The sequence below is a fragment of the Ruegeria sp. CH8 genome (genome assembly GCF_056536985.1).
On sequence record NZ_JBQFQR010000006.1, the window covers coordinates 1 to 54,229 of the forward strand.

The window sequence follows — 54,229 nt, forward strand, 5'->3', positions numbered from 1 at the left end:
GGTCTCGGTGACGTCAGTTTCGGGCGTTTCGGCTACCGGTTCCTCGGTCTCGGTGACGTCGGTTTCGGGTGTTTCGGCTACCGGTTCTTCGATTTCGGTGACGTCGGTTTCGGGCGTTTCTACTGCCGGTTCTTCGGTATCAGTAACGTCGGCTTCGGGCGCTTCCGCCACAGGCTGTTCAGGTTCAACGACCTCTTCCGCTGGCGGTACCGGTGTTACCCCATCGTCCAGCACTACTGTTCCATCCGTGGTGGCAAAGTTCTGGGTTACCATGACAGCGTCCCAACCGTTGTAGTCACCTTCCTCGATGCCGATACCAATATATTCGTAATCAGGGTTCAGGATATTGGCGCGGTGGCCCGGGCTGTCCATCAGGCTCTGGTGCAGTTGCTCGACATCATCGCTGATGCCTGATGCGCCACGTTCAGATTGCCATGCGATGTTTTCGCCGGACCGCCAGCTGCCGGAAAAGTCGAAACCAGCGTCCCGCATGCGCTCGGTCGCGCTGGAACCATTCGATCCGGTGTGGCTGAATGTATCCGTGTTCAGCATCCAGGTGCTGTGATCTTCGGCCGAATCGTTCAGGCGGGTTTCCAGTTGCAGCGGGTTCAGACCGCGGGATGTGCGCTCTTCGTTGATCAACGCCAACATTTCTTGCTCGAATGTACTTGCAGTCGACATGGTTGCCTCCAGTTAAAGTGGTCGTCTGTGCAGACGAGGCCACTTACAGGGGGCATCGGATGGTCTAACAGGGGGGGCGTCCATTTTCGGCAAAATCCGGCAGGTCTGCGCTGCCGATACGAGATTCGCTGCGCTGCAATATGCCGGTCAAAACGTACAACGCCGAGCCTGGCAATTTACCGCCTAATTCGGTGGCTCATTTGGCGACTTGCAACCGGTGGTTGAAACGACAAACCCCCGGGCAGGGCCTCGGGGGTCGTCAAATAGTGTCATCCAAAGCTGGACGAGTGAGATCTTAGAGCAGACCTTCGCGCTGGGCTTTCTTGCGTGCCAGTTTACGGGCACGGCGGATCGCTTCAGCTTTCTCGCGCGCTTTTTTCTCGGACGGTTTCTCGAAATGTTGCTTAAGCTTCATTTCTCGGAACACGCCTTCGCGCTGCAGCTTTTTCTTCAGGGCACGAAGCGCCTGATCGACGTTATTGTCGCGAACACTAACCTGCATGTGGTTGTCACCACCTTTCTAGATAGAGTTGCAAGGAAATTGCAGGAGTTGGCCGTATAGCAAAGCCGGTCTATCTTGTCTAGTACTGGCCCCGAGAACCGGAGAACCGCCATGACTGTCACCTATGAAGATGCAAAACAACAGCTTTTGGACGCGATTCTGATCCATGTGCCGTTTGACGGCTGGTCCGAAGCCAGCTTTCGCGCCGCGATCACCGATTGCGATCTGGATGACGGTCTGGCGCGAGCAATCTGCCCCCGCGGTGCGGTCGATCTGGCATTGGCGTTTCACGCGCGTGGGGATGCGGCCATGGTGGAACGCCTGAATACCACCGATCTGAGTGAGCTGAAGTTCCGCGAACGCGTGGCGACCGCCGTTCGGTTCCGGCTTGAAGCGGTATCGGATAAGGAACTGGTGCGCCGCGGCATGACACTGTTTTCTCTGCCGACACATGCGGCGGACGGGGCCAAGGCGTTGTGGCAGACCTGTGATCTGATCTGGGATACGCTGGGCGACACCTCGGATGACATGAACTGGTACACCAAACGCGCGACGCTATCGGGGGTGTATTCCTCGACCCTGTTGTTCTGGCTGGGGGATGATTCGCCCGACCACGAAAAGACGTGGGCGTTTCTGGACCGCCGCATTGATAACGTCATGCAGTTTGAAAAGCTCAAGGCGCAGGTGAACGACAATCCGCTGTTCAAACCGTTTCTGGCGGTACCAAACTGGTTCGCCAGTCAGGTGAAGCCGCCAATGAAAATGCGTGCCGATCTGCCCGGGATGCTGAACCCACGTAAGTAAGCGTCTGGGCCTTCCGGAAATTGCCTGTTAGGCATTGGGCAAAGGAGGATTTGCCCATGACCCAGATGATGCGCGCCGTAGAAATCTCGCAGCCCGGCGGCCCGGATGTTCTGCAACTAACCGAACGCCCGGCGCCCGAGCCGCAAAATGGCCAAGTAATCCTTAAAGTTGCCTACGCGGGCGTGAATCGCCCTGATGCGTTGCAGCGGGCCGGGGCCTATGACCCGCCTCCGGGTGCCAGCGATCTGCCGGGACTTGAGGCGTCGGGCGAAGTGGTTGCTGCAGGCACCGGTGTCGAGGGGTTCTCGGTCGGTGATCAGGTCTGCGCCTTGTTGCCCGGTGGCGGATATGCCGAATATGTGGCCACGCCTGCCGCACATTGTCTGCCGGTTCCGACCGGAATGGGCATGAAAGAGGCCGCCTGCCTGCCTGAGACCTTCTTTACCGTCTGGTCCAATGTCTTCATGCGCGGCGGGTTGAAAGCGGGTGAGCGGTTTCTGGTGCATGGCGGCTCCAGCGGCATCGGTACAACGGCGATCCAGTTGGCTCATGCCTTTGGCGCCCGGGTCTTTGCCACCGCCGGGTCGGAAGAGAAATGCGAGGCCTGCGTCAAGTTGGGTGCCGAGCGGGCGATCAATTACCGGGATGAGGATTTCGTCGGCGTCATGCGCGCCGAAGGCGGCGCGAACCTGATCCTTGATATGGTGGGCGGCGACTATATCCCGCGCAACGTCAAAACGCTGGCCGAGGATGGCCGTCTGGTGCAGATCGCCTTTCTGCAGGGCCCGAAGGTCGAACTGAACTTCGCCCTGATGATGGTCAAACGCCTGACTCTGACCGGCAGCACCCTGCGCCCGCAAAGCGATCTGGCCAAGGCTAGGATCGCTCAGGAGCTGCGCGAAGCGGTCTGGCCGTTGCTGGAGGCCGGGAAGGTTGCCCCCGTCATGGACAGCGAGTTCGATCTGGCAGAGGCCTCAGCGGCACACGCGCGGATGGAAAGCTCGGGCCATATCGGCAAGATCGTCCTGAAAGTCGCGGGTTAACCGGGCAGCGCGGGCGTGTCCCGCGCACCGTTCGTCAGGCGACCGCGCGGCGATACAGGTGCCACGTGGCATGACCCAGAACCGGCATCACCACGATAAGCCCCAACATCATCGGGATTGCGCCGATGACCAACAGGGTAGCGACGATGAAACCCCATGCCAGAATCACGCCGGGATTGTGTCGCAGCACCCGGACCGAGGTCACGACCGCCACCGGCAGCCCCACCTTGCGGTCCAGCAGCAGCGGGAAACTGACGACGCTGACGGCCAGCGCGACAAGCGCAAACAGGAACCCGACCGCGTTGCCGAAGATGATCATCGTCCAGCCCGCGCCGGTAGTGAACACCTGCGTGACAAAGGCGCCGATAGATGTGGGCAGGTCGGGGCCGAGCGTGTGGACATAGATGCTCTGCGCGACCATCAGCCAGATAAGCAGCCACATGACCAGATAAAAGCCCAGCATCAGGATTGCGCCGAATGACGGCGACTGGAACACCCCGAACGCGTCCAGCCAGTGTACCTCGCCACCCTGTTCGCGTTTGCGGCTGATTTCGTACAGACCAACAGCGGCAATCGGGCCAATCAGGGCAAATCCCAGGATCAGCGGTGCCAGTAGCGGCACCATGCTGCGGTTTAACCCGAACCCGAACATCAGCAACCCCGCGATGGGGTAGATCAGTACAATGAATATGGCATCGGCTCGTGTTTCCAGAAAATCGTTGTAGCCCGCCCGCAGACAGGCCCTCAGGTCCTGCATTGTCAGGGTTTGCACCTTAGGCAGGTGCCTTGTATCGGCGCTGCCGATACGGTTTACGCTTTCTGCAATATGATCGCTGGTCGCCCCGATGTTCCGGGCGGTCCAACTGATCGGATTTCCAATTGTCTTGGCCATCGTCGTCCCCTCCCTATGCGAGTCTGCGCAGCAGGGTGATTCCGGCTTTGGTTGCCCTTGGCCGGACCAGCCGGCAACGCCTGAGTACCAGTATAGCACATTATTTCGCGTTGCGGTTGCGTGACGCGGAATCGTGCCGATTGCCCATATTATCAGGCGTGTTAGCTTGGGTTCAGGCAACAGGAGATCAGCATGCAGAAATCGGCAAAAACCGTCGTCATCCATCAACACGGCGGCCCCGGAGTTCTGATGATTGAAAACCGCCCCTTGGGTGCCCCCGGGCCCGGAGAGGTGCGCATCCGGCACCATGCGTGTGGACTGAACTTCATAGATGTTTATCAGCGCGCGGGGTTGTATCCGATGGACTTGCCGCACGCTTTGGGGATGGAAGCCGCTGGCGTGATCGAAGCCGTCGGCGAAGGTGTGACCCATCTGGAAACCGGTCAACGCGCCGCTTATGCCGCTACGCCCGCCGGTGCCTACACCGAAGCACGGGTGATGCCCGCCGCACAGGTCTGCCCCTTGCCCGACCGGATACCATTTGATGCGGCGGCGGCGATGATGCTGAAGGGTATGACGGTCGAATACCTCTTTCACCGTACCACGCCACTGAAACGTGGTGATACTGTGCTGTTCCACGCGGCGGCGGGGGGTGTCGGCCTGATTGCTTGCCAATGGGCGAAATCCGAGGGGATTACCCTGATCGGTACTGCCGGGACGGATGACAAGTGTAGTCTGGCGCAGTTCAACGGCGCGGCTCATTGCATCAACTATCAAAAAGAGAACTTTGTCGAACGAGTGGCTGAACTCACCGGTGGCAAGGGTGTGGATGTGGTAATGGATTCGATCGGAGCAGATACGTTCGACGGATCGCTGGATTGTCTGAGGCCGTTGGGAATGATGATCTCATTTGGCAATGCGTCGGGCGCTGTACCTCTGCTGGAAATCGGCACTCTGGCCCAGAAAGGCTCACTCCAGATCACGCGCCCGACTTTATTCACCCACCTTTCCGATCAGGCGGTTTGTCAGGCGATGGCGCGGCGTTTGTTCGGCAAGGTCATGGGTGGAGAGGTTAAGATTCATATCGATCAGCGTTTTCCGCTGGATCAGGTTGCCGATGCTCACCGTGCATTAGAGGCACGCCAAACCACAGGCAGCACGGTTCTGGAGTTGTAACAGACACCGAACCCGGCGCGAAAGCCGCCGAGTCTAGTGTCGAGGAGCTTCAGAATCTATAGGCTGCGCGAATCTGAACAGTTGTTGCGTCCACGTCGATGCCTGTCGAATCAAAGTCGTTGAATTCGTGATACAGGATTTCGCCACCGACGCTGATATTCGGAGCAACAATCTGTTCGTAGCCTGCGCCAATGAACCATCCGTCGTCACTGCCAAGACTGTCGGTCCCGGCCTTGGCATAACCGCCTACCCCGTAAAGCAGGCCTTCAGGAATGACATTGTAACCAGCCCGTACTTTGATGCGCCAAACGTCCTCGACCTCGACACCCGGAGTCAGGTCGATGCCGGTCCAATCATAGTCAAAACCGCCACCAACGACCCAATCGCCCAGATCATAGTCATATCCAAGAATGATACCGCCGATGGTGCCGTTGCCATCCACGCCCGAAATGTTGGTGTCTACATCAGCGTAGCCGATCTGTGCACCGCCATAAAATCCAGTCCAGTCGCCCGAGGATTGCGCCATTGCCGATCCGGCCGCAACGGTTGCTATTGCTGAAGCTAATAGAAATCTACCTGTCATTGTTTAACCTTTCGTTCGAATTGCCACACAGCAGTTTTGCGGTGTTTTTTCGTCTGCAATCATCACTACGATCCGGTCTCACAACCGGATCACAGCGCGTTCAAACATTCCGACCCGAAAAGAGGCGCCACTGTTTTCTCTGTGGCTGCATCGGTCCGCTTATGCGGACGCATTGTTTGCTAAAGATGTAGGTCTTCAATAAGTGCGTTTCAAACAGCAATCGGCGGCAGAGTGTTCTGCCGCCGATCTGTAAATCCTGTCAGCGAGTTATTGCTGCAGCTCTGCCGGAGATTTATCGGCAATGTTTTCCCAGTTGGTGCTGGCCTGCTCGATAAAGCCCGGGATGTCGCCTTCCCAGCGTTCCTGAATGTCCTGCGACAGGTTCAGGTACAGCTTGTTGTCGACGATTTTCCAGTGGTTCGGGTCACCGTCGAACTTGAAGCCCATCGCGGCACCAAAGGCGCAGTAACCGCCGTATGCGGGCAGGTAGGCTTCGGGGTTTTCTTCGAACGCTGCTTTGTTTTCTTCATTGGCAAAGCGGTACAGCGCATCGTTGTGCAACGTGGTGATACGGTAATCGCCTTTGGTCGGTTCACCATCGGTGAAATAGGCAACCGGGTCGTAACCCTGCAGCGCCAGACCGGTCGAGCTTGCGTTCAGTTCAACGCCAGCCGCCAGGGCCGAGCTTGCGATTGCAACGGACAGCGCGACGCCGCCAATGATGGATTTGAACTTGTTCATTGTTTTCACCTTTCGTGAAACGGATGGTCCGGCGGCGCGGCAATTGCACCAGGACACCCCTTTGGATTTTTGTCCGTGCGACCGGTAATTGGCCGTCACGCAACCGAAGTGGGCAATCGGCTCATCACGTTCAAAACAATCAATTGTGAATGTGCGCGGATGAAGGGGTAATGTTCGAAAGCGCGCAGGGCGAGGTTACGGATCGGGTTCGAACGCAATGACGAAGGCGATGACCTTTTCTGCCGACATCTCGCAGGGGCGCAGCGATGCGCCGCTGTTTTGGGTCAGATAAAGGTTCAGACTGATGTAATCGCTACCGCCCAGTTCATGTGCAACGAGCTTGTGCGATTTGCCCGCGACAAGTTCCGTGCGACTGACGATATACCGTTTGCCTTTGTTCCGCCCGGTAGACGAGCCGAGAGGAATGCCAAAAAATGAGGTCAGGAATGCGTGTGGCGCGGTCAAGACTGGCCAATTTTGGGTTCAGTCCCGGCCCTGATCCGCGCCAGATTTGCATTGTGGCGCCAATAGACCAAAAGGGTCAGGACGATGCCTAGGAAAAAGGTCGCGCTATCCGTCAGCAGCATTATCCAGATAGTTGACGTTGCCGCCGCCACCAGGGCGCCCAGCGAGGAAATCCGCCAGATCGCGGCCGCGACTAGCCAGCTCAGGCAGCAGGCAACACCCACGCGCCAGTCCAGCGCCAACCACAGGCCCAGAAAGGTGGCCACACCCTTGCCGCCTTTGAACCCCAACCAGACAGGGAAGCAATGGCCCAGAAATGCGGTCAGGGCGGCAATCTGAGCGGCATCTTCTCCGACCATCGCACGGGCCAGCAATACGGCGACAGCCCCCTTGGCAGCATCAAAAACCAACGTCAGTGCCGCGGCGGCCTTATTTCCGGTGCGCAAGACATTGGTCGCGCCGATGTTGCCCGACCCGATATCGCGCAGATTGCCCAGCCCCATGACCTTGGCAACGATCATTCCGAACGGGATCGATCCGATCAAATACCCAATGGCGGCCCAGAGGATCAACTGGGTCGTCGAAGCGTCAAGTGGGGGCATCAGGTTCTCCGGTAAACTTCTTGGCCTGCTACATAAGTTGCGGTGACCTTACCCTGCATCCGCTGGCCGTCAAACGGTGTGTTCTGCGATTTCGATTTTAATGAAAACCGGTCAAGCACAAAAGGCACATTCGGGTCGAACAGCACCAGATCGGCGGGTGCACCCTCGGCCAGACGACCCGAGTCCAGCCCCAGTCGTTTTGCCGGATTCAGCGCCATGGCCCGGAAAAGGGTCGGCAGGTCCAACTGATCTGCGTGATACAGGCGCAGCGCCGCAGGCAGCAGCGTTTCCAACGCCACCGCGCCCGAGGCCGCCTCTTCAAAAGGCAGGCGCTTGCTTTCCTCATCCTGCGGGGTGTGCATCGAGCTGATGATGTCGATCAGTCCGGTCCGCACTGCGTCGATCACCGCTTGCCGGTCATCCTCGGACCGCAGCGGCGGTTTGACCTTAAAGAAGGTGCGATAGTCGGCGACGTCCAGTTCGTTCAGGGTCAGATGGTGGATCGAAGTCCCGGCGGTGATGTCCAGCCCGTTACGTTTGGCGCGCTCCAGCGCGGGCAGGGCGCGGGCGGTGGTGATCTGGTCGGCGTGATACGCAGCCCCGGTCATTTCCAGCAACGCGATGTCGCGATCCAGTCCCATCCGTTCGGCCATAGGTGACACCGCGGGCAGGCCGCGCAGGGCGGCGAACTTGCCGCTGGTGGCCGCCGCACCGTTGCTCAGGCCGGGCTCTTGCGGGTGCGCGATGACCAACGCGCCGCAGGACCGCGCATAGGTCAGGGCGCGGGAAAACACCTTGGTGTTGGCGATGACGTGATCGCAATCGGTAAAGGCGACGGCCCCGGCATCCTGCAGAAAGCCGATCTCGGTCATCTCACGCCCTTCGCGGTTTTTGGTCAGCGCGGCCATGGGCAGCACATTTACAGGCGCATCCGCCTGCGCGCGCCGGGTGGCGAATTCCAGCGTTTCAGGCGTGTCCACGGCGGGCAGCGTATCGGGGCGGGTGACGATGGTAGTCACCCCTCCGGCAGCGGCGGCCAGACCGGCGGATTTATAGCTTTCCTTGTGGCGCTCACCCGGCTCACAGACCTTGACGCCGATATCGACGATACCGGGGGCGAGGCATTTGCCATTACAGTCAATGACCTGCGCGTCCGAGGCCGGAGCATCCCCTTCGCCGCGCGCGGCAATCTTGCCATTGTTCACTTGGAGCCAGCCGAGGCTGTCCGTGCCGGTTTCCGGGTCGATCAGGCGGGCGTTTGAAAAGAGTACAGCAGTCATTTCGAGGCCTCTCGGGCTTGGGTGAGTGCCTTCAATGCGGCATCGGGGTCGGGCAGATGTTCAAATGCGAAAAAGGGGTGGCGGGAAAACAACACTGCTCGACGACCGGAGCGGAAATTCAGAAACTGGTCGATCTTCAGGCACTTTGACTTCAGGTCTTTGTTGAGTTTCCATGCATTTTCCGATTTCACGACATAAATTTGTTGCGACCTGACGCACCGATCGGCCCACAACACAAAACCAAACGCGATAGTACAGGAAAACAACTTCCAAAAATCGCGGACAGTTTCAAAGAGCCAGGGGCTTGCCAGCCAAATGGTAGCGATCAGAGCAAGCACACCCTTGTAGGCCCATGCAAACCGAGGTGGAAAATACCCCTGATCCGGACGGCCTGCCCACAGTACCTCTTCCCTATCGGGAATCCGTTTGTGCCACCAATCCTTGTCGGCGACGGTCATCCAATCGCCCTTTCAATGGCGGCTTTGGTGGCGGCGGGATCGGCCTGATACTTGATCAGGTGTTTGTCACCGCCCTTGGTGACGATCTGGACGAAGCTGCCCAAAACGTTGACGGCTTTGATCTGGTTCAGCGCCACTTTGCGCGGGCCGGGGCCGGTGAGGGTGGTGTCGGTCATCTCCCACGTGGCGACCAGTTCCTCTGAGGCCAGATACCACGCGCGAATGCCGATGGCGGCAAGGCCTGCCGGTGCGCCGGTCCAGGGATAGGGATTGCCGATCAGCCAAAGGATAATCATCGCGCCTGCCATCGCAAAGGCGGCCAGCCATGCGTTGGTGCGGATATAGGCGCCTTTGTCGGGGGCGAAGATCACAGGATTAGCCACAAGGCACCTCCGATTGCCAGCAGGATCACCACCGCCAGAAGGGCCGAACCGATGCGGCGGGGTCTGTCATCCTGCTGCGCGGTTTGTGGCGCCGAGAACGGCTTGGCGCTTTCGGTTTCAATCGGGCCGCCGGTCCAGTTCGTGGCCTCTTCGGTGTAAAGACCGGCCAGATGCAGCCTCGGGTCCGGCGTCAGCGTCGCCGCGCGGTCGCCAAAGGCGGCACTGCGGACGACCATAACCCAGCCTTCGATAGCCTCCAGCGCGGTGCGGTCCAGTTGATCGGCGGACACACCACAGCCCTCGTTCAGATAGCCATAAAGCCCAAGATCTTCGAGATCCGAGACCGGAAAGACGTCGATCTGATCCGTATCCAGCCCCGTCACGCCCAAGACCTGATCGGCGGCGCCCGGTTCGCGCAGGAACTTCGCCTCTTCCGGGCGCATGTCCAGCGTGAACAGGCGGATTACGCCACGTTCATGGGGGGCGACGGTCAGATTGCTCATGCGGCGTCTCGCTGATTGCGGGCCAGCAGTTCCATCGCGGCCATGCGGACGGCCACGCCCATCTCGACCTGTTCCTGAATGACCGATCGGTTGATGTCGTCGGCCAGAGTTCCGTCGATCTCGACCCCACGGTTCATCGGGCCGGGGTGCATGACGATGGCGTCGGGCTTGGCCAGTGCCAGCTTTGCGGCATCAAGACCGTAGCGGTGGTAATATTCACGTTCCGAGGGGATGAAGCCGCCATCCATCCGCTCTTTCTGAAGCCGCAGCATCATGACGACATCGACGTCCTTCAGGCCCTCGTTCATGTCGTCGTAAATCTCGGCTCCGAACTCGGCGAATTGGCCGGGGACCAGCGTCGGCGGCCCTATCAGACGAATGCGGTTTTCCATCTTACCCAGCAGGATCAGGTTCGACCGCGCCACGCGGGAATGGGCCACGTCACCGCAAATCGCGATGTTGAGACGGTGCAAGCGGCCCTTGGCGCGGCGAATGGTCAGCGCGTCCAGCAGCGCCTGCGTCGGGTGCTCGTGCCGCCCGTCGCCTGCGTTCAGTACGGCGCAATTCACTTTCTGGGCCAGCAGGTCAACTGCGCCCGAATGGGGATGCCGGACGACCAAAAGATCGGGATGCATCGCGTTCAGCGTCATCGCCGTGTCGATCAGGGTCTCACCCTTTTTGATCGAGCTGGCCTGCATGGCCATGTTCATCACATCCGCGCCCAGACGCTTGCCTGCCAGTTCGAAACTGGCCTGCGTGCGGGTTGAGTTTTCGAAGAACATGTTGATCTGCGTCAGCCCCGACAGCACGTCAGAATGCTTGGTCGACTGGCGGTTCATGTCGACATATTTCTCGGCCAGATCAAGGATGGCTGTGATATCGGATTGCGACAGATGCTCGATGCCAAGAAGGTGACGATGGGCGAAACGCATGGGCGGGCTCCTGTCTGACAATCGAGCCGCTTATAGGAAGCTGTGCGCGCGAGGGCAACCTAAGGATCAGACCCTTCGGGCAGTTTCTCGCACCCACCCTCAGGCAAACACTGCTCGCCGGGTTTGCACCACTTGCCGTAACCGCAATCGACGGCCTTGATCGGAACGCAGCCCTGATGTTCGGAACATTTGAATCCGGGGCGGCATTGCGAGTCTGTCTCTTCGCACAAAAACCAGCCGGGGCGTGAGCATCCGCCGCCCGGCAGACAGGACGACCCCGCCGCACAGGACTGGCCGTCATCGCATAGCGTGGGAAGACCCTCGATTGCCGTGTTCGGATCAAAACCGGGCGTTCTGCGTTCGCATTCGCCGCGTGCGTTGCAAACCGTGCCGCCGGGGCAATCCAGGCGCGAAGTGCATTTGTTAGCACCCGCCGGTGCGCAGCGGGTGCTGCCGGGAACACAGCGCTCAAACGGTCCGCAGGTTCGCCCACCGCCGCAATAGGTGCCACCCAAGGGGATGCAGTAGCCGTCAAAGCTGCATCTCTGCCCGCCCGAACAGCACCGTGAGCCACATTGGAATTGTCCGCCTCGGCATTGGCTGCTGCGGTCGAACAACTGCGCACAGGCCGGTCCGCCAAGAGGGATCAGCAGCAGGAAAATCAAAAGGAATCGCAACAGGACCAGCATGAATACCGCAATGGTCGGTGCGACGGACCGCCCGATCAAGGCCTATTCGCTTTCCCTCGTTCAAAAGCTGGTTAGATTGAGGGGTATGGAATCGGCTTTGGACTATCATACTGCACGGGCGCTGCTGGACTGGCAGATCGAGCTGGGCGCAACGGATGCGATCGGTGATGTGCCGGTGGATCGGTATGCGCTGCCCGATACTGCCCCCAAGGCCAAGAAACCCGCTGTAAAACCGGCTGCCCCGGAGAAACCGAAAAAAGTGGACCCGGTCGCGGTGGCAAAATCGGCTGCACAGTCAGCCGGGTCGCTGGACCAATTGAAGGCCACGATGGAAGCGTTCGATCATTGCGAGCTGAAACGCGGTGCGCGGCAGTTGGTGTTTTCCGACGGCACACCGGGTGCGCGGGTGATGATCATTGGCGAGGCCCCGGGCCGTGAGGAAGACCGCGAGGGCAAGCCATTTGTCGGTCGCGCCGGGCAATTGCTGGATCGGATGTTGGCGGCAATTGATCTGGATCGCAGCCAGAATGTCTACATCACCAACGTCTTGCCGTGGCGGCCTCCGCAGAACCGCGATCCAAAGCCCGAAGAGATCGGTATGATGAAGCCGTTCCTTGAACGACACGTGGCGTTTGCCAAGCCTGAGGTTCTGGTGATCATGGGCAATATCAGTTGTCAGGCGGTGCTGGGCAAACGCGGCATAACCCGTTTGCGCGGACAATGGGATCAGGCGTTGAACCTTCCTGTTATCCCTATGTTCCATCCCGCTTATCTGCTGCGCCAGCCCCAGATGAAGCGACAGGCTTGGGCGGATCTGCTGGAACTCAAGGTTCGGCTGGAGGGGAAATAATGCGTATTCTGGCGTTTTCCGACCTGCATATGGCGCGCAATCGTGCCGCCGATATCGTGGCCGCCAGCGCCGAGGCAGATTTGGTGATCGGGGCGGGCGACTTTTGCAACTCGCGACGTGGTTTGGATGACGCGATGGAGATGCTGTCCGGAATCTCTGCGCCCTTCGTCATGGTGCCCGGAAACGCGGAAAGCGCGCAGGAACTGACCGATGCCGCGCCCGAAGGCGGTCATGTGCTGCACGGCACCGGCATGACCATGGACGGGTTGCGCCTGTTCGGGCTGGGTTATGGCGTGCCGGTCACGCCGTTTGGCGACTGGTCCTGCGACCTGACCGATGCCGAAGCTACCGAGTTGCTGGATCGTTGCGACGGTGCCGACATTCTGATCGCGCACTCGCCGCCCAAGGGGTATGGCGATGTCACGTCGGCAGGCGACGCGGTTGGATCGGTTGCTGTACGGGACGCAGTGGAGCGCCTGCAGCCGCAATACGCATTCTGTGGTCATATTCATGACAGTTGGGGCTATCGCGGCACACTCGGCCGCACTCAGATCGCCAATCTGGGGCCCAAGGTAAACTGGTTCGAGGTCACTACATGATAGAAACGGTCACTCTGCTGGCGTTCATCCCGGCAGCATTGGCGCTGAATTTCACCCCCGGCGCTGACATGATGTTCTGCTTTGGTCAGGGTCTGCGGTCGGGTGCCCGACCGGCGCTGGTGGCCAGCGCGGGTATCTCGCTGGGGCTAATGGTGCACGTGTTGCTGGCCGGGCTGGGGCTGGGTGCCGCAGTGAACAGCCTGCCATGGCTGTTTGATGTCATCCGCTGGATGGGCGTGGCCTATCTGCTGTATCTGGCATGGGGTGCCATACGGAATGGGGCGGTGTCTTCCGATGCGCCCACGAAGCCCACAAGCCATGCGTTTCGGGATGGGATGGTCGTCAACTTGACCAACCCTAAGGTCATCCTGTTCGTGCTGGCCTTTATCCCGCAATTCGTGAACCCCACCACCGGCCCGATCCTGCCGCAGTTTCTGATTTTCGGCTTGATTATCGCGCTGAGCGGGTTTGTCGTGAACGGGCTGGTGGGTATTTTTGCCGGTGGCGCGGGCAAGGTTCTGATTTCGAACCCACGCGCCTCTCGTATCATGGGTTGGGTGACGGGGGGGATTTTCACCGCCCTCGCCGTTCGGCTTGTCATCATGGAAAGGGCCTAACGCCACATGTCGCGCATTGATGAAAGCAAAGAGTTCATTCCAGTTCGGATCGCCGTTCTGACCGTCTCGGACACCCGGTCGCTGGACGAGGACCGCTCGGGCCAGACGCTGGTTGACCGGATTGAACGCGCGGGTCATTCGGTGGCTGACCGCAAGATCATACAGGATGAACGCGGTGAGATCGCAGCACAACTGCGTTTTTGGATCGAAGATCCTGAAATTGACGTCGTGATCTCGACCGGAGGCACCGGCCTGACGGGCCGTGATGTGACGGTTGAGGCGCATCGCGACGTCTATGAAAAGGAAATTGAGGCGTTCGGCACCGTTTTCACCATCATCTCAATGGAAAAGATCGGCACATCAGCCGTGCAGTCCCGTGCCACGGGCGGTGTGGCAGGCGGGACCTATCTGTTCGCGCTGCCCGGCAGCCCCGGTGCCTGCAAGGACGCTTGGGACGGAATTCTGGAAAAACAGTTCGATTACCGCCACCGCCCCTGCAATTTCGTGGAAATAATGCCCAGATTGGACGAACATCTGCGACGGAAGTAGACTGTCTGCACGTTTAACTGTTCGTAAACGCTTTGTGGCTTGGCATTTTTCTGTGCCCGGCTACCTTTTGCACGTGGCAGCCTGATGCGACCGGGGTGAATAATAGATGCGATTTCTGAGGCAAAGCCTTGTTGGTGTCTTTCTGGCGTTTCTGACGCTGGCTCTGCTGTTTGTCGCGGTGCAGTTGATCACCGGCGCGGTGCAAGATGCGCTGAATCGCGACAGTGAGCCGCCCGAGGCGCGCGAACGCATCTTTGCTGTCAGCGTGCGCCCGGCTGAGCTTGAAACCGTTACCCCGTACCTCGAAGCCTTTGGCGAGGTTCAGAGCCGTCGCCGTCTGGAGCTGCGCGCGGCGCTGGGCGGGCGTGTGCTGTCTCTGGCCGAGGATTTCGAGGATGGCGGTGTCGTTACCTCGGGCGAGGTTTTGGTGGAGTTGGATCCGGCTGACGCGCAGTCGGCGCTAGACCGGGCCAAGTCCGACTTGCTGGATGCACAATTCGAAGAACGCGACGCTGAACGCTCATTGCTGCTGGCGCAGGATGAGTTGAATTCGGCCGAGGCGCAGGCGGCTCTGCGCGGGCGTGCCTTGCAGCGCCAGAAGGACCTGCAGGGTCGCGGGGTCGGAACGCCTGCCGCGGTGGAAGAGGCCGAACTGGCCGAGGCGGCGGCGCAACAGTCGGTGCTGGCACGTCGTATCGCACTGGCGCAGGCGGAATCGCGGGTCGATCAGGCGACCACCTTGCTGGCCCGCGCCCGCATCGCGCTGGAGGCTGCTGAACGCGATCTGGATGATATGACCGTCCGCGCGCGCTTTGCTGGGACATTGACGGATGTGACGCTGGTCGAAGGGCGTCTGGTCTCGGCCAATGAAAAGCTGGCGGAACTCGTTGATCCCACCGCGCTTGAGGTGGCCTTTCGTGTTTCGACCGCACAGTATGTGCGTCTGCTGGATGCCGAGGGCGATCTGATAAACGCACCGGTCACCGTATCGCTTGAGGTCACGGGCACCGATCTGATGGCCCACGGCCGCATCAGCCGCGATAGCGGCTCGGCGGGTGAAGGGCAGACCGGGCGGCTGATCTATGCAAGGCTGGAGGATGCGCCGGGGTTCAAACCCGGAGATTTTGTTACTGTGACGGTCGAAGAACAGCCGTTGGATAACGTGGTGCGCTTGCCCTCATCGGTTCTGGATGCGGCTGGAACGGTGTTGGTTCTGGGCACCGATGACCGGCTCGAGGCACTGCCGGTTCAGCTGATCCGCCGTCAGGGCGATGAGGTTTTGCTGCGCGGTCAGGGGTTGGTTGGGCGCGAGGTCGTGATTGGCCGCACGCCGCTGCTGGGCGGCGGGGTTCGCGTCCGCCCGCTAAGGGATGAGGCCAATGCCGGGGCCGATCCGGGCATGGTCGAACTGTCCGACCAACAAAGGGCCCAGCTTGTCGCGCAGGTCGAGGCCAGCGATCAGATGACCAACGAGGCCAAGGCCAGCGCCCTGAGCCAACTCAGCGCGCCCAAGGTTCCCGCCTCGCTGGTGCGCAGCATTGAGACCCGGGCAGGGGGCTAGACGCCATGATGCGCGAGATCCCCGGCGCGGCGGGCGGTATCCTCAGCTACTTCACTCGCCACAGGACGGTCGCCAACCTGCTGTTGCTGGTCATGCTGGTTCTGGGTGCGGCGGCGATCCCGGCGATGCGGGCCCAGTTTTTCCCGGACGTGATCCTTGAACGTGTCGACGTCAATATCGATTGGGAAGGCGCTGGCCCAGAGGACGTGGACAACGGCATCGTGCAACTGCTGGAACCGGCCCTGCTGGCGGTCGAAGGGGTTGCCAGCACGACATCGACCTCTCGTGAAGGACGGGCAAATATCCGGCTGGAATTCGAGCCTAACTGGGACATGTCGCGTGCCGTGGATGAGGTTCGGACCGCCGTCGATGGTGTAACGGACTTGCCCGAGGATGCCGAAGAGCCCTCGATCCGGCGTGGCGCCTGGCGGGACCGGGTGACGGATGTGGTCGTAACCGGCCCGGTTGATCCGGACCAACTGGCCAAATTCACCGACGAGCTGATCAATCGCCTGTTTGCTGCCGGAGTGACCCGCACAACGATCCGGGGCATTGCCGCGCCTCGCGTGGTGGTCGAGGTTCCAACAGCGCAGCTGATCGCCAATGACATTACCCTGTCAGAGATCGCCCAAGCCATCGCGGCTGAGGCAATAACCAACCCGGCCGGAGATGTGACCGGGGCCAATGCACGTATCCGCACCGGCACCGAAAAGCGCACCCCTGAAGAAATCGAAGGTATCACGCTGCGCAACTTTGCCGACGGCTCCAGCCTTTATGTGGGGGATGTGGCGACCATTCGGGTCGAGGGGGTCAACCGCAATCGCAGTTACTTTGTCGGTGAAAACCCGGCCATGTCGGTGCGGGTAGACCGGTCCAATCTGGGCGATGCCATCAAAATACAACACACGGTCGAGGATGTGGTGGCCGAGCTTCAGGCCAGCCTGCCCGAAGGCGTGACAATCGAACTGATCCGAACCCGCGCTCAGGCCATCACTGAGCGTCTGGATATTCTGGTCGACAACGGATTGGTGGGACTGGGCCTTGTGGTCTGTCTGTTGTTCCTGTTCCTCAACGCACGCATCGCCTTCTGGGTCGCCGCAGGTATCCCGGTGGCAATGTCCGCGGCTGTTGCCTTCATGTATATCGGTGGGCTGTCGATCAACATGATCTCGCTGTTCGGGTTGATCATCACGCTGGGGATCGTGGTGGACGACGCCATCGTTGTGGGGGAACACGCCGATTTTCGCGCCCGACGGTTGGGCGAAGCTCCGGTTGTGGCCGCCGAACGCGCCGCGCGGCGTATGGCGATGCCGGTCTTTGCCGCCACTCTAACCACCGTGATCGCGTTTTTCGGCCTGACGGCCATCGGTGGCCGGTTCGGAGAGTTGATCGGCGACATCCCTTTTACCGTGATCGCGGTGCTGATTGCCTCGTTGATCGAGTGTTTCCTGATCCTGCCGAACCACATGGCCCATGCGATTACGCATTCGGCCAAGGAACACTGGTATGATTGGCCCAACCGCGTGGTCAATCGTGGCTTTCGCTGGGTGCGGGATCACCTGTTCCGCCCGCTGATCGCCTGGGTTGTCTGGGCGCGCTATGTGGTTGTGGCGGTGATGGTGGTGATCCTGGCCAGTCAGATTGCCCTGTTCATCAAGGGTGACGTGAACTGGCGCTTCTTCAACGCGCCGGAACGGGGCTCGGTCACCGGCAATTTCATCATGGTCGAAGGTGCCACCCGCGAAGACACACTGGAAATGATGCATCAGATGCAGCGCGCCACCGAAGAGTTGGGCCAGATCTACGAAGAGCGTTATGGCCGCAATCCCATCGACTATATTCTGGCCGAGGTCGGCGGCAATGCCGGGTGGTTCAACCTGGCTGCAGCGGATGGCAAGGATCAGGACCTCTTGGGCGGGATTTCGATTGAATTGATCGATTCGGACCTGCGCCCCTATTCCAGCTTTGAGTTCGTGGGCGAGTTACAGGACTTCGTGCCGCGCCATCCCAAGGTCGAGCTTTTGACCTTCCGGGGTTGGCGCTCTGGCCCCGGCGGCGATGCAATCGACGTGCAGTTCTATGGCGCAGATGTGAACACGCTCAAGGCGGCGTCCGAGGACTTGCAGGCCGAGCTGTCGAAATACCCCGAGGTTTCGGCGCTTGAGGACAATCTGGCCTATGACAAGGAAGACTTCATTCTGGACCTGACCGCCAAGGGGCAGGCGCTGGGCTTTCGCATTGAAACGCTGGGCCGCGTGCTGCGCGACCGGCTGAACGGGATCGAAGCTGCAACCTTCCCCGATGGCCCACGCAGTGCAGAGATTCGTGTGGAACTGCCCGAGGGCGAGTTGACCGCTGATTTCCTGGAACGCACGCTGATGCGCACGCCGGACGGGATTTATGTGCCGCTGGCCGATATCGTGTCAGTCGAGCGTAAATCGGGGTTCGCATCCGTGCTGCGCGAGAATGGTCTGCGGGTGATATCGGTTATTGGCGATATTTCCGAGGATGACCCGACCCGCGCGGCGGAAATCGCCCGCGCTCTGAGCGAAGAGATTCTGCCCAACATCGCGGCCGAACGGCAGGTCGAGTGGCAAATGGCGGGTCTGAGCGAGCAGGAGGATGAGTTCCTGACCGAAGCGCGCACTGGTCTGATCCTGTGTCTGACCGGTATTTACCTGGTACTGGCCTGGGTCTTTGCCAGCTGGACCCGGCCTGTGGTGGTGATGGCGATCATTCCGTTTGGATTGGTTGGCGCGATCTGGGGGCATTACATATGGGATGTACCGCTAAGCATGTTCACCGTGATCGGCCTGTTGGGGATGACCGGGATCATCATCAATGACTCGATTGTTCTGGTGACAACCATCGACGCCTATCAGCAGGACCGCGGGCTGGTGCCATCGATTGTCGAGGGCACGGCGGACCGGTTGCGCCCGGTGATGCTGACGACTCTGACCACGGTTCTGGGCCTGACACCGCTGCTCTATGAAGGCTCGCAACAGGCGCAGTTCCTCAAGCCCTCGGTGATCACGCTGGTCTACGGGTTGGGTTTCGGCATGTTGCTGGTGTTGCTTCTGGTGCCTGCCTTGCTGGCCATTCTGAATGACCTGTCACGTCCGATGACTGCGATGCGTAGAGCATTACGTGCGCCGGACCGGGTGGTGCAGGGTGCGGTTACTGCCACCGGGCTGGCGCTGCTCATTTGGTTCGGCGTTACGATGGTCTGGCCTGCGATTTCGGGCGCGCCTGTCGGCCTGTTGTCGGGACTCTACCCGGGGTCAGAGGGCATTGCGGCCCTGCAAATGGGGCTGGGTGCTTTCATCGCCGGTGCCGTGCCGATCCTTGTGTTGAGTGTTGTGCTGTCCAGCCTGCTCTATGTGCGCTTCAGAGTGAAGGCGACCTAAAGTGCGCGCAGGGCGGTTTCAAGCAGGTCGGTGACCCGGTCGCTCATGGGCAGATCACCCCGTCGTATCTGATCGATCGGAAACCAGCGGGCGTCCAGCGCGTCGTCTCCGGCCAGTGGCGAGCCTGAGCGGTACTGACATGAGACACCGACCAGCAGGTAGTGCGACTGCACGATGCCCTGCGCGTCATGGCGCAACAGGTCCAGATTATCGAGATAGTGCAGCGGCTCGGCAATGACCGAGGTTTCCTCGCGCAACTCGCGCTGTGCCGCCTGCATGACGGTTTCTCCCCATTCCACATGACCGCCGGGAAACCCCCACAACCCTGCGTCCGGCTGCTTGCTGCGCTGCACCAGCAACACCTTTGCGTCATGCACGACGACAGCCAGCGCACCGATCTTCGGGGTTTTCTCCATAAATCAGCCCGCGCTGCAGCCCTGAATGTCGACGGCGTGGTTGGCACCCAATACCGTTATCCGGATCTCGGACCGGTCCAAAGCGAAAGGCCCGCCCGAGGCGCTGATCACCTCGGATGTTGCCACCAGAGTATCGCCCTGCCGCGTGGTTTCCGGCTGCGAGGCCCAAAGCGCCGGGTTCCCTGGCTCAATAACGGCAACCTCGCGCCCTCCGGCCGAGGGCATTTTTACGCGGGCTTCGATCTGCATCCCGTCTGAGGTCGGGGTCAGGTGGCAACTGGCGCCGGTCACGCGCGCCTCTTTCGCGGAATAGGGGCGTTGGGCCAGCGCAGCAGCGATGGCCGGGTTGCGGCCCGCGTCGGCGTTCAGCGTATGGTCGAAGTCCAACCGTTCGGGGATGCAGACGTCCTTGCAAACGCCCAGATCCATATCGCCACGAAGCCGCACGGGTTTGGCGGGATTCTTGGGCGTGATTTCAACCGGCAGCACCAATTGATCGGCATAGCCAATGGATTGCAGGCCGTTCTGCACAAATACTTCGGGCGCGGGCCAGGTGATGGTCACATCGCCCAAATTCTGCGATCCGCGCCAGTCAAACTGCGGTGGGATACCGGCATCGCCCGGCGCGCGCCAATAGGTCTTCCAGCCGTCCTTCAACGTCAACCGCAAGGCGCCCAGATAGGTGCCATTCGCAGTGCGCCCGCCATCCAGCACATCCAGTTGCACAACGCCGTCCACCACCTGCGCTTGCGCAGGAGCGGTCAGGGCGAAACAGGCGGTCAGGGCAAACGCACTCGACTTAAGATAACGCTTCATACCCCATAAATGCGCGGTCCGGCCCGGGATTCCAAGTCACGTTCCGGTCACCGGGATGAAATCTGGCGAAATGTGGCCTCATCCCTTGCCAATCCCCCTGCGCCGGGGCCATTGTTGAAGGGGGACAAAGCAAGAGATGTAAATCCATGGACCTGACCGGAAAACTGTTGATTGCGATGCCTGGCATGGGTGATCCGCGCTTCGATCATTCGGTGGTTTACATGTGCAGCCACGGCGAAGACGGGGCGATGGGGCTGATCATCAACAAACCCTCGGATTTGCGAATCAAAACCCTGCTTGAGCAACTGAATATTCCTTGCCGAATCCCGATTGTGGGTGAGCGTCTGGTACATTTCGGCGGTCCGGTCGAGATGTCGCGCGGTTTTGTCCTGCACAGCGCGGACTATGAGGCCAACCTGCATTCGATGCAGATTTCGGACGATTTCAGTATGACAGCGACTTTGGATGTGCTCGAGGATTTGGCCTCGGGGCGTGGGCCTTTGAATTCGACGCTGGCGCTGGGCTATTCCGGCTGGGGACCCGACCAGTTGGAGGATGAGATCGCCATGAATGGTTGGCTGACCACCGACGCGACTCAGAAACTGGTGTTCGACGTGCCCGATGACGAGAAATGGGGGGCCGCTCTGGCAACGCTGGGTGTTGACCCGCTGACCCTATCGGCCAGCGCTGGGCGCGCCTGATCAGCTGTCGCGCGGTGCCGCGGCGCGGCGCAGGCGGTCGTTGATGGCGGTACCCAGACCCTGATCCGGGATTGGTGACACTGCAATCGGGCGGCCCGTGGCGTTCAGCGTATGGAGAGCCGAGAATAAGTTGGCCGCAGCCTCGGTAAGGTCGCCGTTTTCCGACAGGTTCAGATCGCAATCGACCGGGCCAAAGCCCAGCAACACTTCATCCCCTTGCCGGTTCTCTGCATTCAGACGCACCGGCGCGTCCGGGGCGTAGTGCGACTGCAACTGGCCCGGCGCAGTCAGCAGATCTCCGGCCTGATGGATGTGCAGTTCTGTACCCAGCACGGATTCGACCTGTTCCAGCGCCACGCCGCCCGGGCGCAGCAGAGAGGGGTCTCCGGCCAATCCAACAATGGTGGACTCCAGCCCGACACCGCACGGGCTGTCATCCAGAATGGCCGCAATGCGCCCGTCCAGCCCGGCACGTACGTGATCGGCGGTTGTGGGGCTGATCTGACCCGAAGGATTGGCAGACGGGGCCGCGACCGGCCCGTCGAACGCCGCCAGCAACGTCCGCGCGGTGCCATGGGCGGGCACCCTCACTGCCAGCGTGTCCAGTCCTGCCGTGACCAGCGGGGAAATCCCGTGCCCGTCGCGCAGGGGCAGCACCATCGTCAGCGGGCCGGGCCAGAAAGCAGCAGCCAGAGCTTCGGCCCGATCGGACCATTCAACAAACCGCTGTGCTGCCTCGACCGAGGCCACATGCGCGATCAGTGGGTTGAAGCTGGGCCTCCCCTTGGCCGCATAGATGCTGGCCACTGCCTCACCATTGCGGGCATCGCCGCCCAGCCCATAGACGGTCTCGGTCGCAAAAGCGACCAGCAGTCCCTGCCGCAGCAAGTCCGCCGCCTGTGCGATTCCGCCGGGATCAGCGGATAAATCCAATGTGCCGTTAGGGATCATATCTGGTGACGCCGCGTTTTGATTGCTTGTACCATTTGGGTGGCTAGGTAATCGAATTGATCAAGGATGCATAAAGGTGGGCATTGCAATTTCCAACCCCACCCGCGAAAAACCATACAGTTAGCCCCGAGGGAACTCATGCCATACCGCGCGCCCATCTCCGACTATGAACTGTTGTTCCGCCACGTGGTCGGATTCGACCAGATAGCCGCGACTGAAAAGTTTTCGGAAGCCAGCGAGGATGTCGTCGGCGCGATCCTGACTGAGGCTGGCAAGATGTGCGAAGAGGTGATGGCCCCGCTTCAGCGCCCCGGTGATCTGGAACCGGCACGGCTGGAAAACGGTGTGCTGCGGACCTCGCCCGGCTATGTCGAAGGCTGGAAAGCGATTGCCGAAGGTGGTTGGATCGGGATGAGCGGTGATCCCGAATACGGCGGTATGGGACTGCCGATGGCCCTGACCACGGCGGTGAACGAGATGATGTCGGCCGCCTGCCTGTCGCTGCAACTGGCGCCGCTGATGACTCAGGGCCAGATTGAGGCGTTGGAGCATCACGCCAGCGACGAGCTAAAGACGCTGTACCTTCCCAAGATGATGTCGGGCGAATGGGCCGGCACCATGAACCTGACCGAGGCGCAGGCCGGATCGGATGTGGGGGCGTTGTCCTCGAAGGCCGAGGCCAATGGTGATGGTACCTATTCTGTGACGGGGCAGAAGATTTTCATTTCGTGGGGCGATAACGACTTTACCGAGAATGTCTGTCATCTGGTGCTGGCGCGTTTGCCCGACGGGGTGCCGGGGACCAAGGGGATTTCACTGTTTTTGGTGCCCAAGTATCTGCCCGACGACAACGGCAATCCCGGCGTGGCCAACGATCTGAAGGTCGTGTCGGTCGAACACAAGATGGGCCTGCACGGCTCACCGACCTGCGTAATGCAGTATGACGGTGCCAAAGGCTGGCTTGTGGGCAAGGAACATGGCGGTATGGCCGCGATGTTCACCATGATGAACAACGCTCGACTGGGTGTCGGCGGTCAGGGCGTTGGCGCTGCCGAAGGCGCCTATCAGCACGCACTGGCCTATGCGTTGGAGCGTAAGCAAGGCAAGACGCCCTCGGGCACTATCATTGACCACGCCGATGTACGCCGGATGCTGATGAGCATGCGCGCGGATACCTTTGCCGCGCGGGCGATCATGCTGGCCAACGCGGCCGCGATCGACATGGGCAACGCCACCGGTGATGCCGAATGGAGCGCACGGGCCGCGTTGCTGACCCCGATCTGCAAAGCCTTCGGCACCGAGACCGGGATGCGTGTGTCCGAGACTGGCGTTCAGGTCCACGGTGGCATGGGCTTTATCGAAGAAACCGGTGCGGCGCAGTTCTACCGCGATGTCCGGGTGACAGCGATTTACGAGGGTACCAATGGCATTCAGGCCATGGACCTTGTCGCGCGTAAGATGATGGACGGGGGCGAGGCGGCCTCGCGCTTGCTGGACGAGATCGAGGATCACGCCGAAGAGGCCCGCGCCACCATGCCCGATCTGGCTGGTCCCGTCTGGGAGGCCTCCGAAAGCATGCGCGAAACCACCGAATGGATCGTGGCGCAGTCCGACATGAACACCCGCTTTGCTGGTGCCGTGCCTTACCTGCACGCTTTTGCCCGCGTATTGGGCGCGCATTACCACCTTAAGGCCGCACTGGCAGACCCCAATGGTCCGCGTTTCAAACTGGCGCGGTATTACATCAACGCGCTGCTGCCGGAATATGCCGGTCTGCTGGTGCAGGCACAGAACGGGGCTGAGGATATTTATGCTCTCAGCGCCGAGGAACTGGCGGTCTAATGGACGGAGAAACTCCTTTGGCGATCCGATACCCCTGGCCCGAACCCCCGGTAGCGGGTGAGGCCGTCGAGGTCGCCGAGGGTGTGCTGTGGATGCGTCTGCCGCTGCCGATGGCGCTGGATCACGTCAACATCTATGCGTTGGATGAGGGCGATGGCTGGACGGTGATTGATACTGGTGTGTCGTCGAACAAAACCCGCCGCGTCTGGGAAACGCTTATGGCCGGACCACTCGGCGGCAAACCGGTGACCCGCGTGGTGGTCACGCATCACCACCCCGATCACGTCGGCAATGCCGGATGGTTCCAATCCGAGCATGGTGCCGAACTGATCACAACTCGCACCGCGTGGCTGTTTGCGCGGATGTTACAGCTGGACGTGCAGGAAACCTGTCCGCAGGAAACGCTGGACTATTACCGCAGTGCCGGGATGGACGCCGACTTTCTGGCCAAACGCATGACTGAACGCCCCTTCAATTTCTGCGACACAGTCTATCCGATGCCGCTGGGCTATACCCGCATCAAACAGGGCAGCGTGATCCGCATGGGCGGGCGTGACTGGGACGTGCATATGGGCAATGGCCACGCGCCCGAACACGCCACGTTCTGGAGCCGCGATGACAATCTGGTGATCACCGGTGACCAGATCCTCAGCTCGATCAGCCCCAATCTGGGGGTTTATGTCACCGAACCGATGGCCGACCCGGTGGCCGAATGGCTGGAGGCTTGCGAGCGGCTTCATGGCTTGGCGCATCCCGACCATCTGGCACTGGGTGGGCACAAGCTGCCCTTTACCGGCCTGCCGCTGCGGATGCGGCAGTTGATCGACAATCACCACGGCGCGCTGGATCGCCTGCAGGGCTATCTGGATACGCCGAAAACCGCCGCCGAGTGTTTCACTCCGCTGTTCAAACGTCAGATTGGCGAGGGCGAATATGGGCTTGCGCTGGTTGAGGCGGTTGCACATCTGAACCACCTTTACCACACTGGAACCGTGACCCGGACACGGCGCGCGGACGGGGCGTGGGAGTTTCAACGCAAAGGGTAAAGCCATGCAGGACCAGATCGAAACATCGGCCGAGGCGGCAGAAGCGGCGGCATTGCCCCGGTGTTACGAGTTCCACGCGAACCCCAACGCCGAGTCCGCTGCCAAGAATCTGCCCGAACCGCTGCAAAAAAACGTTCAGACCAAAAGCCCGGCGCAATGGGCCTATGAGCGGTTGATCCTTTATATCCAGAATTTCGAAAAGACGCTGACCGGCGATCAGGAGGTCGCCATGGGCTTTACCGGCGGCGATGCCGGGGTCATGCGGATCGAAGGCATGGGCTATTTTGATCCCGATATCATCACCTTCTACGGCTCTGACGCGACCGGGGGGCGAACCCAGCTGGTGCAGCATGTCAGTCAGTTGAACGTGATGCTGCGCGCCTTGCCCAAATCGGTCGAGGACAAGCCCGCCAACCGCATCGGCTTTCGGCTGGCAAAGGATCTGGAAGAAAGCTGACCGCCTGACTTGCAATTCACGTCTGCGCAGCCTTGAATGAGTGCACCATTCAAGGGAGTGCCGCGTGTCCGATTTCTCAGCCGTTACAAGCGCCTACAAAGGCGCGTGGGCGCGTCGTCGCGTCTTTGTGCCGATCTATATCGCAGTACGCCTGTTGCTGGTTGCCCTGATTGCGCCGGGCGTGGCGATTACCGTCAATCTGGCTGTGTCGTTGTCGAACCAGACCGCGCTGACGGATCAGGCTATCGCCGCCTTTATCCTGTCACCGGTGGGTTTTCTCGCGGCAATAGCCGTGCTCAGCTTGTTCCTGCTGGCAGAGGTGTTTGTGTTCTCGGTCATGGCCGGATCTCTGCGGATGGGCGAATCCAACCCGTGGCGCGCGGGCAGTTCTGCAATTGGGCTGATCGTCTCGCGTCTGCCTTCTCTGTTCGGCTTTGCAGTGCGCTTTGTCCTGCGTGTTCTGGTGCTTATTGTGCCCTTTGCGGCCGTCGCGGCTCTGATCGCATGGTGGACATTGACCGAGTACGACATCAACTACTACCTAACCTTCCACCCGCCGTCTTTCTGGATTGCGGTAGGGTTGATCGGCGCTGTTGTTCTGGTCATGGCCTGGGTGTTGATCCGTCGCTTGTCGGCCTGGGCACTGGGCCTGCATCTGGTTCTGTTCGAAGGGGTTCACCCCGCCCATGCCTTCAACATCAGCGCCACCCGGATGGAGGGCAAACGCGGGCGTCTCAAGATCGAATTGGCGATCTGGCTGATCCTGCGCGTCATCATAGCGGGCCTGATCGCCTGGGTGGCAGGGCTGCTTTTTGCCCTTGTGCCGTTGCAAGGCGCCAGTCACCTGCGGTTGGCGCTGATTTACAGTCTGTTGGTGGCAGGTGTCTGGTCTTTGGCTGGCCTCGTGCTGGCCGCAACGGCGCTGGGCGCGCTGGCGGTGCTGCTGGACGGGTTCTTCGAGATCAGGACCGAGGAACCGCCGCATCCTGAGCCCGGCAGTCTGCGTGTTCCGCTGTTCGCCGCTTTAGGTGCTGCGGCAGTAGCCGTTCTGATCGGGCTGTGGTTTGGGCAGCACTTGCTGGAACGCGTACAGGCTCCGGACCGGGCAGAGGTGATCGGCCACCGGGGTGCTGCGGCACTTCGGCCTGAAAACACCATGGCCTCGGTGCTGAAGGCGATCGAAGACGGGGCCGACTGGGTTGAAATCGATGTGCAGGAATCGGCGGATGACGTGGTCATCGTCGCCCATGACAGCGATTTTATGAAACTTGCTGGGGTGAACCTTAAGGTCTGGGATGCAACGATGGAGGACATCGCTCAGATCGATATCGGTAGTTGGTTCGGCCCCGAATATGGCGACGAACGCACGCCTACTCTGCGCGAGGTACTGGAGGCTGCAAAGGGTAAGTCCAAGGTCATCATCGAGCTGAAGTATTATGGCCATGACGTCGATCTGGAGAACCGTGTGGCGGCGATTGTCGAAGAGCTGGAGATGCAGGATGACATCGCCACTATGTCGCTGAAATACCCGGCGGTGCAAAAGATGAAGAAATTGCGCCCCGACTGGCGCGCCGGGGTTCTTGCCGCCACTGCCGTTGGTGATCTGACAGGGCTTGAGGGCGATTTCATCGCCGTCAACGCGGCGATGGCGACGCCGGGGCTGGTGCGCTCGGTCCATGATGCGGGCAAGGATATCTACGTCTGGACGGTTAACGACCCGCTTCAGATGTCAGCCATGGCCTCAATGGGGGTGGACGGGCTGATCACCGACCGCCCCGCGATGGCCAATGAAGTCCTTCGGGTGCGCGCCGAAATGGGCCCGGCCGAGCGGTTGCTGCTGTGGTTGGCGACCACCTTCGGCATGTCCGTCGATTCTGAGGCGATGCGCGATGAAAGCCCGTAATCTGAGCGTGGCCCTTCTGTTGACGGCTGTCCCCGCAGCGGCGCAAGATTTCATGCGCAATATCGAACTGCCTGCCCACCGCGCCTTGTTTGCACAGCGCGGGGACGCAGAGCCCATCCCATTCGAAACCGACGGGTGTTCCGGCGGGTTGTCGGCCAGTTGGCGTTTTGTGGCTGAAACCTTTCCCAAGTTCCGCGCACTTTATGAGGAACACCCCCCATGGGAATACTGTTGCGTGACCCATGACCGCGCCTATCACAATGCGGGCGGGGCCGCGCAGGCCGAGGACAGCTATGACGCACGCCTTTCAGCTGATGATACGCTGCGGACCTGTGTCAAACAGCACGGAGAGGACAATGCCGACACCTATGCCGAACGGTATGACATGACGCCCGACCAGATTCGCACGGCGCACTCTGTGACCGCTGAAGCGATGCACGCAGCGGTGCGGTTAGGCGGCGGGCCCTGTTCCGGCCTGCCCTGGCGCTGGGGGTTCGGGTTTCCGGGCTGTTCAGTATTCCTGCCTGCGCCCGAATGACGTGGTGACAGGCCTCGGATTTTCGATTATCCAACATCTTAAACACGCGAACTGGGAATCTCTGACCAATGGCTGAATACAAGCACGGCGAAATGGACATCACCGTCCAAGAAAAAACCTTCCACGGCTTCATCAAGGCCACCACATGGTGCGTGGTTGCCATCGTCTTCCTTTGCCTTTTCCTGGCGGTTTTCGCCGCTTAATCCTACTTTTTAATCCAAAGCGGGGCTCACCGTGATCAGGATTTTGCTTGCCTGCCTGTTGGCAGTGACCATCGCAGGCTGCACCGGCTCGCAGCGTCCACAGGCAGATCAGTCGGAAGTCGTGGCTCGATCTTACCGTGATCCCGGACCCTCGACGCTGACGTTGTACACTATGATCAACACCCGGACTGGTTCGGGTGCGCATACCTCGTTGATGATCAGCGGCAGTGAGCGGGTGATCTTTGACCCGGCGGGTTCGTTCCGGGCAGATGTCGTTCCGATCAAGGATGACGTGCTGTATGGCATCACTCCGAATGTGGAACGCGCCTATCGCAGCAGCCATGCGCGGGAAACGCACTTTGCCCGCATCCAAAAGATTGAGGTGTCGCCTCAGCAGGCCGAGGTTGCCCTGCAACTGGCCAAGCAGATAGGGCCGGTGTCCAGTGCGTACTGCGCCAACTCTACCTCTCGGCTGTTGCAGCAGGTTCCGGGGTTCGAACAGATCGGCACCACGTTCTATCCGGTCAAACTGTCCGAGCAATTCGGCGAGATACCGGGGGTTGTTACCACGGAATACCGTGAAAACGACGACGCCGATTTGCAAAAGGGTTTGGCGGCGAACAACGCCGTTCTGAACCAGCAGGAAGCGGCCTTACCCCAGTAAATACAGCAGCCCGTAGAGTGTTCCGGCACCAGAGAATATAGCCGCCAGCACGTTTTTTGTTAGAAGCCCAACCGCCAGAGCAACTGCGGCGGCAGCCATGCGCGGCGCGTCTGGCTGCCCTCCGGTCGCGGTTGGCCAGACCACCAGTGGCGCGATCAGCGCTGGCAGGATGGCCACGGCGGTATAGCGCAAGTGGCGTAGCAGCCAGGGCGGCATCGGGCGGTCTCCGACCATACCGATGAAGACAAAGCGCAGGGCATAGCTGCCGATGGCCAGACCGATAATGATCGTCCAGATCGTAACAGGATCGGGATGGGTCATGCGTTGGCCTTTCTGCGCTGGGCGATCAGTTCCGCCTGTGCGCCTGCAATCATTCCGGCACATCCGGCGATCAAAAGGCCCAGGTTGTACGGAATACCCACCGTCAGCAACGAAACGACAATGGCAACCAGTGCGGCCACCACATGGGGCAGGGTCCGCATCATCGGGCCAATCATCGCCAGAAAGGTGATCGGCAGGGCGAAGTCCAGCGCCCAGCTTTCAGGAATACGCGTTCCCAGAACCGCGCCCAGATAGGTGGCCAGAATCCAAAGCGGTGTAATCGGAGTGACCGAGCCCACGAAATAGGCCATGCGCTGGGGCACGGTCATCTTCGGCTCTTTCTCGAATTGCACGATCGAGCAGGCATAGGACTGATCGACCGTCAGATAGGCTGCGAAGGCTCTCTGCCATAACGGGGCGGCCCCCAGAAACGGCGTCAGCGAGGCAGAATACATCGCCATCCGCAGGTTCACCGCCAGAGCCGAGATCAGAATGATGGCTGTGGGCGTCTGGTCCTGCAGCAGTTGCAGTGCCGCGAACTGCGCAGCCCCCGCGAAAACAGTCGAGGTGAGCGTCATGGTCTGCACGATGTTCAACCCGGCCTCGGTGGCGAAAACGCCGAACAAGGTGCCAAACGGGATTGCGACAAAGATGAACGGAGACCCGTCGCGAAAACCCGTCCAATAGTATGACTTGGATGTGGTGTCTGCCATGGCTAAATCCTATGGTGTTGACCGCAGCACTAACGGTCTTGGGAAAGGGTTGCAATTGGCCACGGAATTGGATGTCTCGGACTACATCATCGCCCCCGACCCCGGCGCGGCCCGCCTGACCCGTGCAGTTGAAGGCGTGGACCAGAATGGCGAGGTCAGCCAGATTTCGGTGGTTGAGGAGCGCCCGCTGACAATTTTCCTCAACTCGCAGGAAATCGTGACGGCGATGACGATCGGCGATTACCCGAAATACCTGGCGCTGGGGTTCCTGCGCAATCAGGGCATGTTGCTGGATGATGATGAGATCACCCGTGTCGATTACGACGACGATCTGGAAACTGTCATCGTCCGCACGGCGCGGGAAACCTCATACGAGGACAAGCTCAAGAAAAAGACCCGCACCAGTGGCTGCGCGGTCGGCACGGTGTTCGGCGACATGATGGAGGGGCTCGAGGACGTGCGCCTGCCGCAGGTGCAGGTACGCACCTCATGGCTCTATGATCTTGCCGCCAAGATCAATCGTACCCCGTCTCTGTATCTGGAAGCCGGGGCGATTCACGGCACCGTCCTGTGCTGCGAAAACCGCCCGCTGGTCTATATGGAGGACGTGGGCCGCCACAACGCGGTCGACAAGATCGCGGGCTGGATGCTGTCCGAGGGTGAGGCAGCAGAGGACAAGATCCTCTACACCACCGGCCGTCTGACATCCGAGATGGTGATCAAGACGGCGATGATGGGCATCCCGGTACTGGCGTCCCGCTCGGGTTTCACGGCCTGGGGCGTCGAGATCGCGCGCGAGGTCGGCCTGACCCTGATCGGCCGCATGCGAGGGCAACGGTTCGTGTGCCTGTCCGGTGAGGACCGCCTGCTGCGCGACGTGGACCCGGCAACTGTGGCGGTTGAGGACAAGAAGCACAGAAGAAAAAGTTCCAAAGCCTGATCTTCGCCGTTGCGGGGTCGATCTCAAAAAGGTCTGCGAATTCTGATGGATGTATTCTAGTGTAGAACGCATAGACGTTAAGTTTGAGACAACAGTCGCCTGAGAGTGGGATGGAGCTGATTAACCTCATTGCGCCGGTCTTTGCGGTGATCCTTACCGGATACGTGTTCTCGTGGACGAAACTCCTGAGCGAAGACACATCCAACGCGCTTGTCCAATTTGCGGTCTATGTCCTGATCCCCGCAATAATGTTTTACCTGATTGGACAAGAGAAGTTTGAAAACCTTCTGAACTATGGCTTTTACCTCTCTTACGGCGTAACACTGTTGCTTCTATTTGCCGTTCTGTTCGTTTGCCTGAAAACCGTGCTGAAGTTTCAGGTCGGCTCGGCAACAGTAGCGGCCTTCGCGGCCGTCGCGTCAAATACAGCACTGGTTGCTTTGCCTGTCCTCCACGCGATTTTCGGCTCTAAGGGGGCGTTGCCTGCGGTGCTCGCCAATCTCGTCGTCGCTATTCTGCTCTTGGTGATGACCACCGTTCTCGAAAGCTCGGCAGGACAAAAAGCAAATTCCAGGACTCCGATTTATAGAATCCTCCTGAACGTCCTCAAAAATCCGATTATCGCGGCAACCCTGTTGGGTGTTGCCTATTCCTTTACCGGTATTGGGTTTTCAGATGCAGTTTCGGACTATCTTGAACTGCTCAGCCAAGCACTGGCTGCCGTAGCGCTGTTTGCGATTGGGTTTACGACCAGCGTACGAACAATTGTTCAGACTGGGCCGATGATACTGTCGTTGACACTCGTGAAATTGATGATTGCGCCCGGACTAGTGTTACTCGCGGCCCATATCATCGGGCTTGATCCTCTTTGGACAATTGCCGCGACTATTTCTTCTGCCGTTCCCACTGCCAAGAACGTATTTCTTCTGGCCAAGCACTACGATCAGGAACCTCAACTTGCGGCTCATATCGTGTCGGCGACGTCTTTCCTGTCCGTCGGCACGTTGATCATGTGGCTGTTTGTCCTGCACCATCTGTACCCAACCGCATTTCAATTGAATTGAGTTCGATCTAAAAAGTTGCGAATGACTGATCACCCAGTTGCAGGATATCAGGTTTGGCTATGTGTAACCCCTTCGGTGTGATCCTTGCAGGCGGTCTCGCCACTCGTATGGGCGGGGGCGACAAGGGCCTGTTGCAGATCGGCGGGCAGAGCCTGCTGTCCCATGTCATCGACCGGCTGACACCGCAGGTCGATGGCCTTGCGCTAAACGCCAATGGTGACCCCAAGCGGTTCGCTGATCTGAACCTGCCCATTCTGCCTGACACGATCGAAGGGTTTGCTGGCCCTCTGGCCGGGGTGCTGGCGGGGCTCGACTGGGCGGCAGAGCAGGGGGCGGACTGTATCGTTACCGCCGCCGCCGACACGCCGTTTTTCCCGCGCGATCTGGTGGCGCGCCTGACGCAGGCCGCTGAGGGGCAGGCGCATCCGCTTGTGCTGGCGACCACGCCGCGCACCGGGGATGAAATGCTGAAATCCGGCGGCGGAAAACGCATCAACCGGCACCCGACCTTTGGCCTCTGGCCCGTAGCGCTGCGCGACGATCTGCGCGATGCGCTGAACGATGGGCTGCGCAAGGTTGTGCGGTGGACCGACAAACATGACGGGCGCGAGGCCCTGTTTCCGGTCGAGCCGTTTGATCCCTTCTTCAACGTCAACACGCCTGACGATCTGGCGCGGGCGCAAAAGCTGTTGGAGCAGGCATGAGGGTCTACGGCGTCACCGGCTGGAAAAACGCGGGCAAAACCGGGCTGATGGAGCGGTTGGTGGCCGAGATCACCGGGCGCGGTTTCACCGTTTCGACGGTCAAACACGCCCATCACAGCGTTGATGTCGATCAGCCGGGGACCGACAGTTATCGCCATCGCATTGCGGGCGCGTCCGAGGTGCTGCTGGCCTCGGGTCAGCGTGTCGCACTCATGCAGGAACTGCGCGGTGCGCCCGAGCCGTCTCTGGCTGATCTGTTGGCGCGCCTGTCGCCGGTTGATCTGGTGTTGATCGAGGGATTCAAGCGCGAAGCCCATCCCAAGGTCGAAGCGTTTCGGGCCGAAGCCGAAAACTTATTGATGGCGCCCGAGAATACAACCATCCGCGCCGTGGCCAGCGATACGCAGCTGTCCGTGGATTGCCCTGTCTTCGATCTGGATGACACCGCTGCCATTGCGGATTTCATCCTGCAGGAGGTCGGACTATGACCAAGCCAAACATCGCTCCACCGCCCCTGCGCAACGATTGTTTTGCACTGCCCGCCGGGGTGAACTGGACGCCGGTGGATGACGCGCTGGCTTTGCTGCGCCAGCGGTTGACGGTGGTAAAGGGTGCCGAAACCCTGCGGTTGGAACAGACGACGGGGCGCATTCTGGCCGAGGACGTGATCGCCAAACGCTCCAACCCGCCGCTGCCGAATACGGCGGTGGATGGCTATGGGTTTGCCGGTGCTGCGCCCGAGGGTCCGCAGGTGATGCCCCTACATCCGGGGCGGGCGGCAGCCGGCATTCCTTTCGACGGCACTGTACCCGACGGCCATGCGCTGCGCGTGCTAACCGGTGCAGCCCTGCCTGCGGGCGTGGATACGGTCATTCTTGAGGAAGACGTCACCGTTCAGGATGATCACATCGCCTTTCACGGCCCCCTTAAACAAGGCGCCAACACACGCCGCGCCGGTGAAGACGTGGCCGAGGGCGATCCGGTTCTTCCCGCCGGACGCAGGTTGACACCCGCCGATCTGGCCTTGTTGTCCGCGACGGGCCTTGCCGAAGTGCCTGTTCGCCAGACGCTGCGCGTGGCCGTTTTGTCCACCGGGGACGAATTGGTTGAACCCGGAGAGCCCGCCGGTCCGGGCCAGATCTTCGACGCCAACCGCCCGATGCTGCTGTCGCTGATCGCCCGTATGGGGTTTCAGCGGGTGGATATGGGGCGTGTTGAAGACGACCGGGACGCCCTGCGCGCCCGCCTGAACCGGGCGGCAGAACAGGCGGATGTGATCCTGACCAGCGGCGGCGCGTCAGCAGGGGACGAAGATCACGTCTCGGCCCTGTTGCGGCAGGCGGGCGCAATGCAGGAATGGCGGATTGCGCTGAAACCCGGGCGGCCCTTGGCGTTGGGAATGTGGGACGGAGCGCCGGTCTTTGGCCTGCCGGGCAACCCGGTGGCGGCCATGGTCTGCACGCTGATCTTTGCCCGCCCAGCCTTGGGTCTGATGGCGGGTGAGGGCTGGCAGGACCCGCAAGGCTTTGATCTGCCCGCCACGTTCGAGAAACGCAAGAAACCGGGCCGCCGCGAATACCTGCGCGCCCGCGTCCGCGATGGCCGGGCCGAGGTGTTCGCATCGGAAGGGTCGGGCCGGATCAGCGGGCTCAGCTGGGCCGAGGGGCTGGTCGAGATCGAGGATGGTGCGCGCCATATCAAACCGGGCGATATGGTCCGGTTTATTCCCTACGGCAGCTTTGGGTTGTGACCGTCAGGATCGAACAGGGGTTTTCCGAGGCGGAACGGCCAAAGGCCGCAGCCCTGTTCTGGCAGGCTTTTGCGGCCAAGCTGCACAAGGTTATGGGGCCTGACAAAAAGGGTTTGGCCTTCATTCAACACGCCATAAACCCCAAATTTGCCTTGGTCGCACGTGATAGTTCAAACCAGATGCTGGGGCTGGCGGGTTTCAAGACAAAGGACGGCGGGTTGGTCGAGGGCAGCCTGTCCGATATGGCGAAGGTCTATGGCTGGTTTGGTGGCACATGGCGCGGTCTGGTGCTGAGCGTTCTCGAGCGGGATCTGCAGCCTGGCGTGTTCCAGATGGACGGTATCTTTGTCGCGGCAGAGGCACGCGGGCAGGGTGTCGGAACCGCGCTGCTTTCCGCGATCAAGGATGAGGCCCGAAAATCGGGTATGTCAGAGGTGCAGTTGGACGTGATTGATACAAACCCACGCGCACAGGCCCTGTACGAACGCGAGGGTTTCAAAGTCCTCAGCAAGGAAGAGACCGGACCGTTTCAGTATCTGTTCGGATTCAGCAGCGCCACCCGCATGAGCTGGGCTGTTACCGGGCCTTAATCAAAGGTCCCGGCCACGCGGCCCAGCAGCATGAAGGCTCGCGCCGTGCGGGTTTCGCCGAGGGCGGTCAGGTCGGCATCGCTGGCCTCGGGCTCGAAGGCCACGATCATGTGGTCGAAACGGCGCAGGAAATGATGCGCTGCATCGCGAAAGATCGGGTCCTGTTTCATCCGTGCCGCCGTCAGAGCCAGCGAGGACCGGTCGCGGATGCCGCCCAATGCCGCCACCGAACGCCCCCGCGCGCCTTGCGCGAACTGCCGCCAAACCTCTGGCCGGGCCATGTCGGGGCGTAGGTCATCCATATAGATGCCTTCCTGACTGAGCAGGGTCAGCACATCCTGCGAGGCTTGTACCAACTGCGCGGTCTTGCGGTCCTTGAGTGCCACACGCAGGGCATTGAACCCTTCGGTGTCGTCTTGCGTTTCGGGGAAATTCAACGCGCGGATGAAGATATCAGTGCTAAGCGGCGGTGCAATGTCTTCGGCCTGTGTGCCCAACTCCAGCGTTGTCTGATCGCCGGTGCCGTTTGGTGCCGCCGTGCGTGCAGGTTCTGTGCGTTTGGTCGAAAAAGTCGCCAGCGCGCTTTCGGTCTTTTTGGCGGCTTCGGCGATTTCATCCAGCTTTTTGCTGACAGTCGGTTCGTACGTGCTGGCCGCGCGCTGTTGCTGAATGACATAGGCCTGCCGGATCGCGTCGATCGCGGTCTGCAGACGTTCGCTTTCCTCGCGCATCACCCGGCTGGCGCGCATCGCAGTCGCGGCAACCCATAACATTGCCACCGGCATGAACACCGCCAGCAGAGTCACTACGAATCCACTGCCCTGCACCTTGCCGGGCAGCACCAGAAACACCACGGACACCACCAGCCAGATCACGCTGAGGACGATGGCCGCAATTTCGATCTCGGTCACTGCCGGACGCGAGGGCTTGTCGTAGATGCCCAGCGAGGTCGGTCGCTCGGGTTCCTGCTCAGGCGTGGGCTCGGACATGGGGACGCTCCGGTCAGGCGTACTCGATACTCAGCACTTCGTAAGATCGCACGCCACCGGGGGTGCGCACTTCGACACTGTCGCCTTCGTCCTTACCGATCAGGGCGCGGGCGATGGGCGATTTAATGTTTAGCAGGCCGTTTTCGATGTTGGCTTCATACTCACCCACGATCTTCCAGGTCTTTTCTTCGTCGGTGTCCTCATCGACCAGAGTGACCTTTGCGCCGAACTTAATCGCGCCCGACAGCTTGGCAGGGTCGATCACATCGGCCAGCGACAGGATGCCTTCCAGCTCTTTGATGCGGCCTTCAATGAAGCCCTGTTTTTCGCGCGCCGAATGGTATTCGGCGTTTTCCTTCAGGTCGCCGAGTTCGCGCGCTGTGGCGATGGCCTCGATGATCGCCGGGCGCTCAACGGATTTCAGGTTTTTCAGCTCTGCCTCGAGCGCGGCATTGCCCGCAGGCGTCATGGGAATCTTTTCCATACTCTTGTCGTCCACGCATAAATTGATGCGCCCCGCCGCATGGAACCAGCGTCGGGGCGATTTGATGGGTTAGCAAATACCTGACCTAAATGAGGCGTGAATTGCAAGAGGTCATGGCCCCACAACGGGCGGATTACGGCCTAAGCATAGCTAATCACCTCGAATTCGATGCCATTGTCATCGTCGAAGTAGAACCGTTTGCCCGGTTCGTAATCGGCATGGGATTTCGGGGTGAAACCTGCGTCGATCACTTTCTGCTCGGTGGCGTCGATGTCTTCGACCAGCACGCCCACATGGTTCAGGCCTCCAACGATGTCATAGCTGCTTTCGCCTGAGGGTTTTGGATCGCTGGGTGCATAAAGCGCCAGGTAGGTATGTGTGCTGCCCACGTGTACCGTGTACCCGCCCGCAATGGCCGGGCCTTCCCAGCGGGTTTTCCAGCCAAACACCTTGTGCATCCACGCGGCCGAGGCCTGCGGGTCGCGGACGGTGAAGTTGGTGTGTTCAAGCGTCGCCATCATGGGATCTCCTTTGTGAATTTAGGCTTGTCCCGACTCACCGTAATTTCTAAACCTAACTTTAGGTCAAGAAATTCTTTTGAGGTCAAAATGGCGGTTTCCGAAGGGCTGGCGATTGGTGCCTTGGCGCAGCGTACCGGGTTGGCGGTTTCGGCCATCCGGTATTACGAGGCGCAGGGACTGATCGCGCCCTGGCGCAATGCAGGCGGGCAGCGGCGCTATCAGCGTGCCGATATCCGGCGGCTGAGCTTTGTCATGATCGCCCAGCAATTCGGCCTGACCCTGCCCGAGATTCGCGAGGTGCTGTCGGGCCTGCCCGGAAATCGCACGCCGACACCGAAGGATTGGCAAAAGATCAGCGTCGGTCTGCGGTCTCATCTGGATCAGCGAATCGATACCCTGATGCGGCTGCGCGACAATCTGGACGGCTGCATTGGGTGCGGTTGCCTGAGCCTGCCGAAATGCGCCCTTTACAACCCCGACGACCGCGCCAAATCCCATGGTAGCGGTCCCAGATACCTGATGGGGGACGCCCCAGAGGCATAACTGCCGCATTGCAGCAATGTTACGCCGTGTTTTGATTGACCAAGGTCTTTCAGACCATGTAATCAGCCGTGAAACAATATTGCGCAGACCACGCAGTGAAAGCGCCAATTCGGAAAAGTTAGCTAAGGAGCCCGCGATGGCCGAGATTGAACGCGAAGCGATGGAATACGATGTGGTGATCGTGGGTGCAGGCCCCGCGGGCCTGTCGGCGGCCATCCGTCTGAAACAGCTGGATGCCGACCTGAATGTTGTCGTTCTTGAAAAGGGTTCCGAAGTGGGCGCACATATCCTGTCGGGTGCGGTTCTGGACCCCTGTGGTCTGGACGCGCTGATCCCGGATTGGAAGGAAAAAGGCGCGCCGCTGAACGTGCCGGTGCACGAAGACAACTTCTACATGCTGGGTGAGGCGGGCAAGATCCGTATCCCCAACTTCCCGATGCCGCCGCTGATGAACAACCACGGCAATTACATCGTCTCGATGGGCAATGTCTGCCGTTGGATGGCCGAACAAGCCGAAGAGCTGGGCGTTGAAATCTTCCCGGGCATGGCGTGCTCGGAACTGGTTTATGGCGAAAACGGCGAAGTCAAAGGCGTGGTTGCCGGTGTCTTCGGTCTGGAACCCGATGGGTCCTACGGTCCGGGCACTGAGCCGGGGATGGAACTGCACGGCAAATACGTCTTCCTGTCGGAAGGTGTCCGTGGCTCGTTGTCTAAGGAAGTCATCGCGAAATACGACCTGTCTGCCGGCAAAGAGCCGCAGAAATACGGCGTCGGCATGAAAGAGATCTGGGAGATCGACCCGGCCAAACACAAGGAAGGCTCGGTTACGCACACCATGGGTTGGCCACTGGGCAGCAACGCAGGCGGCGGGTCGTTCATCTATCACCTGGAAAACAATCAGGTCTATGTCGGCTTCGTGGTTCACCTGAACTACAAAAACCCGCACCTGTATCCGTACATGGAGTTCCAGCGCTTTAAGCATCACCCGATGGTGGCTGAACTGCTGAAAGGCGGCAAGCGCGTGGCCTACGGCGCCCGTGCGATCACCGAGGGCGGCTATCAGTCGATGCCGAAATTGGTGGCTCCGGGTGTGGCGCTGCTGGGCTGTTCGGCCGGTATGGTCAACGTGCCGCGCATCAAGGGCAACCACAACGCAATGCTGTCCGGTAAGGCCGCAGCCGAGGCTGCGTTCGACGCGATCAAAGCCGACCGTTCGGGTGATGAGTTGACCGCCTATGAGGTTGACGTGCGTGAGGGCCCGATCGGCGCAGACCTGAAAAAAGTGCGTAACGTCAAACCAATCTGGTCGAAATGGGGTCTGACCGCATCGCTGATGCTGGGTGGTCTGGACATGTGGACCAACACGCTGGGCTTCTCGTTGTTTGGCACGGTTGGTCACGGTAAGAACGACGCGCAGTCGACCGAAGAGGCAAGCAAGCACAAGCCCATCGACTATCCCAAGCCCGATGGCACGCTGTCCTTCGACCGTCTGACCAACGTTTCGTTTGCGATGACCAACCATGAGGAAAGCCAGCCCTGCCATCTTAAACTGACCGACCCCGAGATTCCCGTGAAGGTCAATCTGCCCAAGTTTGACGAACCGGCGCAGCGCTATTGCCCGGCGGGTGTGTACGAGATGGTCGAGGATGAAGAAGGTCCGCGATTCGTGATCAACTTCCAGAACTGCGTCCACTGCAAAACCTGTGATATCAAGGACCCCAGCCAGAACATCACCTGGACCACGCCGCAGGGCGGGGATGGCCCGAACTATCCAAACATGTAAGCGAAAAAACGGGCACTGGCAGGGTCGTGAAGGCTCTGCCATTGCCTCTTGCCAACCAAAGCCCTAGCTTGATGCGCAGACAAGAATAGCAAGGCAGGATTTTGGTGGCTTCTCTGGTTCGTCGCGCAGCGCTGGCTGTGCTGTTCACCTCATCTTTTGTACTTCCGGTTCATGCGGATAACGGGTCCGGTGCTTATCTGGCCGGTCGTCAGGCGATCTACGCGAACGACTATACCGCAGCCGAGAAGTACTTTGCTCAGGCCCTGAAGGCCGATCCCGAAAATGCAGGATTGCTAGAGAGCGTTGTTGTCGCCCGCTTGTCCTTGGGCGACGTGCAGCGCACATTGCCGGTAGCACAGGCTATCGCGGATATGGGGCTGCCCAGCCAAGCGGCCCGGATGGTAATCACCGCCAATCTGGGGGCCGAGGGCAAGCTGGACGACCTGTTGGCGCTGGATCACGAAACACAGGGCGTGGGGCCTCTGGTCGACGGGCTGATGATGGGCTGGGCCTATATCGGTCAAGGTGCCATGACTCGTGCCATGGAGCAATTTGACGAGGTTTCCACGCAAGACGGGTTGCGGGACTTTGCGCTGTACCACAAGGCGCTGGCGCTTGCCTCGGTAGGCGATTTCGAAGGGGCCGAAGAGGTATTCAAGGCGCATGAAGGCGCGGTCGCCCGCTTTTCGCGTCGCGCAGCCTTAGCCCGGGCCGAAGTCCTTTCGCAACTGGATCGCCATGAAGAGGCGTTGCAGTTTCTGGCAGAGGTCTTTGCCGCCGGTAGCGATCCGTCCATCGAAGGCTATGTCGAGCGTCTGAGCGCCAATGAAACATTGCCGTTCACGCATGCGCAATCGGCTCAGGACGGTATGGCCGAAGTTTTCTTTTCCGTCGGTGCCGCACTCAGTAACGAGGCGGCGCAGAACTACGTCCTGCTTTATGCCCGTATTGCCACGTTCCTGCGCCCCGATCATGTGGACGCGATTCTGCTGAGCGCCGAGTTGCTGGATGATCTGGAGCAATATGATCTGGCGGTGGCCGCCTATCGCGAAGTGCCGACCAACAGCAGCGATTACCACGCTGCTGAACTGGGCCGGGCAGAGGTGCTCAGCCGCTGGGGCAAGAAAGATGCTGCAGCCGAAGTGCTGCAAACGCTCGCCAGCCAAAGCCCGAACCTGCCCAGCGTACATGTGGCGCTGGCCGATCTGCAGCGTCAGCAAGAGGACTACGCTGCGGCTGTTGGTTCTTATGACAGGGCCATTGACCTAACCGAGGGCAGCGCGGGCGGCAACTGGTTCCTGCACTATGCCCGCGGCATCTCGCATGAACGGCTGAAGAATTGGGATCAGGCCGAGGCCGATTTCCGCCGCGCATTGGAATTGAACCCGGATCAGCCGCAGGTGCTCAACTATCTGGGCTATTCGCTGGTCGAACGGCGCGAGAAACTGGACGAAGCGCTGGACATGATCGAACGCGCCGTCGCGGCGCGGCCCGACAGTGGCTATATCGTCGACAGTCTGGGCTGGGTTCTGTTCCGTCTGGGCCGATATGATGAAGCGGTCGATCATATGGAACGCGCAGTCGAACTGATGCCGGTCGATCCGGTAGTAAACGACCATCTGGGTGACGTTTACTGGGCTGTGGGCCGTGGGCGCGAAGCTGAATTCCAGTGGAGCCGCGCCCTGTCCTTCATCGATCCTACAGACACGGATGGCGAGGCTGACCCCGAACGCATCCGCCGCAAGCTGGAAATCGGGCTGGATGCGGTTCTGGCCGAAGAAGGGGCCGAACCGTTGAAGGTCGCCAATGGCAATTAAGGCCTTCGCGCCCGCCAAGATCAACCTGACTTTGCATGTGACCGGCCAGCGGCCGGACGGCTACCATCTGTTGGATTCTCTGGTGGTGTTCGCCGATGTTGGCGACACGCTGGAGTTCACTCCCGGTCCTGCATTGTCGATGGCGGTTACTGGTGAACACGCCGCAGGCGTGCCCACGGACAATCGCAATCTGGTCTGGAAGGCCGCCGAGGCTGTGGGCTGGACCGGACACATCGACCTGAACAAGGTGCTGCCGCATGGTGGCGGAATCGGTGGCGGGTCCTCGGACGCTGCGGCGACTTTGCGGATGGTTGCTGATCAGGGAGAGGCCGTCTCGTCGGATGCCGCGCTGTCTCTGGGTGCGGATGTTCCGGTGTGCATGTTGGCGTCCGGCGCGCGGATGCGGGGTATCGGCGAACAGTTGGACCCGATCACCTTGCCCCCCTTGCCCGCGCTACTGGTCAATCCCGGCGTCGAAGTGCCCACAGGCACGGTGTTCTCGGCTTTGGCCAGCCGTGACAACCCGCCCATGCCGGGCGTAATACCAGCCTTCAACACGCCCGAGGATTGTGCCGCGTGGTTGCAGGATCAGCGCAATGATCTTGAGCTGCCCACCACAGGGCTGGCCTCGGATGTGGCCCGTGTGCTTGAGGAACTGGCAGACACCAAAAACGCCCTTCTGGCCCGGATGTCGGGGTCAGGCTCGACCTGTTTCGCGTTGTATCCAACGATGAAAGACGCGCATTTCGCGGCGTATGAGATCGGCGCGGCCCATCCCGATTGGTGGTGCCGCGCGACGCAGCTTAGTTAAGGCGCGAGACCACGTAATCGGCCAGATCGCGCAGCAGGCTGCGGATCTCGTGATCGGGCAGGGCGTCCAGCGAGCCCTTGGCCTTGACGGCCCATCCGAACGCATCCGCGCGGGTGGCGTCCAGAGTGCCGTATTTGCCCATCAGGCTCAGCGCGTGGTCCAGATCGCCGTCCTCCTGACGGCCCCGTCCAATCGTACGTTCCCAAAAGGCGTGTTCTTCTGGGGTTGCCTGCGCCACGGCTTTGATCACTGGCAGAGTCAGCTTGCGCTCGCGGAAATCGTCGCCGACATTCTTGCCAGTGGCTTTGCTATCGCCCTGATAATCAAGAAGATCATCGGCGATCTGGAAGGCGATACCCAGCGCATCACCATAGTCGTAAAGCGCCTTAACCTGCTCTTCGGAGGCTCCGGCGATCACGCCTCCCACCTCGGTTGCGGCGGAAAACAGCGCGGCGGTCTTGCCGCGCACGACCTGCAGGTAAATCGCCTCATCCGTGCCCAGATCAGTGGCGGCCGTCATCTGCAGCACTTCGCCTTCGGCAATGGTGGCCGAGGCGTTGGCCAGAATGTCCAGAACCCGCAGCGATCCGGTCTCAACCATCAACTGGAAACTACGGGAGAACAGATAATCGCCGACCAGAACACTGGATTTGTTGTCCCACAACAGGTTTGCCGTGGGCCGCCCGCGCCGCTGGGCGCTTTCGTCCACCACGTCGTCATGCAGAAGGGTGGCGGTGTGGATAAATTCGACCGTTGCGGCCAGACGCACATGGTGGTCGCCCGGGTAACCGAACAGACGGGCTGCGGCCAGCGTCAGCATTGGACGCAGACGCTTGCCGCCGGCCTCAACCAGATGCGCGGTGACCTCGGGAATGCGCGGCGCGTGCTCAGAGGCCATGCGCGTGCGGATCAGCTCATTGACCGCGTCCATTTCACCGGCCAGAATTTCCGCCAGTCGCTCATGCGGTTTTGTGATCGTGTCGATATCCATCACACTCCTGATACAAGGCTCGACTTTCGGTCTACCTTGCCCTTACATCCTTCTCATGAAAGAACTTTTGCGCAGCACCGATCCAACGATCCTGGCCTTTGCTTCGGCCCTTCTTGAGGGAGAGGATATAGACTGCTTTCAGATGGACGTAAATATGAGCATCCTCGAAGGTGGTATCGGAATCTTCCCCCGCCGTCTGATGGTGCGGACCGACGACCTGACCCGGGCGGAACGCGTGATGCGCGACAATGATATCCCGCTGGGTCGATGAACCTGTTCCCCGATAGTGACCTGACTTGTAACGACTTTTTGAACGGACGGGTGCGCCTGTGGCAACCGCGTTCGGGCTATCGGGCGGGGGTGGACCCGGTGCTGCTGGCGGCGTCGGTCCCAGCGGCCAGTGGTCACACCGTGCTGGAACTGGGATGCGGGGCCGGTGCAGCGATCCTGTGCCTGTTGGCCCGAGTGCCGGGGCTGCAGGGGGTGGGTGCGGAACTGCAACCTGCCTATGCCGAACTGGCGCGTCGAAACGCAGCGGAAAACGAGGCGTCACTTGAGGTGATTGAAGCCGACCTGAATGCTCTGCCTGCCGACCTGAAGCAGCGGCAATTCGACCACGTGATTGCCAATCCGCCCTACTATCGGGCCGGGGCACATAGCCCGGCAACGGATAAAGGGCGCAGCGTGGCTTTGGGAGAAGAGACGCCTCTGGTAGATTGGTTCGACGTTGCTGCCAAACGCCTCGCGCCACGTGGCTATCTGCACATGATCCAAAAGGCCGACCGTTTGCCCGATATGCTGGCGGGCTGCGCCGGGCGTCTGGGCTCGGTCGAGGTGCTGCCGCTCGCCGCGCGCGCCGGTAGGGCTACTGAGTTGGTGATTTTACGAGCCAGAAAGGGTGGTCGGGCGGCATTTCGGCTGCACTTGCCACTGATTTTACACGCAGGTGATCGCCACGAAAAAGATGGCGAAAGCTATACGACTCAGGTCTCGGCCGTACTGCGCGACGGGGCCGCGATCTGCGGCAAATTCAACCAATAGGCAGTAACCAGCCGAATTTGTCGGATTTGTGACAGAATCTGTGCGTCTGCAGCGTGACAGGGTGGAAACGATGTGGTCAACTTCTTACGTGAAACTCAGACACCAACAGAGGAGTATCGCCATGAGCGTGAGCGCACACCTGACCGAACTGAAGAAAAAGCACGAATCTCTCGGTCTAGAAGTTGAACAAGCCCAACGCTCGCCTGGCATCGACGATCTCCATATTGCTCAGCTAAAAAAGCAGAAGCTTAGGCTTAAGGAAGAGATCGAGCGATTGTCGAACTAGCGTCTCATACTGGCCCGCGCAGCAATGGCCGCGCCGCCAGTGATTAAAACAGCCGCGATCGCCAGACCCCAGGATGGGGCGGCGATCCCGGCCACAACCAAAGCCAGAGTAGACAACAAGGGTGCCGCATAGGACGCCGTGCCCAGCATCTGAATGTCGCCCTGCTTGACCCCGATATCCCAGACATAAAACGCCAACCCGACCGGCCCCAACCCAAGTGCTGCGACCGAGGCCCAGCCGATGGCATTGTGGGGCCACACGGTGTCTTCGACCGCCAGATGCAGCAGGCCCGAGGCAATCGCTGCGGCAATGCAGAACACGGCGACTGAACTGGTCGGTGTATCCCCTAACCGGCGCGACAGGACTGAGTAACCCGACCATGTCAGGGCGCAGAGCAGCGCCAGCCCATAGCCCGGCAGGTGATCTGCCTGAAACCCCATGCTGCCGCCCCCGGCAATGATCACCGCCGCGCCGAAAAAGCCAAGGCAGGCGCCGATCGGGTGCTCGATGCGCAGGGTCTCTCCCGGCAGCAGTCCGGAAAACAGCACAATCAGCAGCGGCCAGAGATAGGCGATTAACCCGGCCTCGGCTGCCGGGGCCATGCGCAGGGCCGAGAAATACAGCGCGTGATAGCCAAATAACCCTGCGGTGCCAAACAGGTATGTCGTCCAGGGCACGGCGCGCAACTGGCGCAGCCCACCATTGGCCCCGGTCCAGATCAGGCCCAGCGTGCCTCCAATCGAAAAGCAGATGGTGTTCAGCAGCAAGGGCGGGGTTGGGGACGAGCCGACGGTAAACAAGGCCAGTAGGGACCACAGCAAAACGGCGATGAATCCGATGGCAGTTGCGCGTGTTCTGGTCATGGGGCAGGGATGTTTTCAACCGGGATGATCTGGAATTCGTCCGAGATATGCGCGGTTTTCTCGATCTCGGCAACGAACCAATCGCGAAAGGCTGCGATCTGGGGACGGTTTTCGGCGCCGGGCAGGCACAGAAAGCGGAACCGCCCCCGGGTTTCGATGGCGACCTTGAAGGGGGCGACCAATCGCGCTTCGGTCATGTCTTTCAGGATCATTGCGCGGCGGCCCAGCACCACCCCAACACCCGCAACGGCGGCATCAATCGCGTGATCGGCATTCGAGAACCGTGCGCCATGCTCGGGCGCGAAATCGATCCCCACAGCCCGGAACCAAGTGGGCCAGTCGCACCGCGGTCTTAGAAACGCAATCGAGTCGTCATGAATCAGAGGGGCGTCCTTCAGGCGTTCGACAGTCGGAAATTGTTCGGCCAGTTCCGGGGTCATCACCGGAGTTAGCCACTCTTTGCGGACGGGGACAGAATACAACTCTTCATCCGGGCCATAGCCAAAGCGGATAGCCACATCCACATCATCGCGTTCCAGATCCACGATCCGCAGGGTGGCTGAAAACTTAAGGTCAATCTCTGGGTGCGACCGGGCAAAATCATAAAGCCGCGGCGCCAGCCACTTGGCCGTCAGTGCAGGGCCCGCGGTCACCGTTAGGCTGGTGTCGTTGCCCTGCCGCCGGGTCGCCTGCCATGCTGCCTGCAGCGTCGCAAACCCCTCCGCCGCGCCGGGGGCGAGGGCACGTCCGGCCTCGGTCAGTTCCACCGCGCGGTTCAGGCGGTGAAACAGGGGGCGGCCCAGATGTTCCTCTAGCGATTTGATCTGAAAGGACAGCGCTGCGGGGGTAACGTGTAATTCGTCAGCTGCTTTGGCAAAGGACATGTGTCGTGCGGCGGCGTCAAAGGCACGCAGGGCGGTCAGAGAGGGAAGGGATGTGCTCATTGTATCAAGAAATTCTTAACTGAAACCCGTAGAAACCTCGTTTGTCAGCTTTGAATTTAGGGCGCATATATAGATCAAGTCAAACAGAGTTGAACTGAAAGGAAGACTGCCATGATTGAGGTCACTACCAACCTGGCCACCGCCCGCGCCTTTCAGCGTGCGCACCTGGAACGGTCCCGTGCAATCAACAATGCCTTGAAATGGCTGTTCGGTTCCCGCTGAGCGCAGCGCGCGCGTTCTTACGGGATGCAAAAGGGCCGGCCCAAAAGGACCGGCCCGATTTCTTGCAGGATCTTCGGATCAGACGAAGAATTGCGCACCGTTGGCCGAAATGGTCGAGCCGTTGATGAACTGAGAATCGTCCGAGGCGAGGAACGCCACGCAGCGGGCAATTTCCTCGGGCTCACCCAGACGACCGGCTGGGATCTGGCCGATGATGGATTCGCGCACTTTTTCCGGAACTGCCATGACCATTTCGGTTGCGATGTAACCGGGGCAGATCGCGTTGGCGGTGATGCCTGCGCGCGCGCCTTCCTGCGCCAGCGACTTCACGATACCCAGATCGCCCGCCTTGGTCGCGGCATAGTTCACCTGCGCAAACTGACCTTTCTGACCGTTGATCGAGCTGATGACGATCACGCGGCCAAATTTGCGCTCGCGCATACCGTTCCAGACGGGGTGCACGGTGTTGAACACGCCGGTCAGGTTGGTGTCGATCACCTGGTGCCACTGTTCCGGGGTCATCTTGTGGAACGGTGCGTCGCGGGTGATGCCGGCATTGGCGACCACGATGTCGATCGGGCCAACCTCGGCTTCGACCTTTTCTAGGCCCGCTTTGGATTCGTCGTAATCGGCCACGTTCCACTTGTAGGTGGCGATGCCGGTTTCCTCGGTGAATTTTGCCGCCGCTTCGTCGTTCCCGGCATAGGTGGCTGCAACATTATACCCTTCGGCCTTAAGCGCCTTGGAAATTGCTGCGCCGATGCCGCGGGAACCGCCGGTAACGAGTGCTGTACGTGCCATTGAGGACTCCTCCAATTTAGTCTGACTTGGTAATTCTGTTACTCTGAGAGAGATTGCTGCGCAATATCGTTTCGTGTTCGATTGTGACTTTCTGTCTGGCGATATTGTCGCATCTAAGGTGTAAAGCTGGATTGTAACAAAAAAGGGCGCCCATAGGACGCCCTTTTATGATTAGTTGTCAACGCACTTAGTCGCGCTCCACGCAGAGGGCGACACCCATGCCGCCGCCGATGCAGAGGGTCGCCAGACCCTTTTTCGCATCACGGCGCTTCATTTCGAACAGCAGCGTGTTCAGAACGCGGCAGCCAGATGCGCCGATCGGGTGACCGATGGCAATCGCACCGCCGTTCACGTTCACGATCGACGGGTCCCAACCCATGTCCTTGTTCACGGCGCAGGCCTGCGCAGCGAAGGCTTCGTTGGCTTCGACCAGATCCAGATCGTCGACGGACCAGCCTGCCTTTTCCAGCGCCTTACGCGACGCGTAGATCGGGCCGACGCCCATGATCGACGGGTCTAGACCGGCAGTCGCATAGGATGCGATACGTGCCAGAGGCTCAATCCCGCGCTTCTCGGCGTTCTCGGCCGACATTAGCAGGGTTGCCGCGGCACCGTCGTTCAGGCCCGAGGCGTTGGCCGCGGTGACCGAACCGTCTTTGGTGAAAGCGGGGCGCAGTTTTGCCATCGCTTCCATTGTGGCGCCGTGGCGGATGTACTCATCCTTATCCATCACGATGTCACCCTTGCGGGTCTTGATGGTGAAGGGCACGATCTCATCCGCAAACTTGCCGGCGTTTTGCGCAGCTTCCGCCTTGTTCTGCGAGGCAACGGCGAATTCGTCCTGCATGTCGCGGCTGATCTGCCACTTCTCGGCCACGTTCTCGGCGGTCTGCCCCATGTGATAGCCGTTGAAGGCGTCCCACAGACCATCGCGGATCATCGTGTCGATATATTTCATGTCGCCCATCTTGTGACCGGCGCGCAGGGCGGCGGCGTGGGGCGAGAGGGTCATGTTTTCCTGACCGCCAGCGGCCACGATCTCGGCATCACCCAGCTGAATGTGTTGCGCACCCAAGGCAACGGCACGCAGGCCCGAACCACAAACCTGGTTGATGCCCCAGGCCGCGCTTTCCTGCGGCAGGCCGGCATTGATATGCGCCTGACGCGCCGGGTTCTGACCCTGAGCGGCCGTCAGCACCTGACCCATGATGGTTTCGCTTACCTCACCCTTTTCGACACCGGCGCGTTCGACGACGGCCTCAAGCACGGCAGTGCCCAGATCATGTGCGGGTGTGTTTGCAAACGAGCCGCCAAAACTGCCGACGCCTGTGCGTGCTGCGGATGCGATTACTACGTTGGTCATATAGACAATCCTTTACCATCAAGGTCCTGTGGGAACCGTAACGGCGCGGATCGCAAAGGCAAAGCCCCTGTGAACCAGAGCGCCTCCTGATCCCCCGCTCCAACTTCACATGGCATAGCGTAATGCTGCAAACGCAGCAACGGTCACCTTGTCTCAGGGTGCCCCTAGGTCAGTTTTTGCTTGGTTAGCTACCCGTTTTCTGTGGTTTTTCACCTTTCCAAGGAGCCGAGACAGTGGGGGCACCGAACAAAAAGCCCTGTAAACAGTCCACGCCATTGGCCACAAGGAATTCGGCTTCTGCCTTGGTTTCGACCGATTCGGCCGTCACCAGAATCTCGAATTCGCGCGCCACGGCGACCAGGGCGCGGACCAGAGCCTGATTGTCGGGATTGTCGCTGATGCCGCGTACGAATTGCCCGTCGATCTTGGCGGCGTCGAACAAAAACTCTCGGAAATGGCGGAAACTGAAGTTGCTGGCGCCAAAATCGTCCAGTGCAAAGGCGACGCCGCGCGGTTGCAGCCGGTCCATGAAATCGATCACCAGTTCCGGCACCGTCATTGCCGAACTTTCCGAGATTTCCAGAATCAGCCGCTCGCCGATACTGGCGTCTTTCTTCAGAAACCGGTCCAGCACCCGTGAATACCGGGCATATCCGATCGAGCGGGCGGACATGTTGATCGACAGCCGGATGTCGGGGTTTCTGGCCAGCGTCCGCAGCCCCATTTCCAGCGCGACGCAATCCAGATCCCGCCCGATGGGAGTGTTTTCCAGTTGCGGCATGAAATCGCGCGCGGGAATGACCCGCCCGGTTTCGTCCAGCACCCGGATGAACCCTTCGTAAAAGGCTACGCCGAACGGGGGATGCGCCTGCATGATGGGCTGAAAGGCCAGCTTGCACTGTTTGTGCTTTACCGCTTCGGTCGCCATTAGGACTGTGGACGTATCGCGGGATGCGACGGCCGCATTCAGCGGGCTTTCCGCACCCTCGGGCATATCCGCCTGTTTTTTGTCCCGCATCGCTTTGCCATTCCCTTTACGTCGCCGCTTGGGGTCTGATTTCAGGGCAAAACTATGAATCTGTGGTTAAGGGTTGTAAATTTGATGCGGTTCAGCGTGTCGTTTCCCAGACGCGGCCCAAAGCTGCTGCTGCGCCAAACACAGCGCCCATGAAGCCCAGTGCCAGCATAATAAATCCCAGCGCAATGATGCTGGGGGCGCCACCCGCCAGTGCCGTCAGCATTGCCATAACCAGCCCGACCAGACCAAGAACGGTTGATGCGGTTGTCAATCTGGACATGTCGGCCTCCGGCTACTCGATACGTATCACATCCGCTGAATATGGAATGTGAAATCGCGCTTTCAAGGACAGGGGGACGTCGGACCGGCGGATTTAAGCCTGTTTTGCCTGCGTATTGGGCGTTTTGGCCTCAAATTGTTCAAATCCGGGCGTTCCGCGATCTTCCGGATGCCGGGCCAGGTGCTTGGCTTTGATTTCTTCCGAGTTCTCACGGCTGCCGTCGTGGCTGTAGCCCGGGGGTGCAAAGCAGTAAGCCAGACGTTCGCGCAAGGTCAGCCCCGGTTGGGTCGCGTCGCGCCAGATGCTGACCCATTCGTGAAAGGCCACGCGCAGCGGGTTGAACGTGCCGATATTGTGGACCAGCCCGTAATCGACCCGGTCATCCTTTTGTTCCGGCACGAAAGTCCCGAACATCTTGTCCCAGATGATGAAGACGCCCGCATAGTTGCAATCCAGATAGCGTGCGTTGCGGCCGTGATGGGCGCGGTGGTGGCTGGGCGTGTTCATCACCGCCTCGAACCAGCGGGGCATCTTGCCGATGGCTTCGGTGTGAATCCAGAACTGGTAGATCAGGTTCAGACCGCCGCAGAACAACACCATTGCCGGGTGAAAGCCCAGCAGGATCAGTGGCGCGCGCACCACCATCATGAAGGTGAAGGTATAGGTCCAGGTCTGCCGTAGCGCGGTGGTTAGGTTGTAATGTTGCGAGCTGTGGTGGTTCACATGGCTGGCCCAGACCCAGCGGATGCGATGGCCAAAGCGATGCACCCAGTAATACCGCAGGTCGTCCAGCACAAAGCACAGGATGATCACCGGGATTGAGGTGCCCAGATTCAGCGGCGTGATCTGCCACAGCCACATGAAGAACGCATAAGCGATGAAGCCCAGCAAAAAGCCCGAGGCGATGTTTCCTGCCCCCATCACCAACGAGGTCACCGCATCGCGCGTCTCATACCGGCCGCCTTTGCCTTTGATGGCGATCCACAGGAACTCGGCCAGAATGGCGGCGATAAAGAAGGGCACGGCCCATTGAACGGCATCGGGGAAGGTTATTTGGTCGGTCATGCGGGGTCCATCAGAAGTTCCCAATGGGGGCGTTCGAATTCGTCAAGGCGGATGATGGCTTTGGGTGTGCCGAAGTCGTGGAACTGGATCTCGAACCCGTCGGGGTGATCCAGCCAGTCGAAATCCAGCAGATGCCGCGCTACGGTATCGGCGCCAAAGGACCACAGCAGCCCGTTGCCGGTCTCGGTGCGGATCAGGGCCGCGTGTTTGTCATGGGCAATGGTGATGTCGATGATCTCGTCGTCAGGCGCATGGCGCAACCACTCCGAGCGCGCGGTCTCGGGCGTCAGTTCACGCATCTTGGACCGCCCGGTCAAATGCAGCATCACCGTTACACCGACAATACCTCCGACAACCAGAACCAGCAGTATTTCAAGCGGCATTCCGTCCTCCCGCCCGCAGAGTGCAGAGCGGTCAGGATGCTGTCAAAGGTTGCGTGGCGTCAGCCAGTTTCGAGCGTTTCGAGGATTTCGTGCTGCACGACACGTTCGACAAAGGGCACCAGACCGTCAGGGCCGGACGCACGATCCTTGAGGTGAATGCAGATATCCGGCCTGCGGGCGGCGATGATGCCCACCAGCTCGCCTCGTATCTTGTCATCCAGACCGGCGCCCATGATGGCGCAGACAATCCGGGGCTCGGCATCTAGCTGCCGCCGGACCTCATCGGGATCATGCGCGCCCAGCCATTGGATCGGCATGTGATCCAACTGCCGCGCCACGTCGCCGATGACGTTGGGCAAGCGGCCAATCAACAGAACGACGGGTTTCATAGTCGCCTCCCTTCCAAAAGGTAATAAACGAAAAACCGGCCCATCGGGGCCGGTTCCAGTCTAGCACAGTTTGCGGGGAATGGCGTATTCCTTAACTTTCAGCACCCACCAGCGTCGAAACGATCGCCTTGGCGCTGTCCGAATTCCATTCTGCGTCGCCGATCAGCCGGGCGATCTCGTTGCCGTCGGGATCAAGGATCACCGTGATCGGCAGGGCGATCACGCCGAATTCCCGCGCCACGGCCGAGCCCTTGTCCTGATGGCGGGGCAGGTTTTCGATGCCGTTCTCTTCGAAGAACTTTTTGATCCCTGCGGGCGAGTTGCGCCCGGTGGCAAGGGTCAGCACCTCGAACTTGTCGCCGCCGAACTCGGCCTGCAGCTCGGCAATCTGGGGCATTTCCTTGCGGCAGGGCGCACACCACGTGGCCCAGAAGTTCAGCAGAACGTATTTGCCTTTGTAATCCTCAAGCGTCGCGGTGCCGCCGTCATCTTCCAGCTGGAATTCGACCAGTTCATGGGGTTTGGGTTCCTTGTGCAGGATCAGCCGTTTCAGCGTGCCGTCGCGCAGCGGGCCCAGAGTTTCCGCATCCGTGGCCAAAGCCGCGTTTGCACCCAGCGCAAGGGCCATATAAAGGGGGATCAGACGAAATAGGCGCATATCAACTCCGGGTTTTCTTACATGACCGATCAATCCTCGAACCAGATGTGGGGCGGCCGCTTTGCCGCCGGTCCAGACGCGATCATGGAGGCGATCAACGCCTCGATCGGGTTCGATCAGCGGATGGCAGCCCAGGACATTGCAGGCTCGCGCGCCCATGCCGCCATGTTGGCCGCCACAGGCGTCATAAGTGATAGTGACGCCGAAGCTATTCGGGAAGGGCTGCTCACCGTTTTGTCAGAAATCCAGGACGGAGAATTTCAGTTCGCGACCGCGCTGGAAGACATCCACATGAATGTCGAGGCACGGCTGAAAGAGGTGATTGGTGAGCCCGCGGGCCGTTTACACACGGGCCGCAGCCGGAATGACCAGGTAGCGACTGATTTCAAACTCTGGGTCCGCGATCAATTGGATGCTGCCGAAACCGGCCTGCTGGCCCTGATCCGTGCGCTTTTGGCGCAGGCTGAGGCGGGCGCCGATTGGGTCATGCCGGGCTTTACCCATCTGCAAACCGCGCAGCCGGTCACATGGGGCCACCATATGATGGCCTATGTCGAGATGTTCGGCCGTGATCTGTCGCGTGTCCGTGATGCGCGCGCTCGGATGAATGAATCTCCGCTGGGGGCCGCTGCGCTGGCCGGAACCTCTTTCCCCATCGACCGTCATATGACGGCTGAGGCACTGGGCTTTGACCGCCCTGCGGCGAATTCGCTGGACGCCGTCAGCGACCGTGATTTCGCGCTAGAGTTCCTGTCGACCGCCTCGATCTGCGCCGTGCACCTGTCGCGTTTTGCCGAGGAATTGGTGATCTGGTCTTCGGCCCAGTTCCGGTTTGTTACGCTGTCCGATCGCTTCTCGACCGGCTCGTCGATCATGCCGCAGAAGAAGAACCCCGACGCGGCCGAGCTGATCCGTGCTAAGGTGGGCCGCATCTTCGGTGCGAACACCGCACTGATGATGGTGATGAAGGGCCTGCCGCTGGCTTATTCCAAGGACATGCAGGAAGATAAGGAACAGGTCTTTGACGCCGCCGACAACTGGATGCTGGCACTGGCGGCGATGGAAGGCATGGTCAAGGACATGACCGCCAACCGGGATAGTCTTGCCGCAGCTGCCGGTTCGGGCTTCTCGACCGCGACCGATCTGGCCGACTGGCTGGTGCGCGTGTTGGGCCTGCCGTTCCGCGATGCACACCATGTCACCGGGTCGCTGGTGGCAATGGCGGAAACCCAAGGTTGCGATCTGCCTGATCTCACGCTTGAGAACATGCAGTCGGTGCATGCAGATATCACTAATGACGTCTATTCTGTCCTTACCGTTGAAAACTCGGTAAACTCGCGCCAGTCCTACGGCGGTACGGCACCCGATCAGGTGCGTGCCCAGATCAAGCGATGGAAGGAGATGGCGTGATGCAAACACTACGTGTGATCCTGTTGATCGCGGCCGGGTTTGCGCTGGCCGCCTGCGGTGCTGATGGGGAACCAATACAGCCAACCGCCAGCTTGGGAGTCGGCGTTGGGTCGAGCGGCACACATGTTGGCGGCGGCGTCGGATTCTGGCGCGGCGGACTGGGCGTTTATCTGGGTGTTTGATCACTTTGCAATCAGCCTGCCGCTTTTTTATGCGGATTTCATAACCTGCCTTGAGCCGTACAATTCATAAGTCGACACCATGAAGTTATTTGGCCTGATCCTTTCCTTAGCTGTTCTTGCGGCTTGCGATCCTTCCTACAAACCCCGCCCTGAGCCTCAGGCGAATTCGGGTGGGTCGGGCATTTCCATATCGGGCTACGGACGGGTCGGCGTGTCGACGACCAAGTAACGGAATTTACCCGACAGTGTGGAATCCATTGATCCGCCGGGCGGTTTTGGTCTAAGCGCGCAGTCATGGATCACTTTCTCTACCGCGACGGCGCGCTTTACGCCGAGGATGTACCAGTTTCCGAGATCGCAGCTACGGTCGGAACCCCTTTCTACGTCTATTCAACGGCGACGCTGTTGCGGCATTTCAGGCTGTTTGATGACGCGCTCGAGGGTACGGA

At 60.2% G+C, this 54,229-nt stretch carries 65 protein-coding genes (1 of these 65 cut by a window edge); 33 read left to right on the top strand and 32 right to left on the bottom strand.

Annotated features, from left to right (window positions below; translation table 11 throughout):
- On the bottom strand, positions 1-681 hold a 681-nt coding region (locus ACR0ER_RS08180), incomplete at its 3' end, for a CAP domain-containing protein (RefSeq protein ID WP_480768491.1).
- A 295-nt stretch (positions 682-976) separates the two neighbouring features.
- A complete protein-coding gene (gene rpsU, locus ACR0ER_RS08185; RefSeq protein WP_005614280.1) occupies positions 977-1,183 on the bottom strand; it encodes a 30S ribosomal protein S21 in 207 nt (68 codons plus the stop codon).
- Positions 1,184-1,294: 111 nt separating this feature from the next.
- Between rpsU and ACR0ER_RS08190 the strand changes: the two genes are divergently transcribed.
- On the top strand, positions 1,295-1,987 hold the full coding sequence (locus tag ACR0ER_RS08190; RefSeq protein WP_480768492.1) for a COQ9 family protein: 693 nt from the start codon (positions 1,295-1,297) through the stop codon (positions 1,985-1,987).
- A 56-nt stretch (positions 1,988-2,043) separates the two neighbouring features.
- Entirely contained in the window at positions 2,044-3,030 is a 987-nt protein-coding gene (locus ACR0ER_RS08195; protein WP_480768493.1) for an NAD(P)H-quinone oxidoreductase, read from the top strand.
- Positions 3,031-3,064: 34 nt separating this feature from the next.
- Here ACR0ER_RS08195 and ACR0ER_RS08200 read toward each other — a convergent pair whose 3' ends face one another.
- Entirely contained in the window at positions 3,065-3,922 is an 858-nt protein-coding gene (locus ACR0ER_RS08200) for a DUF2189 domain-containing protein (protein ID WP_480768494.1), read from the bottom strand.
- Positions 3,923-4,114: 192 nt separating this feature from the next.
- Between ACR0ER_RS08200 and ACR0ER_RS08205 the strand changes: the two genes are divergently transcribed.
- On the top strand, positions 4,115-5,098 hold the full coding sequence (locus tag ACR0ER_RS08205; RefSeq protein ID WP_480768495.1) for a quinone oxidoreductase family protein: 984 nt from the start codon (positions 4,115-4,117) through the stop codon (positions 5,096-5,098).
- A gap of 49 nt (positions 5,099-5,147) precedes the next feature.
- On the opposite strand, the gene ACR0ER_RS08210 is transcribed toward ACR0ER_RS08205, so the two are convergent.
- The 10 genes from ACR0ER_RS08210 to ACR0ER_RS08255 all read right to left on the bottom strand — a co-directional run bounded on the left by ACR0ER_RS08210 (position 5,148) and on the right by ACR0ER_RS08255 (position 11,734).
- Positions 5,148-5,681, bottom strand: a complete 534-nt coding sequence (locus ACR0ER_RS08210) for a porin family protein (RefSeq protein ID WP_480768496.1) — start codon at positions 5,679-5,681, stop codon at positions 5,148-5,150.
- Positions 5,682-5,948: 267 nt separating this feature from the next.
- Complete coding sequence (locus ACR0ER_RS08215; protein ID WP_480768497.1) at positions 5,949-6,422, bottom strand: YHS domain-containing (seleno)protein; 474 nt, start codon at positions 6,420-6,422, stop codon at positions 5,949-5,951.
- 195 nt (positions 6,423-6,617) lie between these two features.
- Positions 6,618-6,887, bottom strand: coding sequence for a hypothetical protein (locus ACR0ER_RS08220; RefSeq protein WP_480768498.1), 270 nt, complete (start codon positions 6,885-6,887; stop codon positions 6,618-6,620).
- Positions 6,884-7,489, bottom strand: coding sequence for a glycerol-3-phosphate 1-O-acyltransferase PlsY (gene plsY / locus ACR0ER_RS08225; protein WP_480768499.1), 606 nt, complete (start codon positions 7,487-7,489; stop codon positions 6,884-6,886). The genes ACR0ER_RS08220 and plsY overlap by 4 nt, the downstream gene beginning before the upstream one ends.
- Complete coding sequence (pyrC, locus tag ACR0ER_RS08230) at positions 7,489-8,769, bottom strand: dihydroorotase (RefSeq protein ID WP_480768500.1); 1,281 nt, start codon at positions 8,767-8,769, stop codon at positions 7,489-7,491. The genes plsY and pyrC overlap by 1 nt, the downstream gene beginning before the upstream one ends.
- Positions 8,766-9,227, bottom strand: coding sequence for a hypothetical protein (locus ACR0ER_RS08235; protein ID WP_480768501.1), 462 nt, complete (start codon positions 9,225-9,227; stop codon positions 8,766-8,768). Before ACR0ER_RS08235 ends, pyrC begins: the two co-directional genes overlap by 4 nt.
- Positions 9,224-9,610, bottom strand: a complete 387-nt coding sequence (locus ACR0ER_RS08240) for a hypothetical protein (protein ID WP_480768502.1) — start codon at positions 9,608-9,610, stop codon at positions 9,224-9,226. Before ACR0ER_RS08240 ends, ACR0ER_RS08235 begins: the two co-directional genes overlap by 4 nt.
- Positions 9,595-10,113, bottom strand: coding sequence for a hypothetical protein (locus ACR0ER_RS08245; RefSeq protein ID WP_480768503.1), 519 nt, complete (start codon positions 10,111-10,113; stop codon positions 9,595-9,597). Before ACR0ER_RS08245 ends, ACR0ER_RS08240 begins: the two co-directional genes overlap by 16 nt.
- Positions 10,110-11,045 (bottom strand): aspartate carbamoyltransferase catalytic subunit, encoded by a 936-nt coding sequence (locus ACR0ER_RS08250; RefSeq protein WP_170333197.1) that lies wholly within the window; start codon positions 11,043-11,045, stop codon positions 10,110-10,112. Before ACR0ER_RS08250 ends, ACR0ER_RS08245 begins: the two co-directional genes overlap by 4 nt.
- A gap of 59 nt (positions 11,046-11,104) precedes the next feature.
- Complete coding sequence (locus tag ACR0ER_RS08255) at positions 11,105-11,734, bottom strand: scavenger receptor class F, member 2 (RefSeq protein ID WP_480768504.1); 630 nt, start codon at positions 11,732-11,734, stop codon at positions 11,105-11,107.
- 85 nt (positions 11,735-11,819) lie between these two features.
- Between ACR0ER_RS08255 and ACR0ER_RS08260 the strand changes: the two genes are divergently transcribed.
- From ACR0ER_RS08260 to ACR0ER_RS08285, 6 genes are all read left to right on the top strand, one after another.
- The gene (locus ACR0ER_RS08260; protein WP_480768704.1) at positions 11,820-12,584 is read left to right on the top strand and encodes a uracil-DNA glycosylase; all 765 of its coding nucleotides are present in this window, start codon (positions 11,820-11,822) and stop codon (positions 12,582-12,584) included.
- On the top strand, positions 12,584-13,183 hold the full coding sequence (locus tag ACR0ER_RS08265) for a metallophosphoesterase family protein (RefSeq protein WP_480768505.1): 600 nt from the start codon (positions 12,584-12,586) through the stop codon (positions 13,181-13,183). The genes ACR0ER_RS08260 and ACR0ER_RS08265 overlap by 1 nt, the downstream gene beginning before the upstream one ends.
- Positions 13,180-13,800: a LysE family translocator gene (locus tag ACR0ER_RS08270; protein WP_480768506.1), complete on the top strand. Its 621-nt coding sequence runs from the start codon at positions 13,180-13,182 to the stop codon at positions 13,798-13,800. Before ACR0ER_RS08265 ends, ACR0ER_RS08270 begins: the two co-directional genes overlap by 4 nt.
- A 6-nt stretch (positions 13,801-13,806) precedes the next feature.
- Positions 13,807-14,349, top strand: a complete 543-nt coding sequence (moaB, locus tag ACR0ER_RS08275; protein WP_480768507.1) for a molybdenum cofactor biosynthesis protein B — start codon at positions 13,807-13,809, stop codon at positions 14,347-14,349.
- 106 nt (positions 14,350-14,455) lie between these two features.
- A complete protein-coding gene (locus ACR0ER_RS08280; RefSeq protein ID WP_480768508.1) occupies positions 14,456-15,910 on the top strand; it encodes an efflux RND transporter periplasmic adaptor subunit in 1,455 nt (484 codons plus the stop codon).
- Positions 15,911-15,915: 5 nt separating this feature from the next.
- Entirely contained in the window at positions 15,916-19,317 is a 3,402-nt protein-coding gene (locus tag ACR0ER_RS08285; RefSeq protein WP_480768509.1) for an efflux RND transporter permease subunit, read from the top strand.
- Here the strand turns inward: ACR0ER_RS08285 and ACR0ER_RS08290 are convergent.
- The gene (locus tag ACR0ER_RS08290) at positions 19,314-19,733 is read right to left on the bottom strand and encodes an NUDIX hydrolase (protein WP_480768510.1); all 420 of its coding nucleotides are present in this window, start codon (positions 19,731-19,733) and stop codon (positions 19,314-19,316) included. The two genes, ACR0ER_RS08285 and ACR0ER_RS08290, sit on opposite strands and share 4 nt — an antisense overlap.
- A gap of 3 nt (positions 19,734-19,736) precedes the next feature.
- A complete protein-coding gene (locus tag ACR0ER_RS08295; RefSeq protein WP_480768511.1) occupies positions 19,737-20,549 on the bottom strand; it encodes a protein-disulfide reductase DsbD domain-containing protein in 813 nt (270 codons plus the stop codon).
- Positions 20,550-20,695: 146 nt separating this feature from the next.
- Between ACR0ER_RS08295 and ACR0ER_RS08300 the strand changes: the two genes are divergently transcribed.
- Entirely contained in the window at positions 20,696-21,250 is a 555-nt protein-coding gene (locus tag ACR0ER_RS08300) for a YqgE/AlgH family protein (protein ID WP_170333211.1), read from the top strand.
- On the opposite strand, the gene ACR0ER_RS08305 is transcribed toward ACR0ER_RS08300, so the two are convergent.
- On the bottom strand, positions 21,251-22,201 hold the full coding sequence (locus tag ACR0ER_RS08305) for an L-threonylcarbamoyladenylate synthase (RefSeq protein ID WP_480768512.1): 951 nt from the start codon (positions 22,199-22,201) through the stop codon (positions 21,251-21,253).
- A 138-nt stretch (positions 22,202-22,339) separates the two neighbouring features.
- Here ACR0ER_RS08305 and ACR0ER_RS08310 point away from each other — a divergent pair, with 138 nt between their 5' ends.
- The 7 genes from ACR0ER_RS08310 to ACR0ER_RS08340 all read left to right on the top strand — a co-directional run bounded on the left by ACR0ER_RS08310 (position 22,340) and on the right by ACR0ER_RS08340 (position 28,854).
- Positions 22,340-24,043: an acyl-CoA dehydrogenase family protein gene (locus ACR0ER_RS08310; RefSeq protein ID WP_480768513.1), complete on the top strand. Its 1,704-nt coding sequence runs from the start codon at positions 22,340-22,342 to the stop codon at positions 24,041-24,043.
- Positions 24,043-25,089 carry an MBL fold metallo-hydrolase gene (locus tag ACR0ER_RS08315; protein WP_480768514.1) on the top strand — a complete coding sequence of 349 codons (1,047 nt, stop codon included), beginning with the start codon at positions 24,043-24,045 and terminating at the stop codon, positions 25,087-25,089. The genes ACR0ER_RS08310 and ACR0ER_RS08315 overlap by 1 nt, the downstream gene beginning before the upstream one ends.
- A 4-nt stretch (positions 25,090-25,093) precedes the next feature.
- Complete coding sequence (locus ACR0ER_RS08320) at positions 25,094-25,546, top strand: DUF6173 family protein (RefSeq protein ID WP_480768515.1); 453 nt, start codon at positions 25,094-25,096, stop codon at positions 25,544-25,546.
- A gap of 64 nt (positions 25,547-25,610) precedes the next feature.
- Positions 25,611-27,449 (top strand): glycerophosphodiester phosphodiesterase family protein, encoded by a 1,839-nt coding sequence (locus ACR0ER_RS08325; protein WP_480768516.1) that lies wholly within the window; start codon positions 25,611-25,613, stop codon positions 27,447-27,449.
- Positions 27,436-27,987 carry a hypothetical protein gene (locus tag ACR0ER_RS08330; RefSeq protein ID WP_480768517.1) on the top strand — a complete coding sequence of 184 codons (552 nt, stop codon included), beginning with the start codon at positions 27,436-27,438 and terminating at the stop codon, positions 27,985-27,987. Before ACR0ER_RS08325 ends, ACR0ER_RS08330 begins: the two co-directional genes overlap by 14 nt.
- A 68-nt stretch (positions 27,988-28,055) precedes the next feature.
- A complete protein-coding gene (locus tag ACR0ER_RS08335; protein ID WP_170333225.1) occupies positions 28,056-28,190 on the top strand; it encodes an aa3-type cytochrome c oxidase subunit IV in 135 nt (44 codons plus the stop codon).
- Between the two features lie 31 nt (positions 28,191-28,221).
- Positions 28,222-28,854: a hypothetical protein gene (locus ACR0ER_RS08340; RefSeq protein ID WP_480768518.1), complete on the top strand. Its 633-nt coding sequence runs from the start codon at positions 28,222-28,224 to the stop codon at positions 28,852-28,854.
- Here ACR0ER_RS08340 and ACR0ER_RS08345 read toward each other — a convergent pair.
- Both ACR0ER_RS08345 and ACR0ER_RS08350 read right to left on the bottom strand, forming a co-directional pair.
- A complete protein-coding gene (locus ACR0ER_RS08345; RefSeq protein WP_480768519.1) occupies positions 28,843-29,175 on the bottom strand; it encodes an AzlD domain-containing protein in 333 nt (110 codons plus the stop codon). The two genes, ACR0ER_RS08340 and ACR0ER_RS08345, sit on opposite strands and share 12 nt — an antisense overlap.
- Positions 29,172-29,888, bottom strand: coding sequence for an AzlC family ABC transporter permease (locus tag ACR0ER_RS08350; RefSeq protein WP_480768520.1), 717 nt, complete (start codon positions 29,886-29,888; stop codon positions 29,172-29,174). Before ACR0ER_RS08350 ends, ACR0ER_RS08345 begins: the two co-directional genes overlap by 4 nt.
- Before the next feature lie 49 nt (positions 29,889-29,937).
- Between ACR0ER_RS08350 and ACR0ER_RS08355 the strand changes: the two genes are divergently transcribed.
- From ACR0ER_RS08355 to ACR0ER_RS08380, 6 genes are all read left to right on the top strand, one after another.
- Positions 29,938-30,828, top strand: a complete 891-nt coding sequence (locus ACR0ER_RS08355; RefSeq protein ID WP_480768705.1) for a formate dehydrogenase accessory sulfurtransferase FdhD — start codon at positions 29,938-29,940, stop codon at positions 30,826-30,828.
- A gap of 110 nt (positions 30,829-30,938) precedes the next feature.
- The gene (locus tag ACR0ER_RS08360; protein ID WP_480768521.1) at positions 30,939-31,892 is read left to right on the top strand and encodes an AEC family transporter; all 954 of its coding nucleotides are present in this window, start codon (positions 30,939-30,941) and stop codon (positions 31,890-31,892) included.
- 59 nt (positions 31,893-31,951) lie between these two features.
- Positions 31,952-32,596, top strand: coding sequence for a molybdenum cofactor guanylyltransferase MobA (gene mobA / locus ACR0ER_RS08365; RefSeq protein WP_480768522.1), 645 nt, complete (start codon positions 31,952-31,954; stop codon positions 32,594-32,596).
- Positions 32,593-33,084, top strand: coding sequence for a molybdopterin-guanine dinucleotide biosynthesis protein B (mobB, locus tag ACR0ER_RS08370; RefSeq protein ID WP_480768523.1), 492 nt, complete (start codon positions 32,593-32,595; stop codon positions 33,082-33,084). Before mobA ends, mobB begins: the two co-directional genes overlap by 4 nt.
- The gene (locus tag ACR0ER_RS08375; RefSeq protein ID WP_480768524.1) at positions 33,081-34,346 is read left to right on the top strand and encodes a molybdopterin-binding protein; all 1,266 of its coding nucleotides are present in this window, start codon (positions 33,081-33,083) and stop codon (positions 34,344-34,346) included. The genes mobB and ACR0ER_RS08375 overlap by 4 nt, the downstream gene beginning before the upstream one ends.
- Positions 34,343-34,936, top strand: a complete 594-nt coding sequence (locus ACR0ER_RS08380; protein WP_480768525.1) for a GNAT family N-acetyltransferase — start codon at positions 34,343-34,345, stop codon at positions 34,934-34,936. Before ACR0ER_RS08375 ends, ACR0ER_RS08380 begins: the two co-directional genes overlap by 4 nt.
- Here the strand turns inward: ACR0ER_RS08380 and ACR0ER_RS08385 are convergent.
- The 3 genes from ACR0ER_RS08385 to ACR0ER_RS08395 form a co-directional block, all read right to left on the bottom strand.
- Positions 34,933-35,925: a hypothetical protein gene (locus tag ACR0ER_RS08385; protein WP_170333242.1), complete on the bottom strand. Its 993-nt coding sequence runs from the start codon at positions 35,923-35,925 to the stop codon at positions 34,933-34,935. The two genes, ACR0ER_RS08380 and ACR0ER_RS08385, sit on opposite strands and share 4 nt — an antisense overlap.
- A 13-nt stretch (positions 35,926-35,938) precedes the next feature.
- The gene (gene greA, locus ACR0ER_RS08390) at positions 35,939-36,409 is read right to left on the bottom strand and encodes a transcription elongation factor GreA (protein WP_170446282.1); all 471 of its coding nucleotides are present in this window, start codon (positions 36,407-36,409) and stop codon (positions 35,939-35,941) included.
- A gap of 140 nt (positions 36,410-36,549) precedes the next feature.
- Positions 36,550-36,930, bottom strand: coding sequence for a VOC family protein (locus ACR0ER_RS08395; protein WP_170333247.1), 381 nt, complete (start codon positions 36,928-36,930; stop codon positions 36,550-36,552).
- Positions 36,931-37,017: 87 nt separating this feature from the next.
- Between ACR0ER_RS08395 and soxR the strand changes: the two genes are divergently transcribed.
- The 4 genes from soxR to ACR0ER_RS08415 all read left to right on the top strand — a co-directional run bounded on the left by soxR (position 37,018) and on the right by ACR0ER_RS08415 (position 41,884).
- The gene (gene soxR / locus ACR0ER_RS08400; RefSeq protein ID WP_170333250.1) at positions 37,018-37,473 is read left to right on the top strand and encodes a redox-sensitive transcriptional activator SoxR; all 456 of its coding nucleotides are present in this window, start codon (positions 37,018-37,020) and stop codon (positions 37,471-37,473) included.
- A gap of 136 nt (positions 37,474-37,609) precedes the next feature.
- Positions 37,610-39,256, top strand: a complete 1,647-nt coding sequence (locus ACR0ER_RS08405; protein WP_480768526.1) for an electron transfer flavoprotein-ubiquinone oxidoreductase — start codon at positions 37,610-37,612, stop codon at positions 39,254-39,256.
- A gap of 104 nt (positions 39,257-39,360) precedes the next feature.
- A complete protein-coding gene (locus ACR0ER_RS08410) occupies positions 39,361-41,073 on the top strand; it encodes a tetratricopeptide repeat protein (protein ID WP_480768527.1) in 1,713 nt (570 codons plus the stop codon).
- The gene (locus ACR0ER_RS08415) at positions 41,063-41,884 is read left to right on the top strand and encodes a 4-(cytidine 5'-diphospho)-2-C-methyl-D-erythritol kinase (protein ID WP_480768528.1); all 822 of its coding nucleotides are present in this window, start codon (positions 41,063-41,065) and stop codon (positions 41,882-41,884) included. The genes ACR0ER_RS08410 and ACR0ER_RS08415 overlap by 11 nt, the downstream gene beginning before the upstream one ends.
- On the opposite strand, the gene ACR0ER_RS08420 is transcribed toward ACR0ER_RS08415, so the two are convergent.
- Positions 41,877-42,875, bottom strand: coding sequence for a polyprenyl synthetase family protein (locus ACR0ER_RS08420; protein WP_480768529.1), 999 nt, complete (start codon positions 42,873-42,875; stop codon positions 41,877-41,879). The genes ACR0ER_RS08415 and ACR0ER_RS08420 overlap by 8 nt on opposite strands.
- 55 nt (positions 42,876-42,930) lie before the next feature.
- On the opposite strand from ACR0ER_RS08420, the gene ACR0ER_RS08425 reads away from it, so the two are divergent.
- The 3 genes from ACR0ER_RS08425 (at position 42,931) to ACR0ER_RS08435 (ending at position 44,202) form a co-directional block, all read left to right on the top strand.
- Positions 42,931-43,146: a putative signal transducing protein gene (locus ACR0ER_RS08425; protein ID WP_170333283.1), complete on the top strand. Its 216-nt coding sequence runs from the start codon at positions 42,931-42,933 to the stop codon at positions 43,144-43,146.
- Positions 43,143-43,916, top strand: coding sequence for a tRNA1(Val) (adenine(37)-N6)-methyltransferase (locus ACR0ER_RS08430; protein WP_480768530.1), 774 nt, complete (start codon positions 43,143-43,145; stop codon positions 43,914-43,916). The genes ACR0ER_RS08425 and ACR0ER_RS08430 overlap by 4 nt, the downstream gene beginning before the upstream one ends.
- A 121-nt stretch (positions 43,917-44,037) precedes the next feature.
- Entirely contained in the window at positions 44,038-44,202 is a 165-nt protein-coding gene (locus ACR0ER_RS08435; protein WP_170327212.1) for a YdcH family protein, read from the top strand.
- Here the strand turns inward: ACR0ER_RS08435 and yddG are convergent.
- The 10 genes from yddG to ACR0ER_RS08485 all read right to left on the bottom strand — a co-directional run bounded on the left by yddG (position 44,199) and on the right by ACR0ER_RS08485 (position 52,188).
- Positions 44,199-45,065, bottom strand: coding sequence for an aromatic amino acid exporter YddG (gene yddG / locus ACR0ER_RS08440; protein WP_480768531.1), 867 nt, complete (start codon positions 45,063-45,065; stop codon positions 44,199-44,201). The genes ACR0ER_RS08435 and yddG overlap by 4 nt on opposite strands.
- Complete coding sequence (locus ACR0ER_RS08445; protein ID WP_480768532.1) at positions 45,062-46,009, bottom strand: transcriptional regulator GcvA; 948 nt, start codon at positions 46,007-46,009, stop codon at positions 45,062-45,064. The genes yddG and ACR0ER_RS08445 overlap by 4 nt, the downstream gene beginning before the upstream one ends.
- Positions 46,010-46,309: 300 nt before the next feature.
- Positions 46,310-47,032, bottom strand: coding sequence for an acetoacetyl-CoA reductase (phbB, locus tag ACR0ER_RS08450; RefSeq protein ID WP_170333290.1), 723 nt, complete (start codon positions 47,030-47,032; stop codon positions 46,310-46,312).
- 187 nt (positions 47,033-47,219) lie between these two features.
- Complete coding sequence (locus ACR0ER_RS08455; RefSeq protein WP_170333291.1) at positions 47,220-48,395, bottom strand: acetyl-CoA C-acetyltransferase; 1,176 nt, start codon at positions 48,393-48,395, stop codon at positions 47,220-47,222.
- Between the two features lie 184 nt (positions 48,396-48,579).
- Complete coding sequence (locus tag ACR0ER_RS08460) at positions 48,580-49,413, bottom strand: EAL domain-containing protein (protein ID WP_480768533.1); 834 nt, start codon at positions 49,411-49,413, stop codon at positions 48,580-48,582.
- A gap of 91 nt (positions 49,414-49,504) precedes the next feature.
- Positions 49,505-49,693: a hypothetical protein gene (locus tag ACR0ER_RS08465; RefSeq protein WP_480768534.1), complete on the bottom strand. Its 189-nt coding sequence runs from the start codon at positions 49,691-49,693 to the stop codon at positions 49,505-49,507.
- A 93-nt stretch (positions 49,694-49,786) separates the two neighbouring features.
- Positions 49,787-50,758 carry a sterol desaturase family protein gene (locus ACR0ER_RS08470; protein WP_480768535.1) on the bottom strand — a complete coding sequence of 324 codons (972 nt, stop codon included), beginning with the start codon at positions 50,756-50,758 and terminating at the stop codon, positions 49,787-49,789.
- Positions 50,755-51,141, bottom strand: a complete 387-nt coding sequence (locus ACR0ER_RS08475) for a hypothetical protein (RefSeq protein WP_480768536.1) — start codon at positions 51,139-51,141, stop codon at positions 50,755-50,757. The genes ACR0ER_RS08470 and ACR0ER_RS08475 overlap by 4 nt, the downstream gene beginning before the upstream one ends.
- Before the next feature lie 59 nt (positions 51,142-51,200).
- A complete protein-coding gene (locus ACR0ER_RS08480; RefSeq protein WP_170333301.1) occupies positions 51,201-51,530 on the bottom strand; it encodes a hypothetical protein in 330 nt (109 codons plus the stop codon).
- Between the two features lie 91 nt (positions 51,531-51,621).
- The gene (locus ACR0ER_RS08485) at positions 51,622-52,188 is read right to left on the bottom strand and encodes a TlpA disulfide reductase family protein (RefSeq protein ID WP_480768537.1); all 567 of its coding nucleotides are present in this window, start codon (positions 52,186-52,188) and stop codon (positions 51,622-51,624) included.
- 21 nt (positions 52,189-52,209) lie between these two features.
- Here ACR0ER_RS08485 and argH point away from each other — a divergent pair, with 21 nt between their 5' ends.
- The 3 genes from argH to lysA form a co-directional block, all read left to right on the top strand.
- Positions 52,210-53,598, top strand: coding sequence for an argininosuccinate lyase (gene argH, locus ACR0ER_RS08490; protein WP_480768538.1), 1,389 nt, complete (start codon positions 52,210-52,212; stop codon positions 53,596-53,598).
- Positions 53,598-53,780 (top strand): argininosuccinate lyase, encoded by a 183-nt coding sequence (locus ACR0ER_RS08495; protein ID WP_480768539.1) that lies wholly within the window; start codon positions 53,598-53,600, stop codon positions 53,778-53,780. The genes argH and ACR0ER_RS08495 overlap by 1 nt, the downstream gene beginning before the upstream one ends.
- A 294-nt stretch (positions 53,781-54,074) precedes the next feature.
- A protein-coding gene (gene lysA / locus ACR0ER_RS08500; protein ID WP_480768540.1) for a diaminopimelate decarboxylase crosses the window boundary here: on the top strand, positions 54,075-54,229 show its start. Its footprint extends 1,111 nt past the window's final position; the window shows 155 of its 1,266 coding nt (coding positions 1-155); its start codon is at positions 54,075-54,077; the stop codon falls past the right edge of the window.

Coding starts and splice junctions, on each gene's coding strand:
- rpsU (WP_005614280.1), bottom strand. CDS start 1,183: ATGCAGGTTAGTGTTCGCGACAATAACGTCGATCAGGCGCTTCGTGCC.
- ACR0ER_RS08190 (WP_480768492.1), top strand. CDS start 1,295: ATGACTGTCACCTATGAAGATGCAAAACAACAGCTTTTGGACGCGATT.
- ACR0ER_RS08195 (WP_480768493.1), top strand. CDS start 2,044: ATGACCCAGATGATGCGCGCCGTAGAAATCTCGCAGCCCGGCGGCCCG.
- ACR0ER_RS08200 (WP_480768494.1), bottom strand. CDS start 3,922: ATGGCCAAGACAATTGGAAATCCGATCAGTTGGACCGCCCGGAACATC.
- ACR0ER_RS08205 (WP_480768495.1), top strand. CDS start 4,115: ATGCAGAAATCGGCAAAAACCGTCGTCATCCATCAACACGGCGGCCCC.
- ACR0ER_RS08210 (WP_480768496.1), bottom strand. CDS start 5,681: ATGACAGGTAGATTTCTATTAGCTTCAGCAATAGCAACCGTTGCGGCC.
- ACR0ER_RS08215 (WP_480768497.1), bottom strand. CDS start 6,422: ATGAACAAGTTCAAATCCATCATTGGCGGCGTCGCGCTGTCCGTTGCA.
- plsY (WP_480768499.1), bottom strand. CDS start 7,489: ATGCCCCCACTTGACGCTTCGACGACCCAGTTGATCCTCTGGGCCGCC.
- pyrC (WP_480768500.1), bottom strand. CDS start 8,769: ATGACTGCTGTACTCTTTTCAAACGCCCGCCTGATCGACCCGGAAACC.
- ACR0ER_RS08235 (WP_480768501.1), bottom strand. CDS start 9,227: ATGACCGTCGCCGACAAGGATTGGTGGCACAAACGGATTCCCGATAGG.
- ACR0ER_RS08245 (WP_480768503.1), bottom strand. CDS start 10,113: ATGAGCAATCTGACCGTCGCCCCCCATGAACGTGGCGTAATCCGCCTG.
- ACR0ER_RS08250 (WP_170333197.1), bottom strand. CDS start 11,045: ATGCGTTTCGCCCATCGTCACCTTCTTGGCATCGAGCATCTGTCGCAA.
- ACR0ER_RS08255 (WP_480768504.1), bottom strand. CDS start 11,734: ATGCTGGTCCTGTTGCGATTCCTTTTGATTTTCCTGCTGCTGATCCCT.
- ACR0ER_RS08260 (WP_480768704.1), top strand. CDS start 11,820: ATGGAATCGGCTTTGGACTATCATACTGCACGGGCGCTGCTGGACTGG.
- ACR0ER_RS08265 (WP_480768505.1), top strand. CDS start 12,584: ATGCGTATTCTGGCGTTTTCCGACCTGCATATGGCGCGCAATCGTGCC.
- ACR0ER_RS08270 (WP_480768506.1), top strand. CDS start 13,180: ATGATAGAAACGGTCACTCTGCTGGCGTTCATCCCGGCAGCATTGGCG.
- moaB (WP_480768507.1), top strand. CDS start 13,807: ATGTCGCGCATTGATGAAAGCAAAGAGTTCATTCCAGTTCGGATCGCC.
- ACR0ER_RS08280 (WP_480768508.1), top strand. CDS start 14,456: ATGCGATTTCTGAGGCAAAGCCTTGTTGGTGTCTTTCTGGCGTTTCTG.
- ACR0ER_RS08285 (WP_480768509.1), top strand. CDS start 15,916: ATGATGCGCGAGATCCCCGGCGCGGCGGGCGGTATCCTCAGCTACTTC.
- ACR0ER_RS08290 (WP_480768510.1), bottom strand. CDS start 19,733: ATGGAGAAAACCCCGAAGATCGGTGCGCTGGCTGTCGTCGTGCATGAC.
- ACR0ER_RS08295 (WP_480768511.1), bottom strand. CDS start 20,549: ATGAAGCGTTATCTTAAGTCGAGTGCGTTTGCCCTGACCGCCTGTTTC.
- ACR0ER_RS08300 (WP_170333211.1), top strand. CDS start 20,696: ATGGACCTGACCGGAAAACTGTTGATTGCGATGCCTGGCATGGGTGAT.
- ACR0ER_RS08305 (WP_480768512.1), bottom strand. CDS start 22,201: ATGATCCCTAACGGCACATTGGATTTATCCGCTGATCCCGGCGGAATC.
- ACR0ER_RS08310 (WP_480768513.1), top strand. CDS start 22,340: ATGCCATACCGCGCGCCCATCTCCGACTATGAACTGTTGTTCCGCCAC.
- ACR0ER_RS08315 (WP_480768514.1), top strand. CDS start 24,043: ATGGACGGAGAAACTCCTTTGGCGATCCGATACCCCTGGCCCGAACCC.
- ACR0ER_RS08320 (WP_480768515.1), top strand. CDS start 25,094: ATGCAGGACCAGATCGAAACATCGGCCGAGGCGGCAGAAGCGGCGGCA.
- ACR0ER_RS08330 (WP_480768517.1), top strand. CDS start 27,436: ATGAAAGCCCGTAATCTGAGCGTGGCCCTTCTGTTGACGGCTGTCCCC.
- ACR0ER_RS08335 (WP_170333225.1), top strand. CDS start 28,056: ATGGCTGAATACAAGCACGGCGAAATGGACATCACCGTCCAAGAAAAA.
- ACR0ER_RS08345 (WP_480768519.1), bottom strand. CDS start 29,175: ATGACCCATCCCGATCCTGTTACGATCTGGACGATCATTATCGGTCTG.
- ACR0ER_RS08350 (WP_480768520.1), bottom strand. CDS start 29,888: ATGGCAGACACCACATCCAAGTCATACTATTGGACGGGTTTTCGCGAC.
- ACR0ER_RS08360 (WP_480768521.1), top strand. CDS start 30,939: ATGGAGCTGATTAACCTCATTGCGCCGGTCTTTGCGGTGATCCTTACC.
- mobA (WP_480768522.1), top strand. CDS start 31,952: ATGTGTAACCCCTTCGGTGTGATCCTTGCAGGCGGTCTCGCCACTCGT.
- mobB (WP_480768523.1), top strand. CDS start 32,593: ATGAGGGTCTACGGCGTCACCGGCTGGAAAAACGCGGGCAAAACCGGG.
- ACR0ER_RS08375 (WP_480768524.1), top strand. CDS start 33,081: ATGACCAAGCCAAACATCGCTCCACCGCCCCTGCGCAACGATTGTTTT.
- ACR0ER_RS08385 (WP_170333242.1), bottom strand. CDS start 35,925: ATGTCCGAGCCCACGCCTGAGCAGGAACCCGAGCGACCGACCTCGCTG.
- greA (WP_170446282.1), bottom strand. CDS start 36,409: ATGGAAAAGATTCCCATGACGCCTGCGGGCAATGCCGCGCTCGAGGCA.
- ACR0ER_RS08395 (WP_170333247.1), bottom strand. CDS start 36,930: ATGATGGCGACGCTTGAACACACCAACTTCACCGTCCGCGACCCGCAG.
- soxR (WP_170333250.1), top strand. CDS start 37,018: ATGGCGGTTTCCGAAGGGCTGGCGATTGGTGCCTTGGCGCAGCGTACC.
- ACR0ER_RS08405 (WP_480768526.1), top strand. CDS start 37,610: ATGGCCGAGATTGAACGCGAAGCGATGGAATACGATGTGGTGATCGTG.
- ACR0ER_RS08415 (WP_480768528.1), top strand. CDS start 41,063: ATGGCAATTAAGGCCTTCGCGCCCGCCAAGATCAACCTGACTTTGCAT.
- ACR0ER_RS08420 (WP_480768529.1), bottom strand. CDS start 42,875: ATGGATATCGACACGATCACAAAACCGCATGAGCGACTGGCGGAAATT.
- ACR0ER_RS08425 (WP_170333283.1), top strand. CDS start 42,931: ATGAAAGAACTTTTGCGCAGCACCGATCCAACGATCCTGGCCTTTGCT.
- ACR0ER_RS08430 (WP_480768530.1), top strand. CDS start 43,143: ATGAACCTGTTCCCCGATAGTGACCTGACTTGTAACGACTTTTTGAAC.
- ACR0ER_RS08435 (WP_170327212.1), top strand. CDS start 44,038: ATGAGCGTGAGCGCACACCTGACCGAACTGAAGAAAAAGCACGAATCT.
- yddG (WP_480768531.1), bottom strand. CDS start 45,065: ATGACCAGAACACGCGCAACTGCCATCGGATTCATCGCCGTTTTGCTG.
- ACR0ER_RS08445 (WP_480768532.1), bottom strand. CDS start 46,009: ATGAGCACATCCCTTCCCTCTCTGACCGCCCTGCGTGCCTTTGACGCC.
- phbB (WP_170333290.1), bottom strand. CDS start 47,032: ATGGCACGTACAGCACTCGTTACCGGCGGTTCCCGCGGCATCGGCGCA.
- ACR0ER_RS08455 (WP_170333291.1), bottom strand. CDS start 48,395: ATGACCAACGTAGTAATCGCATCCGCAGCACGCACAGGCGTCGGCAGT.
- ACR0ER_RS08460 (WP_480768533.1), bottom strand. CDS start 49,413: ATGCGGGACAAAAAACAGGCGGATATGCCCGAGGGTGCGGAAAGCCCG.
- ACR0ER_RS08465 (WP_480768534.1), bottom strand. CDS start 49,693: ATGTCCAGATTGACAACCGCATCAACCGTTCTTGGTCTGGTCGGGCTG.
- ACR0ER_RS08470 (WP_480768535.1), bottom strand. CDS start 50,758: ATGACCGACCAAATAACCTTCCCCGATGCCGTTCAATGGGCCGTGCCC.
- ACR0ER_RS08475 (WP_480768536.1), bottom strand. CDS start 51,141: ATGCCGCTTGAAATACTGCTGGTTCTGGTTGTCGGAGGTATTGTCGGT.
- ACR0ER_RS08480 (WP_170333301.1), bottom strand. CDS start 51,530: ATGAAACCCGTCGTTCTGTTGATTGGCCGCTTGCCCAACGTCATCGGC.
- ACR0ER_RS08485 (WP_480768537.1), bottom strand. CDS start 52,188: ATGCGCCTATTTCGTCTGATCCCCCTTTATATGGCCCTTGCGCTGGGT.
- argH (WP_480768538.1), top strand. CDS start 52,210: ATGACCGATCAATCCTCGAACCAGATGTGGGGCGGCCGCTTTGCCGCC.
- ACR0ER_RS08495 (WP_480768539.1), top strand. CDS start 53,598: ATGCAAACACTACGTGTGATCCTGTTGATCGCGGCCGGGTTTGCGCTG.